The 56,434-nt window shown below is 55.7% G+C and carries 61 protein-coding genes (1 of these 61 cut by a window edge); 39 read left to right on the top strand and 22 right to left on the bottom strand.

The features are described 5' to 3' along the window. Positions 1-733: the 3' portion of a peptidase U32 family protein gene (locus tag EKN38_RS15755; protein WP_014831889.1), read on the top strand. The gene continues 1,232 nt to the left of window position 1, outside the view; only the last 733 of its 1,965 coding nucleotides appear in the window; its start codon lies beyond the left edge, outside the window; it ends in the stop codon at positions 731-733. Here the strand turns inward: EKN38_RS15755 and EKN38_RS15750 are convergent, their stop codons facing one another. Continuing rightward, positions 734-964: a DUF2554 family protein gene (locus tag EKN38_RS15750; protein WP_014831890.1), complete on the bottom strand. Its 231-nt coding sequence runs from the start codon at positions 962-964 to the stop codon at positions 734-736. Positions 965-1,214: 250 nt separating this feature from the next. Here EKN38_RS15750 and EKN38_RS15745 point away from each other — a divergent pair, with 250 nt between their 5' ends. Beyond that, entirely contained in the window at positions 1,215-1,577 is a 363-nt protein-coding gene (locus tag EKN38_RS15745; RefSeq protein ID WP_014831891.1) for a hypothetical protein, read from the top strand. Positions 1,578-1,735: 158 nt separating this feature from the next. Here the strand turns inward: EKN38_RS15745 and ftrA are convergent, their stop codons facing one another. Beyond that, positions 1,736-2,737 (bottom strand): transcriptional regulator FtrA, encoded by a 1,002-nt coding sequence (gene ftrA, locus EKN38_RS15740; protein WP_043951766.1) that lies wholly within the window; start codon positions 2,735-2,737, stop codon positions 1,736-1,738. Between the two features lie 73 nt (positions 2,738-2,810). Here ftrA and EKN38_RS15735 point away from each other — a divergent pair, with 73 nt between their 5' ends. From EKN38_RS15735 to zinT, 8 genes are all read left to right on the top strand, one after another. Then, positions 2,811-3,224: a rhodanese-like domain-containing protein gene (locus EKN38_RS15735; RefSeq protein ID WP_013096638.1), complete on the top strand. Its 414-nt coding sequence runs from the start codon at positions 2,811-2,813 to the stop codon at positions 3,222-3,224. Between the two features lie 157 nt (positions 3,225-3,381). After that, entirely contained in the window at positions 3,382-4,485 is a 1,104-nt protein-coding gene (locus EKN38_RS15730; RefSeq protein WP_014831893.1) for a cobalamin-independent methionine synthase II family protein, read from the top strand. A gap of 200 nt (positions 4,486-4,685) precedes the next feature. Continuing rightward, on the top strand, positions 4,686-5,957 hold the full coding sequence (gene urtA / locus EKN38_RS15725) for an urea ABC transporter substrate-binding protein (protein WP_013096636.1): 1,272 nt from the start codon (positions 4,686-4,688) through the stop codon (positions 5,955-5,957). A gap of 24 nt (positions 5,958-5,981) precedes the next feature. Continuing rightward, positions 5,982-7,556: an urea ABC transporter permease subunit UrtB gene (gene urtB, locus EKN38_RS15720; protein ID WP_014831894.1), complete on the top strand. Its 1,575-nt coding sequence runs from the start codon at positions 5,982-5,984 to the stop codon at positions 7,554-7,556. Next, entirely contained in the window at positions 7,556-8,629 is a 1,074-nt protein-coding gene (gene urtC / locus EKN38_RS15715; RefSeq protein ID WP_014831895.1) for an urea ABC transporter permease subunit UrtC, read from the top strand. Before urtB ends, urtC begins: the two co-directional genes overlap by 1 nt. Then, positions 8,629-9,426 carry an urea ABC transporter ATP-binding protein UrtD gene (gene urtD, locus EKN38_RS15710; protein ID WP_014831896.1) on the top strand — a complete coding sequence of 266 codons (798 nt, stop codon included), beginning with the start codon at positions 8,629-8,631 and terminating at the stop codon, positions 9,424-9,426. Before urtC ends, urtD begins: the two co-directional genes overlap by 1 nt. Before the next feature lie 9 nt (positions 9,427-9,435). Further along, on the top strand, positions 9,436-10,134 hold the full coding sequence (urtE, locus tag EKN38_RS15705; RefSeq protein ID WP_014831897.1) for an urea ABC transporter ATP-binding subunit UrtE: 699 nt from the start codon (positions 9,436-9,438) through the stop codon (positions 10,132-10,134). Positions 10,135-10,187: 53 nt separating this feature from the next. Continuing rightward, a complete protein-coding gene (gene zinT / locus EKN38_RS15700) occupies positions 10,188-10,826 on the top strand; it encodes a metal-binding protein ZinT (RefSeq protein WP_014831898.1) in 639 nt (212 codons plus the stop codon). A gap of 46 nt (positions 10,827-10,872) precedes the next feature. Here zinT and ydeE read toward each other — a convergent pair whose 3' ends face one another. Next, complete coding sequence (gene ydeE / locus EKN38_RS15695) at positions 10,873-12,090, bottom strand: efflux MFS transporter YdeE (RefSeq protein ID WP_014831899.1); 1,218 nt, start codon at positions 12,088-12,090, stop codon at positions 10,873-10,875. 194 nt (positions 12,091-12,284) lie between these two features. Between ydeE and eamA the strand changes: the two genes are divergently transcribed. Then, positions 12,285-13,184, top strand: coding sequence for an O-acetylserine/cysteine exporter (eamA, locus tag EKN38_RS15690; protein ID WP_014831900.1), 900 nt, complete (start codon positions 12,285-12,287; stop codon positions 13,182-13,184). A gap of 38 nt (positions 13,185-13,222) precedes the next feature. Here the strand turns inward: eamA and marB are convergent, their stop codons facing one another. The 3 genes from marB to marR are packed head-to-tail and all read right to left on the bottom strand — an operon-like array spanning position 13,223 to position 14,309. After that, positions 13,223-13,441 carry a multiple antibiotic resistance protein MarB gene (gene marB / locus EKN38_RS15685; RefSeq protein WP_014831901.1) on the bottom strand — a complete coding sequence of 73 codons (219 nt, stop codon included), beginning with the start codon at positions 13,439-13,441 and terminating at the stop codon, positions 13,223-13,225. Positions 13,442-13,473: 32 nt separating this feature from the next. After that, the gene (gene marA, locus EKN38_RS15680; protein WP_008502237.1) at positions 13,474-13,854 is read right to left on the bottom strand and encodes an MDR efflux pump AcrAB transcriptional activator MarA; all 381 of its coding nucleotides are present in this window, start codon (positions 13,852-13,854) and stop codon (positions 13,474-13,476) included. 20 nt (positions 13,855-13,874) lie between these two features. Continuing rightward, positions 13,875-14,309, bottom strand: coding sequence for a multiple antibiotic resistance transcriptional regulator MarR (gene marR, locus EKN38_RS15675; protein WP_014831902.1), 435 nt, complete (start codon positions 14,307-14,309; stop codon positions 13,875-13,877). Between the two features lie 256 nt (positions 14,310-14,565). On the opposite strand from marR, the gene EKN38_RS15670 reads away from it, so the two are divergent. Further along, positions 14,566-15,231, top strand: coding sequence for a MarC family NAAT transporter (locus tag EKN38_RS15670; RefSeq protein WP_014831903.1), 666 nt, complete (start codon positions 14,566-14,568; stop codon positions 15,229-15,231). Between the two features lie 44 nt (positions 15,232-15,275). Here EKN38_RS15670 and EKN38_RS15665 read toward each other — a convergent pair whose 3' ends face one another. Further along, positions 15,276-16,472, bottom strand: a complete 1,197-nt coding sequence (locus tag EKN38_RS15665; protein ID WP_014831904.1) for a sugar transporter — start codon at positions 16,470-16,472, stop codon at positions 15,276-15,278. A 175-nt stretch (positions 16,473-16,647) separates the two neighbouring features. Between EKN38_RS15665 and EKN38_RS15660 the strand changes: the two genes are divergently transcribed. Together EKN38_RS15660 and EKN38_RS15655 are read left to right on the top strand one after the other, a co-directional pair. Further along, on the top strand, positions 16,648-17,436 hold the full coding sequence (locus tag EKN38_RS15660) for a PhzF family phenazine biosynthesis protein (protein ID WP_047361935.1): 789 nt from the start codon (positions 16,648-16,650) through the stop codon (positions 17,434-17,436). 27 nt (positions 17,437-17,463) lie between these two features. Beyond that, positions 17,464-18,255: a PhzF family phenazine biosynthesis protein gene (locus EKN38_RS15655; RefSeq protein WP_014831906.1), complete on the top strand. Its 792-nt coding sequence runs from the start codon at positions 17,464-17,466 to the stop codon at positions 18,253-18,255. Here the strand turns inward: EKN38_RS15655 and EKN38_RS15650 are convergent. From EKN38_RS15650 to EKN38_RS15625, 6 genes are all read right to left on the bottom strand, one after another. After that, positions 18,252-18,929, bottom strand: coding sequence for an SDR family NAD(P)-dependent oxidoreductase (locus EKN38_RS15650; RefSeq protein WP_014831907.1), 678 nt, complete (start codon positions 18,927-18,929; stop codon positions 18,252-18,254). The two genes, EKN38_RS15655 and EKN38_RS15650, sit on opposite strands and share 4 nt — an antisense overlap. Position 18,930: 1 nt before the next feature. Then, positions 18,931-19,401, bottom strand: a complete 471-nt coding sequence (locus EKN38_RS15645; RefSeq protein WP_014831908.1) for a YhcH/YjgK/YiaL family protein — start codon at positions 19,399-19,401, stop codon at positions 18,931-18,933. Beyond that, positions 19,398-20,561, bottom strand: a complete 1,164-nt coding sequence (locus EKN38_RS15640) for a sialidase family protein (RefSeq protein ID WP_014831909.1) — start codon at positions 20,559-20,561, stop codon at positions 19,398-19,400. Before EKN38_RS15640 ends, EKN38_RS15645 begins: the two co-directional genes overlap by 4 nt. Before the next feature lies 1 nt (position 20,562). Beyond that, positions 20,563-21,975 (bottom strand): sodium:solute symporter family protein, encoded by a 1,413-nt coding sequence (locus EKN38_RS15635; RefSeq protein ID WP_013096620.1) that lies wholly within the window; start codon positions 21,973-21,975, stop codon positions 20,563-20,565. Positions 21,976-22,051: 76 nt separating this feature from the next. Further along, a complete protein-coding gene (locus EKN38_RS15630; RefSeq protein ID WP_014831910.1) occupies positions 22,052-22,936 on the bottom strand; it encodes a dihydrodipicolinate synthase family protein in 885 nt (294 codons plus the stop codon). Between the two features lie 14 nt (positions 22,937-22,950). Continuing rightward, complete coding sequence (locus EKN38_RS15625) at positions 22,951-24,099, bottom strand: iron-containing alcohol dehydrogenase (protein WP_014831911.1); 1,149 nt, start codon at positions 24,097-24,099, stop codon at positions 22,951-22,953. A gap of 173 nt (positions 24,100-24,272) precedes the next feature. Here EKN38_RS15625 and dtnK point away from each other — a divergent pair, with 173 nt between their 5' ends. The 4 genes from dtnK (at position 24,273) to EKN38_RS15605 (ending at position 27,797) form a co-directional block, all read left to right on the top strand. Further along, complete coding sequence (gene dtnK, locus EKN38_RS15620) at positions 24,273-25,490, top strand: D-threonate kinase (RefSeq protein WP_014831912.1); 1,218 nt, start codon at positions 24,273-24,275, stop codon at positions 25,488-25,490. Next, positions 25,483-26,469: a D-threonate 4-phosphate dehydrogenase gene (locus EKN38_RS15615; protein WP_014831913.1), complete on the top strand. Its 987-nt coding sequence runs from the start codon at positions 25,483-25,485 to the stop codon at positions 26,467-26,469. The genes dtnK and EKN38_RS15615 overlap by 8 nt, the downstream gene beginning before the upstream one ends. A 1-nt stretch (position 26,470) precedes the next feature. Continuing rightward, positions 26,471-27,232 carry a DeoR/GlpR family DNA-binding transcription regulator gene (locus EKN38_RS15610; protein WP_014831914.1) on the top strand — a complete coding sequence of 254 codons (762 nt, stop codon included), beginning with the start codon at positions 26,471-26,473 and terminating at the stop codon, positions 27,230-27,232. Positions 27,233-27,314: 82 nt separating this feature from the next. After that, the gene (locus EKN38_RS15605; protein ID WP_014831915.1) at positions 27,315-27,797 is read left to right on the top strand and encodes a GNAT family N-acetyltransferase; all 483 of its coding nucleotides are present in this window, start codon (positions 27,315-27,317) and stop codon (positions 27,795-27,797) included. On the opposite strand, the gene ptrR is transcribed toward EKN38_RS15605, so the two are convergent. Then, positions 27,751-28,629, bottom strand: a complete 879-nt coding sequence (ptrR, locus tag EKN38_RS15600; protein ID WP_014831916.1) for a putrescine utilization regulator PtrR — start codon at positions 28,627-28,629, stop codon at positions 27,751-27,753. The two genes, EKN38_RS15605 and ptrR, sit on opposite strands and share 47 nt — an antisense overlap. Positions 28,630-28,728: 99 nt before the next feature. Between ptrR and sad the strand changes: the two genes are divergently transcribed. The 10 genes from sad (at position 28,729) to EKN38_RS15550 (ending at position 40,203) form a co-directional block, all read left to right on the top strand. Continuing rightward, positions 28,729-30,117, top strand: coding sequence for a succinate-semialdehyde dehydrogenase (gene sad / locus EKN38_RS15595; RefSeq protein ID WP_014831917.1), 1,389 nt, complete (start codon positions 28,729-28,731; stop codon positions 30,115-30,117). Positions 30,118-30,232: 115 nt separating this feature from the next. Then, positions 30,233-31,822, top strand: a complete 1,590-nt coding sequence (locus EKN38_RS15590) for a methyl-accepting chemotaxis protein (RefSeq protein WP_014831918.1) — start codon at positions 30,233-30,235, stop codon at positions 31,820-31,822. Positions 31,823-31,886: 64 nt separating this feature from the next. After that, a complete protein-coding gene (gene glsB / locus EKN38_RS15585) occupies positions 31,887-32,813 on the top strand; it encodes a glutaminase B (RefSeq protein ID WP_014831919.1) in 927 nt (308 codons plus the stop codon). Further along, the gene (locus EKN38_RS15580; RefSeq protein ID WP_014831920.1) at positions 32,813-33,175 is read left to right on the top strand and encodes a DUF4186 domain-containing protein; all 363 of its coding nucleotides are present in this window, start codon (positions 32,813-32,815) and stop codon (positions 33,173-33,175) included. The genes glsB and EKN38_RS15580 overlap by 1 nt, the downstream gene beginning before the upstream one ends. A 107-nt stretch (positions 33,176-33,282) precedes the next feature. Then, positions 33,283-34,722 (top strand): GGDEF domain-containing protein, encoded by a 1,440-nt coding sequence (locus EKN38_RS15575; protein WP_126522412.1) that lies wholly within the window; start codon positions 33,283-33,285, stop codon positions 34,720-34,722. Positions 34,723-34,898: 176 nt separating this feature from the next. Continuing rightward, positions 34,899-35,891 (top strand): sensor domain-containing diguanylate cyclase, encoded by a 993-nt coding sequence (locus EKN38_RS15570; RefSeq protein WP_014831922.1) that lies wholly within the window; start codon positions 34,899-34,901, stop codon positions 35,889-35,891. 53 nt (positions 35,892-35,944) lie between these two features. After that, positions 35,945-36,910: a sensor domain-containing diguanylate cyclase gene (locus EKN38_RS15565; RefSeq protein WP_014831923.1), complete on the top strand. Its 966-nt coding sequence runs from the start codon at positions 35,945-35,947 to the stop codon at positions 36,908-36,910. Between the two features lie 82 nt (positions 36,911-36,992). Continuing rightward, entirely contained in the window at positions 36,993-37,520 is a 528-nt protein-coding gene (locus EKN38_RS15560; RefSeq protein ID WP_014831924.1) for a GNAT family N-acetyltransferase, read from the top strand. Positions 37,521-37,637: 117 nt separating this feature from the next. Then, the gene (locus EKN38_RS15555; RefSeq protein WP_014831925.1) at positions 37,638-39,089 is read left to right on the top strand and encodes a tagaturonate reductase; all 1,452 of its coding nucleotides are present in this window, start codon (positions 37,638-37,640) and stop codon (positions 39,087-39,089) included. Positions 39,090-39,288: 199 nt separating this feature from the next. Further along, positions 39,289-40,203 (top strand): bestrophin family protein, encoded by a 915-nt coding sequence (locus EKN38_RS15550; RefSeq protein ID WP_014831926.1) that lies wholly within the window; start codon positions 39,289-39,291, stop codon positions 40,201-40,203. Here EKN38_RS15550 and EKN38_RS15545 read toward each other — a convergent pair. Continuing rightward, positions 40,191-40,739, bottom strand: a complete 549-nt coding sequence (locus EKN38_RS15545; RefSeq protein WP_014831927.1) for a GNAT family N-acetyltransferase — start codon at positions 40,737-40,739, stop codon at positions 40,191-40,193. The genes EKN38_RS15550 and EKN38_RS15545 overlap by 13 nt on opposite strands. A 134-nt stretch (positions 40,740-40,873) precedes the next feature. On the opposite strand from EKN38_RS15545, the gene EKN38_RS15540 reads away from it, so the two are divergent. From EKN38_RS15540 to EKN38_RS15510, 7 genes are all read left to right on the top strand, one after another. After that, entirely contained in the window at positions 40,874-41,461 is a 588-nt protein-coding gene (locus tag EKN38_RS15540) for a hypothetical protein (RefSeq protein ID WP_014831928.1), read from the top strand. A gap of 9 nt (positions 41,462-41,470) precedes the next feature. Continuing rightward, positions 41,471-41,941: a GNAT family N-acetyltransferase gene (locus tag EKN38_RS15535; protein WP_014831929.1), complete on the top strand. Its 471-nt coding sequence runs from the start codon at positions 41,471-41,473 to the stop codon at positions 41,939-41,941. Positions 41,942-41,953: 12 nt separating this feature from the next. After that, a complete protein-coding gene (locus tag EKN38_RS15530) occupies positions 41,954-42,394 on the top strand; it encodes a GNAT family N-acetyltransferase (protein WP_126522409.1) in 441 nt (146 codons plus the stop codon). A gap of 145 nt (positions 42,395-42,539) precedes the next feature. After that, positions 42,540-43,535, top strand: a complete 996-nt coding sequence (locus tag EKN38_RS15525; RefSeq protein ID WP_014831931.1) for an alpha/beta fold hydrolase — start codon at positions 42,540-42,542, stop codon at positions 43,533-43,535. Positions 43,536-43,579: 44 nt separating this feature from the next. Next, complete coding sequence (locus EKN38_RS15520) at positions 43,580-44,320, top strand: response regulator (RefSeq protein ID WP_014831932.1); 741 nt, start codon at positions 43,580-43,582, stop codon at positions 44,318-44,320. After that, the gene (locus tag EKN38_RS15515) at positions 44,317-45,612 is read left to right on the top strand and encodes a sensor histidine kinase (RefSeq protein WP_014831933.1); all 1,296 of its coding nucleotides are present in this window, start codon (positions 44,317-44,319) and stop codon (positions 45,610-45,612) included. Before EKN38_RS15520 ends, EKN38_RS15515 begins: the two co-directional genes overlap by 4 nt. 137 nt (positions 45,613-45,749) lie before the next feature. Continuing rightward, positions 45,750-46,940: a cytochrome c biogenesis protein/redoxin gene (locus EKN38_RS15510; protein WP_014831934.1), complete on the top strand. Its 1,191-nt coding sequence runs from the start codon at positions 45,750-45,752 to the stop codon at positions 46,938-46,940. A gap of 6 nt (positions 46,941-46,946) precedes the next feature. Here EKN38_RS15510 and tam read toward each other — a convergent pair whose 3' ends face one another. After that, positions 46,947-47,705: a trans-aconitate 2-methyltransferase gene (tam, locus tag EKN38_RS15505; protein ID WP_014831935.1), complete on the bottom strand. Its 759-nt coding sequence runs from the start codon at positions 47,703-47,705 to the stop codon at positions 46,947-46,949. An 83-nt stretch (positions 47,706-47,788) separates the two neighbouring features. After that, a complete protein-coding gene (locus tag EKN38_RS15500; RefSeq protein WP_014831936.1) occupies positions 47,789-48,373 on the bottom strand; it encodes an NUDIX domain-containing protein in 585 nt (194 codons plus the stop codon). A gap of 86 nt (positions 48,374-48,459) precedes the next feature. Here EKN38_RS15500 and EKN38_RS15495 point away from each other — a divergent pair, with 86 nt between their 5' ends. After that, positions 48,460-49,227, top strand: coding sequence for a DeoR/GlpR family DNA-binding transcription regulator (locus tag EKN38_RS15495; protein ID WP_014831937.1), 768 nt, complete (start codon positions 48,460-48,462; stop codon positions 49,225-49,227). A gap of 45 nt (positions 49,228-49,272) precedes the next feature. Here the strand turns inward: EKN38_RS15495 and EKN38_RS15490 are convergent, their stop codons facing one another. After that, complete coding sequence (locus EKN38_RS15490) at positions 49,273-49,635, bottom strand: DUF4406 domain-containing protein (protein ID WP_014831938.1); 363 nt, start codon at positions 49,633-49,635, stop codon at positions 49,273-49,275. 226 nt (positions 49,636-49,861) lie between these two features. Between EKN38_RS15490 and EKN38_RS15485 the strand changes: the two genes are divergently transcribed. Further along, positions 49,862-51,478: a mechanosensitive ion channel family protein gene (locus EKN38_RS15485; RefSeq protein WP_014831939.1), complete on the top strand. Its 1,617-nt coding sequence runs from the start codon at positions 49,862-49,864 to the stop codon at positions 51,476-51,478. 1 nt (position 51,479) lies between these two features. Here the strand turns inward: EKN38_RS15485 and EKN38_RS15480 are convergent, their stop codons facing one another. The 3 genes from EKN38_RS15480 to chrA all read right to left on the bottom strand — a co-directional run bounded on the left by EKN38_RS15480 (position 51,480) and on the right by chrA (position 53,867). Beyond that, entirely contained in the window at positions 51,480-51,845 is a 366-nt protein-coding gene (locus EKN38_RS15480; RefSeq protein WP_014831940.1) for a VOC family protein, read from the bottom strand. Positions 51,846-51,948: 103 nt separating this feature from the next. After that, positions 51,949-52,392 (bottom strand): PACE efflux transporter, encoded by a 444-nt coding sequence (locus tag EKN38_RS15475; protein WP_014831941.1) that lies wholly within the window; start codon positions 52,390-52,392, stop codon positions 51,949-51,951. 107 nt (positions 52,393-52,499) lie between these two features. Next, a complete protein-coding gene (gene chrA / locus EKN38_RS15470) occupies positions 52,500-53,867 on the bottom strand; it encodes a chromate efflux transporter (RefSeq protein WP_014831942.1) in 1,368 nt (455 codons plus the stop codon). A gap of 199 nt (positions 53,868-54,066) precedes the next feature. Between chrA and EKN38_RS15465 the strand changes: the two genes are divergently transcribed. Next, positions 54,067-54,867 (top strand): DUF4225 domain-containing protein, encoded by an 801-nt coding sequence (locus EKN38_RS15465; protein WP_014831943.1) that lies wholly within the window; start codon positions 54,067-54,069, stop codon positions 54,865-54,867. On the opposite strand, the gene EKN38_RS15460 is transcribed toward EKN38_RS15465, so the two are convergent. Continuing rightward, positions 54,864-55,175, bottom strand: a complete 312-nt coding sequence (locus tag EKN38_RS15460; RefSeq protein ID WP_014831944.1) for a hypothetical protein — start codon at positions 55,173-55,175, stop codon at positions 54,864-54,866. The two genes, EKN38_RS15465 and EKN38_RS15460, sit on opposite strands and share 4 nt — an antisense overlap. A gap of 387 nt (positions 55,176-55,562) precedes the next feature. Here EKN38_RS15460 and EKN38_RS15455 point away from each other — a divergent pair. Further along, on the top strand, positions 55,563-56,434 hold an 872-nt coding region (locus tag EKN38_RS15455; RefSeq protein ID WP_148103711.1), incomplete at its 3' end, for an aldo/keto reductase.

The raw sequence follows: 56,434 nt of genomic DNA, 5'->3' as shown, positions 1-56,434 counted from the left end.
TGCGGTAGATATCGAGTTAGGGGGCTGGGAAGAGCAGCTGATCCTGACCATGACCTGTGAAGACGGCATCAGCGTCACGCATACTCTCGACGGTCTGTTTGAGGTGGCGAACAATGCAGAAAAAGCGCTCAATAGCCTGAAGGATGGCGTGGCGAAGCTGGGACAGACCATTTACTATGCGCGCAACATTGCGGTAAATCTGCCGGATGCGCTGTTCGTGCCAAATAGCCTGCTGAACCAGTTCCGCCGGGAAACGGCAGAGATGCTGGATGACGCGCGACTGGCGAATTATCCGCGCGGCAGCCGCAAGGCGGAAACCGTGCCAGCACCCGTTTACCCCGAGTCGCATTTATCGTTCCTGGCGAACGTGTATAACCATAAAGCGCGCGAGTTTTATCATCGCCACGGCGTGCAGTTAATTGAAGCTGCCTATGAAGCGCATGAAGAGAAGGGTGATGTGCCGGTGATGATCACCAAACATTGTCTGCGTTTTGCCTTTAATCTTTGCCCGAAACAGGCGAAAGGCAATATTAAGAGCTGGAAAGCCACGCCAATGCAGCTGGTGAATGGTGACGAGGTGCTGACCCTCAAATTTGATTGTCGTCCGTGTGAAATGCACGTTATCGGCAAAATGAAAAACCATATATTCAAAATGCCACCACCGGGCAGTATTGTTGCCTCCGTGAGCCCCGACGAACTGATGAAAACCCTGCCGAAACGTAAGGGTAATTAATTAACGAAAGTGTGTACCCGGTTTGCGCGATTTTTGCCACAGGTGATGTTCGCGCAAACCCTCCGCTGATTCCTCCGCTGCGCTGCGTAATTCATCACTGTCTGCCTCGTGCCGAAGTTGATGATCAACATTCCTGACCCACAAATATTCATGGCCTTTGTGTCCTGCCATCAGCTGGCCGGAAAACAGGGCGCAGACCAGCATAATAAGCGTTAACCCCTTTTTGAACATGGACTTCCCCTTCAATAAAAATGCCACGCTAGCATGAACGTAGTTTCGTAGGGTTATTATTGGCATTTTCAAATTAGCGCAAAGAATATGTCATGTTGCGCGAACAGGATATATTTTGCGCTTAGTGAGATTTTTCCTAAAAAAGAATTATCTTTGTCATACCCTAAAATTTGGTATCAAAATATGGCAGAGGTTTAAGGATTAATCTTATATAATAAGATTTCTCTGACAAAGGAATGGATCTGATTCAATGAAAAAAGTCATGTCAATAGCGCTTCTGGTGGTTGCCGTTGGGGCTGTTGTAGGTATGAACGTTAACTGGAGTGGCGAACCGGATTATATTCAGTCAGCGGAAGCTCGGGTCGGTTCTTATTTAACCAGCGACTACGGACGCGTGGCGTGTAATAGCAAGCAAATTGATGACCAGCGTTGGGAATTAGGCTGTACCAATCCGTCGAAAGGTAAAACATTCCAGTTTGCTGTTTTCTCAGCAGATAAAGCACCGTATGGCGTCTCGCGTCCATTCTATCTGGAAGCGATTAACGATGATGCAAAACAGAGCGCGGAACAGGGCCTGATGCGCTACCTGCAAATTAATACCAAAGCGGGTTAATGGCTCTGTTTAGCTTTTGTTGAGTTCAGGCATGTTAGGTTGTTATTGATCCGCTGCCCGGCATGGAGTGTCGGGACGTAGACATGAAAATACAAATCTATCCATGCAAGCATTTACCGCCAGATAATGGCGGTTTTTTTTTGCCTGCGAACCGGCCATCAGCGTGGCGGGCGGGCAAACTGTTTACGGTACTGGGCAGGGGAAAGCGCGAATTGCTGGCGGAAATGGTGTCGCAGGGTCGCTGCCTGACCAAAACCGGTTTGTTCAGCAATGCTGTCGATGCTGAGACGGCTGCTCTCCAGATAATCTTTCGCCCGCAAGAGTCGTTCATTAAGCAGCCAGCGCGCAGGCGTGGTGCCTGTGGCAGCCTGAAAGCGGCGCAGAAAGGTGCGCTGGCTCATGCCGACGCGACGCGCCAGCGAATCCACGCTGTGAGAAACGCTCAGGTGATTGTGCAGGAAGTCGAACAACTGTCCCAGACGCTGGCTCTCCCGCAGTTGTGCCACCGGGCGACTCAGCTGCTGCGGCTGGGAGCCATCCCGGTGGGGAGGAATCACCAGACGGCGCGCGACGCTGTTGGCGGTTTCCATACCGTAATCCCGTCGCACCACGTGCAGACAGAGATCGATGCCTGCCGCGCTTCCTGCAGAGGTCAGAATATCGCCTTCATCCTGATACAACACATCGTCGACCACGCCGATCGCCGGATAACGGGCTTTCAGCGCCTCAATATAGCGCCAGTGGGTGGTGGCTTTGCGCCCGTTCAGCAGACCCGACGCGGCCAGAACAAACACCCCGGAACAGATAGAAAGCAGCTGGCAACCGCGCGCGTTGGCCCGGCGTAATGCCTCGCACAACGACGCGGGAACAGGCGCATCCATCCCTCGCCAGCCCGGCACAACGATCAGGTCTGCCGACGCCAGCAGATCAAGCCCCCCGTCGGTCAGGATGCGGATCCCACCGGTTGCCCGAAGCTCACCGTCATCAATGCCCGCCACCGCAAAACGATACCAATCGTCGCCCAGCTCGGGACGTGGCAAACCGAAGATTTCCACCGCCACGCCGAATTCAAAGGTACACAAACCGTCATAGGCCAGTACCACCACCTGCGGGCGGGAAACCTGTCTTAAGTTTGTCATCTTTTTGCTGTTTTCTGGCATAAGCGGACGCATTCACGTGATCAATTTCTGGATAGAGTAGTGTTAACACAAACGCCAAAGATGAGGAAGGATCATGAGTTATGTTACTGAATTTCCGGCTGCCGAGCCGCAGGAAGCCGTTACCCATTTTCTGCGTCGCCTGAGCGTCGAAACGGACTGTGCCGATGTGCACCATGCGCTGACGAATAACGAGCAGGACTTTGTGTTGCTGCATGTTGTCGGGAAACCTGAGCAGTTTGCCCGTCGTCATGTGCCCGGCGCGATACATATGCCCTGGAGCCAGATCACCGAGGCGCGCATGGCGCAGTGGCCGGCCGATACGCTGTTCGTGGTGTACTGCGCCGGGCCGCACTGTAACGGCGCGGACAGAGCCGCGCTGAAGCTGGCGCGTCTCGGACTGCCGGTGAAAATCATGATTGGCGGCATCACCGGCTGGGAGGACGAACAGTACGCGTTTGCCAGTAGCGAAACCGCTGCCGCGCTGTGAACATGAATAATTTTCAACTGTCGTGAAATTTTCTCGTTTGCCGGGATACAGCAGGTATGTCATCTTTTTTTGGACATTTAGACATCCAGAAGTCTAAATATTCAAGAGATGAATTATCACTGCTGGCAATTATCGCCGGCAGACAGAGGAGATTTCCATGCAGCGACAGCACGCCCCATACCGCGCCGATGTAGTCGGCAGTTTTTTACGCCCGGATGCCATCAAACAGGCGCGCCAGCAGTTTGCCCGCGGTGAGATTGATGCCGGGCAGCTTCGCGCGGTGGAAGATGACGCGATCCGCCAGGTGGTCGAACAGCAGTGCGCCTGCGGCCTGCACGTGGTCACCGACGGTGAGTTCCGTCGCGCCTGGTGGCACTTCGATTTCTTTGATGGTCTGCAGGGGGTTGAGCGTTACGATTCACAGCAGGGCATTCAGTTCAACGGCGTGCAGACCAAAGCGCACGGCGTGCGCGTCACTGGCAAGCTGGGCTTTGGCGATCATCCGATGCTGGAAGACTTCCGCTACCTGAAAAGCATCAGCGGCAACGCGCAGCCGAAAATGACCATTCCCAGCCCGAGCGTGCTGCACTTCCGTGGTGGTCGCAAAGACATTGATGCCACGGTGTATCCGGATCTGAAAGACTATTTTGACGATCTGGCTACCACCTGGCGCGATGCCATCCGGGCATTTTACGACGCGGGCTGCCGCTATCTGCAGCTGGATGATACCGTCTGGGCCTACCTCTGTTCGGATGACCAGCGTCGTCAGATCCGCGAGCGCGGGGAAGATGCCGATGAGCTGGCGCGTACCTATGCCCGCGTGCTGAACAAAGCGCTGGAAGGTAAACCAGACGATCTGACCATCGGTCTGCATGTCTGTCGCGGTAACTTCCGTTCAACCTGGATTTCCGAAGGCGGCTATGAGCCGGTGGCCCAGGTGCTGTTCGGCACGGTGAACGTCGATGCCTTCTTCCTGGAGTATGACAACGACCGTAGCGGTGATTTCGCGCCGCTGCGCTTTGTCCGCCCGGGTAAGCAGCAGGTGGTGCTTGGCCTGATCACCACCAAAAATGGCGAGCTGGAAAACCCTGAAGGGGTGAAGACACGCCTGGAGGAGGCGGCCAGATACGTGGCGAAAGAGCAGATCTGCCTCAGCCCGCAGTGCGGCTTTGCCTCCACTGAAGAGGGCAACACCCTGAGTGAAGCCCAGCAGTGGGACAAAGTGCGTCTGGTCACGCAGATCGCCAGCGAAGTCTGGTAATCCCGCCGTTACAGCGCTGCATTATAAAAGTGCAGCGCTGTACCATTCTGAGTCGTTCTCTTTACATCCCGCGTTACACATCCTGCAATAGCACGTTATTCATCCTGGCATCCTTTTTGCTCCTGCTTCGCTGAGACATTTTTCCGCGTCCATGCCGTAACGGACGTCTTCGCACAGCGTTCTTTTTCAGGAGTGAAAATATGCACCGTCGTACATTATTAAAAGCCTTCGCGTTGTCTGCGTCAGTCGTTGCTATGGGGATGAGTTTTGGCGCACAGGCGGCCGATACCATCAAAGTGGGGATTATGCATTCGCTCTCCGGCACGATGGCGATCTCAGAAACGCCGCTGAAAGATGTCGCCCTGATGACGATTGACGAGATCAACGCCAAAGGCGGGGTGCTGGGTAAAAAACTGGAGCCGGTGGTGGTTGACCCGGCTTCTAACTGGCCGCTGTTTGCCGAAAAAGCCCGCCAGCTGCTGAGCCAGGATAAAGTGGCCGTGGTGTTTGGCTGCTGGACCTCGGTGTCACGTAAATCCGTACTGCCGGTGTTTGAGGAGCTGAACGGGCTGCTGTTCTATCCGGTGCAATACGAGGGCGAAGAGATGTCGCCGAACGTCTTCTATACCGGTGCGGCGCCAAACCAGCAGGCTATTCCGGCGGTGGAGTACCTGATGAGCGAAGACGGCGGTAGCGCCAAACGCTTCTTCCTGTTGGGCACGGATTACGTCTACCCGCGTACCACCAACAAGATCCTGCGCGCCTTCCTGCACTCCAAAGGCGTGGAAGACAAAGATATCGAAGAGGTCTACACCCCATTCGGGCATAGCGATTACCAGACCATTGTCGCCAACATCAAGAAATTCTCCGCCGGGGGTAAAACCGCGGTGGTCTCCACCATCAACGGCGATTCTAACGTCCCGTTCTATAAAGAGCTGGCTAATCAGGGGCTGAAAGCAACCGATGTTCCGGTGGTGGCGTTCTCCGTTGGCGAAGAGGAGCTGCGCGGGATTGACACCAAACCGCTGGTTGGCAACCTGGCCGCATGGAACTACTTCGAGTCCGTCGATAACCCGACCAACCAGGCCTTCGTGGCGGATTATAAAGCCTATGCCAAAGCCCATAAGCTGCCGAACGCCGATACCGTGGTCACCAACGACCCGATGGAAGCCACCTATGTCGGGATCCATATGTGGGCGCAGGCGGTAGAGAAAGCAGGCACCACCGACGTGGATAAAGTGCGCGCGGCCATGGCCGGACAGTCCTTTAAAGCGCCATCCGGCTTTACGCTCACCATGGATGCCACCAACCATCACCTGCATAAGCCGGTCATGATCGGTGAAATCGAAGGTAACGGTCAGTTCAATGTGGTCTGGCAGACGGAAGAGCCGGTACGCGCTCAGCCGTGGAGCCCGTTCATCGCCGGGAACGATAAAAAGCCCGACCAGCCGATGAAGACCGCCAGCAACTAAGCCATTACCGCAGGGAGAAAAGTCATGAACGCCATGCGCATGATGATCGCTATTGTATGGCTTACCGGACTGCTGCCAGGGATGGCGCAGGCATCGGATGCCGATCAATTTGTTGCCGCCAGCCGCAGCCAGCAGGCGGAGATGCTGACCCGCTGGGCCATCGCGCCGGATGCCGCAAGGCTGCCATTACTGCAGGCGCTGCAAAACGAAAATCTGTTTGCCGACAGCCAGAAACATGCCTTTGCGCGACGCAATGGCGAGATGGTGGCGCTGGGAGATTCCCCTGCCGCAGAAGGGCAAACCAAAGCCGTACGCCTGACCAACCGTCTGCGGGTGCTGGCCGCCACGGCCAACGCTACGCATCAACTTATCAGTGACAACGTCACGCAGCGGCGGGCCGCCGCGCGCCAGTTACAGCGGGATGCGCAGCCGGAAATGATCGGCCTCCTGCAAACGCGGGTAAACAGTGAAACGGACGATGTGGCACGCCAGTCGCTGCTGCTGGCGCTGGCTAATCTCCAGCTCGCCAGCCCGCAGGCTGATGTGCGTCTTCAGGCTATTGAACGACTCGGGCAGTCTGACGACCCGGACGTGCCATCCCGACTCATGCCGTATACCCAGACGCAAACCGAACCGGATGCCCGCGTGCGAGCCGCTGCCGGGGAGAGCCTGAGTCAGATCCAGCACCGACTGATGTGGGGCGATCTGCTTGGGCAGGCGTTTATGGGGCTGTCGCTGGGCTCGGTCCTGCTGCTGGCGGCGCTGGGGCTGGCGATCACCTATGGGCTGCTGGGGGTCATCAACATGGCGCACGGCGAGATGCTGATGCTGGGGGCGTACGCCACGTGGATGGTTCAGCAGGCGATGGCCGGATTGACGCCTCAGTGGCTGGCGTTGTATCCGGTTGTCGCGCTGCCCATCGCCTTCTGCCTGACCGCCGGCATCGGGATGATTCTGGAACGCACCGTGATCCGCCATCTCTACGGTCGTCCGCTGGAGACATTACTCGCCACCTGGGGTATCAGCCTGATGCTGATCCAGCTGGTACGCATGACGTTTGGCGCACAAAACCTGGAGGTGGCAAACCCGGCCTGGCTGTCCGGCGGGGTGCAGGTATTTGCCAACCTGACGCTGCCGTGGAACCGCATTGTGGTACTGGGCTTTGTGCTGCTGGTGCTGTTCTTTACCTGGCTGGTCCTGAATAAAACCCGTCTGGGCCTGAACGTGCGTGCGGTAACGCAAAACCGCAGCATGGCGGCCTGTTGTGGGGTGCCGACCGGGCGCGTCGATATGCTGGCGTTTGGTCTGGGCTCCGGCATTGCCGGTTTAGGCGGCGTGGCGCTCTCCCAGCTGGGCAACGTCGGGCCGGAACTGGGCCAGGGTTACATTATCGACTCTTTCCTGGTGGTGGTGCTCGGCGGCGTCGGACAGCTGGCGGGGAGCGTGGCGGCGGCCTTTGGCCTTGGGATCTTCAACAAAATTCTTGAACCGCAGATGGGGGCCGTGCTGGGCAAAATCGTCATTCTGGTGGCCATCATTCTGTTTATCCAGAAACGTCCGCAGGGATTGTTTGCGCTGAAAGGGAGGGTCACTGACTGATGAGCCAGCCACTTACCTTAAAACTGGCGCGAAAAGCGCCACGCACCACGCAGATTGCAGGCAGCCTGCTGGTGGCGTGTCTGCTGGTATTGCCGTTCTTTGCGATGTTGCCCGCTACCCATCCGCTGGCGCTGTCGACCTGGATGCTGACGCTGATCGGCAAAATCCTGTGCTACGCCATCGTTGCGGTGGCGCTCGATCTGGTATGGGGATACGCCGGCATGCTCTCGCTGGGCCACGGGATCTTCTTCGCGCTGGGCGGATATGCGATGGGCATGTACCTGATGCGCCAGGCCGCGGGTGATGGCCTGCCCGCGTTTATGTCGTTTCTCTCCTGGAGCGAACTGCCGTGGTTCTGGTGGGGGACGCAGCACTTTGCCTGGGCGCTGGTACTGATTGTGATGGTGCCGGGACTGCTGGCACTGGTGTTTGGCTGGTTTGCCTTTCGCTCCAAAATCAAAGGGGTCTATTTTTCGATCATGACGCAGGCCCTGACCTACGCGGGGATGTTGCTGTTCTTTCGCAACGAAACCGGGTTTGGCGGCAATAACGGCTTTACCGGTTTCACCACGCTGCTGGGCTTTTCCGTCACCGCAACCACAACCCGTATCGCGCTGTTTCTGGCGACCGTGATGCTGCTGCTCCTGACGCTCGGTACCGGTTTTGCCCTCGCCAGGAGTAAGTTTGGCCGCATTCTGACCGCCGTACGCGATGCTGAAAACCGCCTGACGTTTTGTGGCTACGATCCGAAGGGGTTTAAGCTGCTGGTGTGGACGCTTTCCGCCGTGCTGTGTGGTCTGGCGGGGGCGCTCTATGTCCCGCAGGTCGGGATTATTAACCCGGGTGAAATGTCGCCGACCAACTCCATTGAAGCCGCTATCTGGGTGGCGCTGGGCGGCCGTGGCACGCTGGTTGGCCCGGTGATTGGCGCGGCGCTGGTGAACGGCGCGAAGAGTTTCTTCACCGTCGCGATGCCGGAGTACTGGCAGCTGTTTCTCGGGCTGATTTTTATCGCGGTTACGCTGTTTTTACCGCGCGGCGTCTACGGCCTGTTTCGTAAAGGAGAGAAATAATGCAGCCAGCCGAAGGATTATTTACTCGCCAGCTGCCCGGAGATCGCTATCGCGAGCAGACGGACCCGGTGCTGCAGCTGGATAAGATCAACGTGAACTTCGATGGATTTCAGGCGCTGACTGATCTCACGCTGAACATTGGCGTGGGGGAGTTGCGCTGCGTGATTGGCCCAAACGGCGCCGGGAAAACCACCCTGATGGACGTGATCACCGGCAAAACGCGGCCAAAAAGCGGTAAAGCCGTGTATGACCAGTCCGTAGACCTGACCCTGCTTGAACCGGCCGCCATTGCCCGCCAGGGGATCGGGCGCAAGTTTCAGAAGCCGACGGTCTTTGAAGCGCTGACGGTATGGGAAAACCTTGAGATCGCCATGAAAACCGACAAGTCCGTCTGGGCAAGCCTGCGGGCCAAACTCAACGGCGAACAGCGCGATCGTATTGATGAGATGCTGGTCCTGCTGCGGCTGGCCAGTGAACGCGACCGCCGCGCCGGGCTTCTGTCGCACGGGCAAAAACAGTTCCTGGAGATCGGTATGCTGCTGGTCCAGGATCCGCATCTGCTGTTGCTGGATGAACCCGCCGCCGGGATGACGGACGCGGAGACCGAGTATACCGCCGAGCTTTTCCGGACCCTGGCAGGCAAGCACTCGTTGATGGTGGTTGAGCATGACATGGGGTTTGTTGAAACCATTGCCGATCGCGTGACCGTACTGCATCAGGGACAGGTGCTGGCAGAAGGCTCGCTGCGCGAGGTACAGGCCAACGAGCAGGTGATTGAAGTGTATCTGGGACGCTAAGGAGCCTTGATGTTACAGGTTAACGAACTGAATCAATACTACGGTGGAAGCCATATTCTGCGCGGCGTGAGCTTTGAGGCCATCACCGGCGAAGTGACCTGCCTGCTGGGGCGCAACGGCGTGGGGAAAACCACGCTGCTGAAGTGTCTGATGGGGCTGATCCCGGCGAAAACGGGTGAGGTTATCTGGCAGGGGAAAAAGATCACCCACAGCAAGCCGCACCAGCGGGTACAGTCTGGGGTCGCGTATGTGCCGCAGGGACGTGAGATTTTCCCGCGCTTAACCGTGGAGGAGAATCTGCTCATGGGGCTGTCGCGCTTCTCAGCCCGCGATGCAAAACATGTCCCGGAGGAGATCTGGCAGCTTTTCCCGGTATTAAAAGAGATGAAGCACCGACGCGGAGGCGATCTCTCTGGCGGACAACAGCAGCAGCTGGCGATTGGACGCGCCCTGGCGAGCCGTCCGCAGCTGTTGATCCTCGATGAACCCACCGAAGGCATTCAGCCCTCGGTAATCAAAGAGATTGGCCACGTGATCCGCCAGCTTGCAGACCGGGGGGACATGGCGATCCTGCTTGTTGAGCAGTTTTATGACTTTGCGGCAGCGCTGGCAGACAGCTATCTGCTGATGTCTCGCGGCACTATTATCCAGCGAGGACGGGGAGAAAACATGGCGCAGGAGGGCGTTCGCGGACGGGTTGCGATCTGAAATGTTATAATATAACATCCTCATTCTTATAAAAACGGAGTGAGGATACTGTTGTGGCTGCACATATTGGAAAATTTGCGATGACTCTGGGGGCGCTGCTGGTCAGCGGCCAGCTGTTTGCCCACTCACACGGTCACCAGATGACCGAAGCGGAGCAAAAGGCGGCAAACGGCGTGTTTGCAGATAAAGACGTTAAGGACCGGAAACTGTCCGACTGGGATGGCACCTGGCAGTCCGTTTATCCCTTCCTGCTGGATGGCTCGCTGGACCCGGTCTTCAGAAAGAAGGCGCAGAAGGATAAAAAAACCTTCGACGAGATCAAAGCCTATTACCGCACGGGGTACGCCACCGACGTGGAGGCTATCGGCATCGAAAATAACGTCATGGAATTCCACAAAGGTAAAGAGGTCAGCCGCTGTCAGTATGATTACAGCGGCTACAAAATTCTGACCTACGCGTCAGGCAAAAAAGGCGTTCGCTATCTGTTTGAGTGTAAGGATGCGAGCAGCAAGGCGCCGAAGTTTGTTCAGTTCAGCGACCACACCATTGCGCCAAAAGCCTCTTCCCACTTCCACATCTTTATGGGCGATACCTCTCACGAGGCGCTGCTGAAAGAGATGGATAACTGGCCGACCTATTATCCAAACGAGATGTACAAAGAGCAGGTGGTGGAGGAGATGTTGCACCACTGATGCTTTATTGCAGGCGGGTGACGGCTACGCCATACCCGGCCTGCCATTAGGGTTTTGTCGGTCGGGTAAGCGCAGCGCCACCCGACACGATATCTTCATTTTTCACGCTCATGCCACGCAAAATCATCAACCATGCAACGACAATGGCGGCCATCATAATCACGAACAATGACCAGTGCGGCAGGTTGGTCAGGATAATGCCGGTGATCATCGGGTTAGCTGCCGCGCCGAGCCAGCCCAGCGCCTGGGCGGAGAAGTAGCTTGCTTTCATTCCCGGCGGGGCGATGTTGTCGATCAGCATGTATTCACCCGGCGCATAAATAATCTCACCCAGCGTAAAGATGGCGGCAGCGATGCCCCAGTAAATCAGGTTTTCCCCGGAGAGCATAAAGCCCCCCAGCCCCACGATAAAAAACAGCGTCGCGGCGGTCATCAGCGGGCGAATATTGCTGGCAGAGATCTTACGACCGAGTGCGTACTGCAGCGTCACCACCACGGCGGCGTTGACGGGCAGGACCACGGCGACCACCTTTTCGGCGAAATCACTGTCTGCATGCGCGGCCAGGACATACTGCGAAATGCAGCTCGCAAACGACCCGCCGACGTATGACGCGAGCAGGCCAGAGAGCGTATACCAGAATAACGCCCGATCTTTCAGCAATACCGACGGCTGCCACGTTGTCTTCTGCTCAGCGGTATCTAACGCAACGCTTTTTTGCACAAAGAAATGGATAAACCCCAGAGGCAGGGCGGCACAGAACGCGGCCAGCCAGAACGGCAGCTGCAGGCTGTACATCACCAGAAACGTGCCGAGAGGCGGCCCGACCGTCCAGCCGATATTCAGAAAGCTGTAGTTCAGCGAAAACACGCGGGCTTTTTCACTGGAGGTCAGCACGTCAGAGAACCAGGCTTTCAGCACCGTCGAAAACACGGAATAGGCGCAGTTGATCAGCGAAAAGAAGAGCACCACCAGCGTGACGTTATTGACCAGCGGTATCGCCACAAAACCGGCGATAAACGCCACGATGGCGATCAGCATGTAGCGCTTTTTATCAAACTTATCGGCCAGAATGCCAAATCCCAGACTGAATACCACGCCGATGGTTAACGCAATGGTCAGGGCATAACCAATATTCCCGACGCTCATGTTAAACACACGCGTGAGATAAATCGTCATGAACGGCAGCGTGGCCCCACGACCGATGGTTAACAACAATGACGATGCCAGCAGCGCTGCGGTTGAGCGCCTGAGAGATGGTTTCATATTCCTGCCCGACAAATGCTTATGCTTTTTTTAGTTGTGTCCTAAAAGGAGTATCACGACATAAGAGGCTTGTATAGCGGCTAATTTATCCGTAAGTGCTTCAGCTGCCTGCCAGAATTAATGATCTTCTCGTAACGCGCTTTTTTCTGTTACCTTCAAGTGTTAACAAATTATTAATAAATCAGGGGCAGGGTATGACGCGTAAAGACGGACTGCTGGCATTGCTGGTGGTCATCGTATGGGGACTCAATTTTGTGGTCATTAAAGTGGGATTGCATAACATGCCCCCACTGATGTTGGCAGGCTTGCGTTTTATGCTGGTGGCGTTCCCGGCACTGTTCTTTGTTGCCCGCCCGAAAATTCCGTTTACCTTGCTGCTGGGTTATGGCCTGACCATCAGCTTTGGCCAGTTTGCGTTTCTGTTCTGTGCCATCAAATTCGGGATGCCGGCCGGGCTGGCCTCGCTGGTACTGCAGGCGCAGGCGTTCTTTACCATCATTCTTGGCGCATTTGTCTTCGGCGAGCGTTTGCAGGGTAAACAGCTGGCGGGGATCACTTTAGCCGTGTTTGGCGTGCTGGTGCTGATTGAGGCCAGCCTGAACGGTCAGCATGTGGCGTTGCTGGGCTTTATGCTGACGCTGGCGGCGGGTCTGAGCTGGGCCTGCGGCAATATCTTCAACAAGCTGATTATGCAGCATGAGGCACGCCCGCAGGTGATGTCGCTGGTGGTCTGGAGCGCACTGATCCCGGTGGTGCCGTTTATGGTCGCGTCGCTGATTTTTGACGGCCACGCGGTGATGCTGAAGAGTCTGGTTGAAATCGACCTTACCACCATTCTGTCGCTGGTTTATCTGGCGTTTGTCGCCACCATTGTGGGCTACGGTATCTGGGGTTCACTGCTGGGGCGGTACGAAACCTGGCGCGTGGCGCCGTTATCGCTGCTGGTGCCGGTCGTCGGGCTGGCCAGCGCTGCAATCCTGCTGGATGAGAAGCTGAGTGCATTACAGCTGCTGGGGGCGGTGTTGATCATGGCCGGACTGTATATCAACGTGTTTGGCTTGCGCGTGCGTCGGGCGACGCGGGTGCGGGGATAGGGCAGAAAAAAGCCCCGCATCCGCGGGGCAAAAACGAATCAGAGGCCGTGCTGATTATAATAAGGCACGCCTAATTCGTCGGATTTGTCGCTACCAGTCCCCATGTGGTTGAAATCATAGGGAGACCGGTCATGTGCTGACGGCAAAATCATCGTATCATGATTATTTTGCTGCGTTGCACGGGGTGTTTGCTCCGCGAAGGTCTGGCTGGAAAACAGCACCAGCAAGGCGAGGGCGGCGGAGGCGGTAAGGTTCATGATTTCCTCGGTTACGTCTTTACAGGCGATGATTAACTACAATGTTTTAGCGGATACAGGTATCGGGATTCACCCGGCACGCTGGTGATTCGATACTTATGAGGCGGCACGTCGAAATAGTTCTTAAACGTACGCGTCAGGGTTTGTTGCGATTCAAATCCGTAACGCTCCGCCAGATAAAGGATCGGTTCATTGCTTTCTTTCAGTTTTTGGGCAATTTCCGTCAGCTTGCGGCTGCGAATATATTGACCTAATGAATGACCGGTCTCTTTTTTGAACATCCGTTGCAGGTGCCATTTGGAGTAACCTGAACGCTCTGACACTTTTTCAAGGGAGAGCGGCGATTCCAGGTTATCTTCGATCCAGTCCAAAATGCTATGAATGGTGATAGCGTCAGTATTGCGTCTGGACATCGTCATACCTCTTTTTCTGTTTACGGCAGTATTTTCTTAAGCAAAAGCTCAAGCGTTGCCACTTCATCTGCCGTTAAGTTTTTTGTTAGTTCCTGATGCAGTGTTTGTCCTACTAATTGATGACATTGCTCACACATATCCGCACCGTCGCTGGTGAGTGTCACCAGGACGCCGCGCTTGTCATTCGGGTTAGGGCTTCGTTCTATCCATCCTTTACAGACGAGACGATCCAGCATGCGGGTCAGCGCGCCCAGATCGACAGAGAGCACCTTTTTTAATTCAACCGGGGTGATGCACACCTGACAGCGAATGGAGCACAGCACTTTAAACTGTGTTGCGGTGATATCCAGCGGCGACAGATAGTCATTCAGCAGGCGGTCTTTTTTCTGGTTAACCAGATGAATAAGACGACCCAGTGGAACAACGTCGTTGAAGATATCACTGGTGCTTTTCACAATGGTTGCCCTGGCAAGTAGTTTAGTCACGGCAGATATTATTGCTCAGGCAAGTATAAGTCAACTGAATGGATCTGCGGATGCCACGAATTGCTAAAACGTTTCATGAACTTTTGTTGGGGTCTTTCAAATCATACAGATAACGCCGGGTTATCGTTCCCGGATGAAAATAATCGTTACGTTGAGTGCATGGCTCAACGTCACACTTTCACCCTATAATTGCGGTGGTAAATATGGATAAGGACAACGACACATTATGGTGGATTTGATTAAAGCAATTGGTCTTGGGCTGGTGGTGTTACTGCCGTTGGCTAACCCGTTAACGACGGTAGCGCTCTTTCTGGGGCTGGCAGGGAATATGAACAGCGCAGAGCGCAATCATCAGTCGATGATGGCCTCCGTGTATGTGTTCGCCATCATGATGGTTGCTTACTACGCCGGTCAGCTGGTGATGAATACCTTCGGGATCTCCATTCCTGGTCTGCGCATCGCCGGGGGGCTGATTGTGGCCTTTATCGGTTTCCGCATGCTGTTCCCGGCGCAAAAAGCGCATGAATCGCCTGAAGCGAAAAGCAAATCCGAAGAGCTGGAAAGCGAACCCAGCGCGAATATCGCCTTTGTGCCGTTAGCCATGCCGAGCACGGCGGGGCCAGGGACTATTGCGATGATCATCAGTTCCGCCTCGACGGTGCGTGATAGCGCTACGTTCCCGGACTGGGTACTGACCGTTGCACCCCCGCTTATTTTTGCCCTGATCGGCGTAATTGTCTGGGCCTCCTTGCGCAGCTCCGGGGCGATTATGCGCTGGGTAGGCAAGGGCGGTATCGAGGCGATTTCCCGGCTGATGGGGTTCTTGCTGGTGTGTATGGGCGTGCAGTTTATTATTAACGGCGTGCTGGAGATTATTAAGACCTATCATTGATGTGTTTGCCGGGTGGCGCTGCGCTTACCCGGCACAAACAGACATCACCCGTGGTGAGCCTGTTCCTCCAGCGCCACCGGCCATTTACGGAAGATCAACACCGACCAGATAAGCGCCACCACGGCCGGAATGGCCCCCAGATAGCCAATCGCCGACATGGAGACATGCAGGATCACCTGATTGCCCACCAGCGCACCCGCGCCAATCCCAAGATTAAAAATGCCCGAGAACAGCGACATCGCCACATCAGTGGCATCCGGCGCGAGGGCCAGCACCTTCACCTGCATCCCGAGACCAATAATCATGATCGCCACGCCCCAGAACAGGCTGAGGATCGCCAGCTGGCTTTCACTGCCCGCCGCGGGCATCAGCAGCAGCAGACACGCCAGCAGCAAACCGATGGCGCTGCTCACCAGTGTTGAAGCGTGTTTATTGCCGAGCTTACCAAACAGAATACTGCCGATAATGCCTGCCCCGCCAAGGAGCAGCAGCAGGAGGGTGGCAAAGTTGGCGCTGAAGCCGGCCACGACCTGAACGAACGGCTCAATGTAGCTGTAGGCCGTATAGTGGGCGGTGACCACGATGACGGTAAGCAGATAAATGCTCAGCAGTGCCGGACGACGCATCAACAGCGGCAGGCTTTTCAGCGAGCCGGAATGTTCGCTCGGCAGCTTCGGCAGCAGTTTCATCAGGCAAACCAGGGTAATCAGCGCCCCCATACCGATGGCGAAGAACGTGGTACGCCAGCCGAAGTATTGCCCCACGATGCGGCCAATCGGCAGGCCCAGCACCATCGCCAGGGCGGTCCCGGTGGCAATCAGGCTCAGCGCCTGAGCGCGTTTCCCCGCGGGCGCCAGCCGGATAGCCAGTGACGCGGTGATCGACCAGAAAACGGCGTGAGCAAAGGCAATTCCGACGCGGCTTAACACCAGCACCGTAAAATTCCACGCCAGGAACGACAGCACGTGGCTGGCGATAAACAACGCAAACAGCCCGATCAGCAGCTTACGGCGCTCCATCTGGCTGGTCAGCAGCATAAACGGCAGCGACATCAATGCCACCACCCAGGCGTAAATGGTCAACATAATGCCCACCTGCGCCGTTTCCATCTGGAAACTTTCTGCGATGTCAGACAACAGCCCGACCGGAACAAATTCTGTGGTGTTGAAAATAAACGCGGCGATAGCCAGCGTGACCACGCGTAGCCACGCAACCCTGCGGGAAACTGTGTTCGTTGTCATAGGGATGTCGGAGATTCGTTGCTAAAGAAGAGGAGACGATCTTAAAGCCTTGAATGGCGAAAACTCAACCATTATGTGATGCAGATCTCAATATTTACCTTATCAAAGCGGTAGCCGGGGGCGTGGTTTTCATTGAATATAAAGGAACACTCCAATAAAAACAGGCGGTAAGACAGTGCAGGAGATTGATTTTTATCTGGTCGATGCGTTCAGCAATGTGTCATTTGGCGGAAATCCGGCTGCCGTTTGCCCGCTGAAAGCGTGGCTGCCGGACGAAACGTTACTGAAAATGGCGCAACAGCATAATCAGTCGGAAACCGCATTTTTCGTCTGTACGAAAGGGGGCATTGAGCTACGCTGGTTTACCACGCTCACCGAAGTCAACCTGTGCGGTCACGCCACCCTTGCTGCGGCGCACGTCCTGTTCAGTGAGCTGGACTATCCAGACCCGCGTATCCATTTTGAAACGGCTTCCGGTCGCCTGACGGTGAGCCGGGAGGGGGACTGGCTGACGCTGGATTTCCCGGCATGCCCGACACAGGAAGAGACGCCCCCGCCGGAGATGCTGGCGGCGCTGGGGATAAGCCACTACATCGAAGCCCGAAAAGGGCGTGCCTGGGTGGTGGTGCTGGAGGATCGCCAGCAGGTTGAAGCGCTCACACCGACTATTTCGGCCATGACGCCAGGCGAACATAAAGTTGCCGTTACGGCGCGGGGCGACGGGGATTATGACTTCGTCAGCCGTTTCTTCTCACCCGGCGTTGCCGTCTGGGAAGATCCGGTGACCGGCTCTGCACACACGATGCTCATTCCCTACTGGAGTGAGACGTTGGGTAAAACCACGCTGTTTGCCCGTCAGGTGTCCGCGCGGGGTGGCGATGTGCGGTGCGAGCTGAAAGGTTCGCGCGTGCTGATGAGCGGGCAGGCGTCACTCTATTTGAAAGGCACAGTTTTTCTGCGCTAAATACCTATAACAACAGAGGAAAAGACAATGCAGGAAATTGATTTTTATCTGGTGGATGCCTTCAGCGACAGGGCGTTTGGCGGCAATGCCGCGGCGGTATGCCCGCTGGAAGAGTGGCTTTCGGATGAGACGCTGCTCAAAATGGCGCAGCAGCATAACCAGTCCGAAACAGCTTTCTTCGTGCGTACCGACACCGGCTTCGAGCTGCGCTGGTTCACTACGCTGCATGAAATTAATCTGTGCGGCCACGCCACGCTGGCAGCCTCCCACGTGATTTTCGAATACCTTGATTATCCGCATACCGAAATCACCTTCACCACGCGCTTCGTGGGTGAGCTGACGGTGAAACGCAGCGGCGACTGGCTGACGCTCAATTTCCCTGCGTGGTCGACCGAGATGGTTGACAATCCACCGCCAGGCCTGTTCAGCGCGCTGGGGATAGCCCAGGCTAAAGAGGTCCGCGTCGGACGGGATTACATGGTGGTGCTGGAGAGCCAGCAACAGGTGGAAGCCTTAACCCCGGATATTGCAGCGATGGCGCCGCTGGGGAAAATGGTCTGCGTGACGGCTCCGGGGGAGGAGTATGACTTCGTCAGCCGCTTCTTCTGCCCGGGCGAAGGGGTACCGGAAGATCCGGTCACCGGATCCACGCACAGCATGCTGATACCGTACTGGAGCGAGAAGCTGGGCAAAACGTCGATGAACGCCCGCCAGGTTTCGTACCGTGGCGGGGATCTGCGCTGCGAACTGAAGGGCGACCGTGTGCTGATTGGCGGCCAGGCGACGCTCTATCTGAAAGGGCGTATCTTCCTGCGCTAGCTGAGCGAGGCGCCGCCGCATATCACCATCTCCTGGCCCGTGATGGCGGCGGCTTCGTTGCTGAGCAAGAAATTGACCAGCCCCGCGACCTCTTCTGGCGTGATGAGACGGCCGATGGGCGGACTCGTGGGCGGTGAGCTTTCTCGCCCCGGTGCGCTAAGCATCGGCGTTTGGGTGGCGCCCGGCGCGACCACGTTCGCGGTGATCCCACGCGGGGCCAGTTCCGCCGCCCAGCTTCTGACCATCCCTGTCATCGCCGCCTTGGTGGCAACATACTGCGAACGGCCTGCCGCCCCGCGGGAGGTTCTGCTGCCAATCGCCACAAATCGTCCACCGGCGGCCATAGCGGGCGCGAAATGGTTAAACAGGGCTTCGCAGGCCTGAACGTGCAGTTGCCACAGTGACGCGCCAACCCTGCTGTCCAGTTGCCCTAGTGGGGCGGCGGCCATCATCCCGGCGGCGTGGATCACCGCCTGCGGTGTCGCGATAGCGTACAGGGCACTGTTCAGCGCCTCAGGGTCGGTGATATCCACGCGTAACCCCGTAAAGCCAGGGGTATCCGGCATCACGGCACGGCGGCTGAGTCCGGTGACCTGCCAGCCTTCCGCCAGTAAACGCTTAACGATGGCCTCACCAATTCCGGAGCTGGCTCCGGTCACGACGGCGTGACGCATGTCAGACCTCCAGCATTGAACGAGGAACTTTAAACACCGCTTTGCGCACGGTCATCGGTGCGCCGCTGGCGCACAGCGCCTGGTGTGGTTCTCCAGGATAAAAGACCGCAAAGTCACCCGCGCCAAGGCGGATCCCGACGCTGTGTGCCGGTGAGCGGGCAATGAACAGGTCCGCTTTACGCTCTTCGTCATTCGGCTTGCCGATAGGGCGCGCGCCGGCATAGATGAGTTCTTCTCCCGCCAGCACAACCTGAATATCCGCCCACTGGTGATGGTACTCCGTATGCCGCTCCGCGCGCGGTTGCGTCTGCGCCGGACCAATCTGGCAAAACCAGGGGGCATTGTCCGGCTGCCAGCGGCCGTCGTCGCGTTCGCTAAGCGCCTGCAGCGTGCAATCCGGGCGAGACAGCAGGGCATACAACACCGGCGGTAACCCTGCCAGCGGCAGGGCGTTGAGATGTCCGATAATCATGCTGACTCCTTGACCCACTCGGGCGTCACCCGTACGTATTTTATGGCCTGACGAAAGTAGGTGTAGGCGATATGCAGGCTGCCATCCGGGCTCTGTTTAATGCTCGGATAGGAAAACTCACGATTCAGTTTCTCCAGGGAGTTGTTAGTCATGCAGTAGCCGTCTCCCTCGTCCAGATGCCGTTGCCACGGCCAGCTTTTGCCTCCGTCCGGCGAAATGGCGACGGTCATCGGCGCACGCGGGGCACCCCAGAAGGCGGCCCGACCGTGGGTCACAACCGGCTCTTTACGGCCATCGCCATCGTCAATTTCGTCGTACAGCGAGGTGCGACGCTCCTGCGCCCCGGCGGCGCTCATGAAGTTAAACACCAGCGCCAGCTCGCCACTGGCAAGCGTTGTCACCTGGATAGAGGAGTTGTTGTTGGGTAATACCGTGGGCTCCGGCACGGACCAGCTTTCGCCGTTGTCCGTTGACTGGCTGTAATAAATGTTATCCGCCCAGCGGCTACGGAACAGGGCAACCAGGGTGCCATTGCACAGCGGGGTGATGTTCATATGGACGCAGCCCAGGCTGTCCGGTACCTCGACATCACGCCAGGTTTTGCCCCCGTCTTCGGAGATTTTCACCGCGCTGATATCATCGTTTCCGACCCATTTCTCACCCGGCCGGGTGCGGCAGTAAAACACCGGCAGCAGCCAGTTACCGTTCTCCAGCACGACAATCGGCTGACGAATAAAGGTGCCGGGTTTATCGAGCAGGGTCGCGATGTCCCCCCAGGTTTTACCCCGATCCCGGGACTGGCGATAGCGCACAATAGCGGTGTCCTGGTTGCCGGACATCTGCGCGGTCCACAGCAGCCACAGCACGTTATCTGGCGCCAGGAACAGAACCGGGTTCTGTTCGGAGCGCGTGGCATCGTCCGACAGTTTTTCTGCCTCACTCCACTGCTGGCTTCCCGGTGACAGGCGCGAACCCCAGACGGAGATATCCGCAATACCCTCCTGGGTACCGCCAAACCAGACGCACATCAGCGAACCATCCGGCAGCGGCAGCAGATTTGCCGCGTGGTTTTGTGGGCAGGCGGAAGGCAGCATCGCCGCCTCCACGCGAGTATCCTGTTGTGGGCGAATAATTCCGTCGCGGGTTACGGTTACAGACATATCAGACTCCATTGTTTTCAACGGGGGTTGGCGCTTTACCCTGTGCCTTTCCCGGAATGAGACGGTCGATGACCATGATGACCGCAGGGGTCAGCAGGGCGATGTACATATTGTTAATGCCAAACGGATCGCCCAGCAGATACCAGACGGAGGTTACAACGCAGGCGCCGATCAACCCTGCATTGGCTCCGCGGGTGCTGCGGAAGAACGGGGCGTAGAATGCGATGACCGCCACGACGGAAATTGACAGACGAATGGCACGGGTAAAGAACGACAGCTTCAGCACTTCAGGCACCAGCAGAACAAAAATCAGCGGCAGGAAACCAATCAGCAGGGAGATCCAGCGGGTGGCCTTAAATTCCTGCTCGGGCGTCGGGTTGCGCATCGGTACGTAAAAATCTTTGACCACCAGGGAGGCAATGGCGAGCGCCACGGTACTGACGCTGACGAAGATGGACGCCACCAGAGAGGTGGTTACCAGACCGGCCAGCCACGGGTTCATATCCTGCAGGAAAATCGGCATCGCATACAGGCTGTCGATCTCCGGATGCAGGTATTTTGCCGCCACGCCAATCACCGCAATGGCCAGCGCAATCGGCAGGCAGAAAAAGAACGCGACCCAGGTGGAGCGTTTAGCCGATTTAACATCTTTGGTGGAGGAGATGGCCTGGATCACAAACTGGGTGCAGAAGATGGAGCCAATGGTGCCGATGAGCCATGCAAAAATGGTCGACGCGCCGATGTTGCCATCCCAGGTCCAGTAGAAGTCAGGCATGTTTTCGATCATCGGCGTGAAACCGCCGGTTTTGGATAACGCAAAACCCATGATGGCCAGAATGCCGAAGTATTTCAGCGCACTGTGCAGCACGGTTACCCACGCCACGCCCTTCATGCCGCCAAAGGCGAAATAGAAGGTGCTGACGATAGCCGTAATAAAGGCGGCAACGGGCAGATTGACTTTCAGTACGGTGGAAATGGCTGCTGCGCCGCTGACGTAATTCCCCACGTTAACCAGCAGCAGGGCGTAGATCATGATCAGGGAGATAATGTTTTTGGTGCTGTTACCGTATTTTTCAGCAATCGCACCCGAGATGGTGATTTTCCCGGTGTTGTATATGCGTTTTACCAGCAACAGACCAAAAAGTGGGAAGCCAATCGCGGCCCCGATGACGGACCATGACGCAGCAAACCCGTCCTCAAACGCCGCCTGCGCGGTGCCGATGGTGGATTTAGCGCCGATATACTCAGACATCAGCAGGATCCCGACAATAAACGCCGGCATCGCACGAGAGCCTTCCATAAAGTCCCCGGAGTTTTTACTGCGGATCCGGAAGGTCAGCCAGGTGGTGAACAGGATGTAGGCAATGACTATGCCCACAATGATCAGGGTATCTTCAGCGGTAAAATTATTCATCTTTGCCTCTCTTCAGGGCGAGTGAATCCTGGGCACCTCAGGTACCCGGTATTCTTATTGACGAAACCAACGCCGTTTAGCTAAGTGACGTTGTCACTATCTGGCGAATCTGTTGGCACTGCTGCTCGCTAAACGCCACGGCATAGCGACTCTCTCCGACATCCTCGCCCATGATTTGCAGGGCCTTTTTTACGGCGGCAGGGGAAAACGCCACGCTGTAGAGCTCGGTGCGCAGTCGGGTGACGCGCTCCTGCGCCTGCCGGGAACCTTCAACATCACCCGCGTTAAAGCGTGACCAGATGGCGTTGATCGCCGCTGGTGCCACGTTCGCCAGCCCGGAAATACAGGCTGAACATCCGTCGACGAAGCCCTGATGGATCAGTGAATCCGGTCCGTTCAGCACGTCGAACCCATCAATGTCGCTTACCGCGTTGAGGAAACCGCGCAGGCTTTCATAGCTCCCGGCACTGTCTTTAATACCTGAAATGTTGGGGTGTTCGGCCAGCGCCCGTACCGTGGCGGGCTCAAGTGTGTTGCCGGTCCGCGCCGGAATGTTGTACAGAAAGACCGGTACGGTTAGCGCGTCAGCGACGGCGGTGTAGTGTGCGATGAGCTCAGCCTGTTTCAGCGGCACGAAGTAAGGGGTGATGACGGAAACCGCATCCACACCCAGCGCAGCGATCTGTTTTCCCAGCCGGATAGTGTCGCGGGTGGAGATTTCGCCAATATGCGCCACGACGGGCGCGCGTCCGGCGACGGTTTCCACACAGGTCCGGGTGACCGCGATTTTTTCCGCTTCGTTCAGGACAAAGAACTCGCCGTTGGTTCCGCCGCAAAAAATGCCGTTTCCGGCGTCCAGTTGGCGGGCGATCTGCCGCGTTAAGCCGGGAAGGTTGAGTTCGCCTTCCGCGTCAAAGGGGGTGACGATGGCCGTCAGCACGCCCTTGATGTTGTTACGCATTTCTTACTCCTTGACTATGCATGTTCAGGAAACAGTGTCCGGTAAATCGCCTGCACCTCGTCGTGATTCACCTGACAGGGGGCATTGTTCATTAACCGTTTAACGTTCAGGGCGGCATCGCTCAGGGAAGCGATGTCTTCGCGCGGCACGCCCAGGGACTCAAGGTTGTCCGGCAGGTTGAGACGACGAACCAGCGCGGCAAAGTACTCCACCAGCGCGTGAGATTTTTCGTCATCGGACAGGCTGCTGTCCGCGCCTGGCACGAGATCCCAGACCTGCGCAAATTTTGTCACGCAGTGGGGACGAACCACACGCATGCAGGGCGCCAGAAGAATGGCGTTGGCCACGCCGTGCGGCAGGTGATATTTCCCGCCAAGCGGATAAGACAGGGCGTGAACCAGATGTGTGCCGGCATGCGCAATCGCGACCCCGCCATAATAAGAGGCCCACAGCATTTCCAGCTTTGCCAGCAGGTTACCCGGCTCAGCGCAGGCCGTTTCAATGTTCTTCAGCAGCTTAGCGAGCCCGGTCAACGCCGCGTTATCGCTGACCGGGTTGGCGACCGTGGCGGTGAAGCACTCAATCAGATGGCACAGGGCATCGATTCCGGTAGAGGAGGCAATATGCGCGGGCATGCTGGTGGTCAGTTCCGGCAGCAGGGCGACGTAATCGGGCAGCAGGACCGGGGAGATAATACCAACCTTCGTGTTTTGCTCCGGTATCGCCAGAATAGCGTTCGGCGTGGCTTCTGACCCCGTTCCGGCGGTGGCGGGGATCAGAAGTGAGGAGATACGTGCCATCGGTTTTACCCCTGCCAGCAGCCTGTCCAGCCCCGGCGACAGCGGGTGACAGAGCACGGAGAGCAGTTTCGCCACATCCAGTACGCTGCCGCCGCCGATCCCGACCACAACATCAAACGATCCGCCGTTTAACCCCGCGAGCAACTGGCTGACATCGTGGTGGGAGGGTTCAGGTGGCACTGTGTCAATCACCGTGACGCGGCGGTTGTCCTCTTCAAGAATTGAACGGATCTGTTTTGCCGCCTCCAGACGCGCAATGTTGCCGTCCGTGACCAGCAAGAGCTGCGCGTTATCGGTGAGTAATGGCCTGATGGCGGCGAGCGCATTTGCGCCGCTAATAATGGTGCTGTTGAGGGTAACCACGCTTTTCTCCTGTCTGTGTGTCCATGATTGATTTCGCTCAATTAAGACGCTTCATGGTCATCGTGTGGCTAAATTTATAATTTATTCGCAAACTGATTAACTTGATCTTGCTCACATATAATCAATCATGATTGAATATAATCATTAACAGGAAAAACGAGCCCGGAGTGGGAATGAAAGAAAACAACCTGTTCAGAGACGTCGTTGTCGTCGCAGATGACTTTACCGGTGCAAACGATGCGGGTGTCAGCCTGGCGCTGAGCGGTAAGACGGTCAGCGTGGCATTCCACACACCCTTTACCCAGACGGTGGATGCACTGGTCATTAATACCGATTCCCGTGCGCTGAGGGCAGCAGAGGCGGCCGAAAAAGTGGCCGTACTGGGGGCGGATATTGCGGATACGCGCTGGCTCATCAAAAAGATTGATTCCACGCTGCGTGGCAATGTAGGGGCAGAAACAGGCGTCCTTAAGGCAGTAAGCGGCAAACGGCAGGTGATTGTGGCGCCAGCGTATCCCGCGGCAGGGCGGATCACGCGCCACGGCAGATGTCTGGTGAACGGCATTCCGGTGGATGAAACCGAATTTGCCAGCGATCCGAAAACGCCCGTCCCGTCTGCCACTATTGCTGACCTGTTTACCGACGTGAGTTGTCAATCCGTGACCGTGAACACGCTGGCAGCCGAACTGGCGCAGGGAACGGAGTGGCTCATCGTCGATGCCCGGTGTGACGAGGATCTGGACGCCATTATTGCCGCCGCGCTGACCTGCCCGCAGACACCGCTGCTGGTCGGGTCTGCCGGCTTATGTGATGCGCTGGCACGCCATCTCGCCCCTGTGAAGCGTCAGCAGCTGCTGGCGGTGGTGGGATCAATGAGTGAGATCGCTCAGCGACAGATTGCGCTGGCCGCTGCAGAGCCTGCGGTTTCGTCGGTGTTCATTGATGTTAATGATGTGCTGAAGGGGGAGACGGCGAACGCGCTCATGCGCATCACGCAGGCCCTGAAGGCGGGCCGTCACTGCCTCGTTCATACCTGCCCGGACCATGAGGCGCGACATCAGGTTGAGCGGCTTTGCGCGCAGTATCAAATGACCCGGACCGAACTGGGTGAAACGATCTGCGCCTTTCTGGGAGAGATTACCCGAGAGGCACTGACGGCATGTCCGCCGGATGCGTTGTATGTCTCAGGCGGCGATGTGGCAATGGCCGTCGCCAGCGCGCTTGATGCGCAAGGATTTGAAATTACAGGCCGCGTCGCAGGATGCGTCCCTTACGGCAAATTTCTGGGTTGTGCCTGGCACCAGCCGGTAATGACCAAAGCAGGGGGCTTCGGAAAAGAAGAGACGCTGCTTGAGGTGTTGCATTTTATCGAGGAGAGACTGAGTGACTAACATTATTGCTGTAACCATGGGTGACCCGGCGGGCATTGGCCCGGAGATCATTATCAAATCCCTCACCGGGAGCGAATTAACGGGAGCCCCGGTTGTCGTGGTGGGCTGTGCCCGCACGCTCAGGCGGGTGCTGGATGATGGGATCGTGGGGCAGGCTGACATCCATATCATCAAGCAGGTCAGCGAGGCTCGTTTCGCACCCAACGTGATTAACGTGCTGGACGAACCGCTGGCCGACCCTGATGCCCTGAAGCCCGGCGTGGTTCAGGCTCAGGCGGGGGATTTAGCCTATCGCTGCGTGAAGCGCGCGACGGAACTGGCGATGGCGGGGGACGTGAAAGCGGTTGCCACGGCGCCACTGAATAAAGAAGCGCTGCATCTGGCCGGACATCACTACCCCGGACATACCGAGCTGCTGGCCCATCTGACGCACAGCAAAGACTACGCTATGGTGCTGTACACCGATCGGCTGAAGGTCATTCATATCACGACCCATATTGCGCTGCGTAAATTCCTTGATACGCTCAATCAGGATCGGGTAAAAACCGTCATCGGCATTGCGGATACCTTCCTGAAGCGGGTGGGCTTTAGCACACCTCGTATTGCGGTCGCGGGTGTGAACCCGCATGCGGGAGAAAATGGCCTGTTTGGCGATGAAGAGATCACAATCGTCGGCCCGGCCGTTGCGGCGATGAAGGCGCAGGGGGTTACCGTCACCGGACCGTGCCCGCCGGATACGGTATTTATGCAATGCCACGAAGGAATGTATGACATGGTCGTTGCGATGTATCACGATCAGGGGCATATTCCGCTAAAATTGCTCGGCTTTTACGACGGGGTGAATATCACCGCCGGATTGCCGTTTATCCGCACCTCTGCAGACCACGGAACCGCGTTCGATATTGCATGGACCGGTAAAGCCAGGTCGGAGAGCATGACGGTGTCTATTCAGTTGGCTATGCAAATTACACGGGAATAATATGAAGGGATATAACCGGTTAGAGCAGATAATGGATTACCTCAAAGGGCACAACCTGGTCACGGTGGATCAGCTGGTGGCGATCACCGATGCCTCACCGGCGACGATACGCCGCGACCTGATTAAGCTTGACCAGGAGGGCGTCATCAGCCGAACCCACGGCGGCGTTACCCTTAACCGGTTTATTCCTTCCCAGCCGACCACGTCCGAAAAAATGCAGCGCAGTCTGGCAGAAAAACATGCCATCGCCTGCGCGGCAGCGAGCTTTGTTAACGCGGGGGATGCCATTGTGCTGGACGCCGGTACCACAATGATTGAACTCGCGCGTCAGCTCACGCATCTGCCGCTTCGCGTCATCACCAGCGATCTGCACATTGCGCTGTTTCTCTCTGAGTTTAAACAGATTGAAGTGACGATCATTGGTGGCCGTATCGATGATTCGAGCCAGTCCTGTATCGGGGAACACGGGCGTCGGCTGTTGCAGAATGTCTGGCCTGATGTGGCGTTCGTCAGCTGTAATGGCTGGGATATTACCCGCGGTATCACGTCGCCCACGGAAGAGAAGGCCGCGCTGAAGCGGGATTTGATTGCCAATGCCAAACGTCGGGTGCTGCTGGCGGACAGCTCTAAATACGGTGCCTGGTCGCTGTTTAATGTGGCGCACCTGAACACCCTGACGGATATCGTCACCGACAGCAGGCTGGATGAAGCGGCCCGGGCCCAGCTGGAACAGCTTGAGACCCGCCTGACGCTGGCGTCATGACATAAGTTAAAACTATGAAGTCCGAACAGATGGCAGACGCTATGTTGAAATCTGGTGTCACAAAAAAAGCAAGGAGCCTGCCATGTATTCCATTACCTCTGAATCTGCCCGTCATCCGGATATCCTCAAGCTGATCGCGGCGCTTGACCGCTATCAGAGCGAACTCTATCCCGCTGAAAGCAATCATCTGCTCGATCTGGCTGCGCTGCCTGAAGCCTCGCTTATCCTGATGATCATTCGCGACCCGCAGCTGCAGGCCGTGGGATGTGGTGCCGTGGTGCTGAATGGCGACGGTACCGGAGAAATGAAGCGGGTCTATATTGATCCGGCCCATCGCGGGCAACATCTGGGCGAGACGCTGCTGGCCGCCCTCGAAGATGAAGCCCTGAGCCGTCACTGCCATACCGTGCGTCTGGAGACAGGGATCAAGCAAAATGCCGCCATTCGCCTGTATGAGCAGTGCGGATATGAACGCCGTCCGGCGTTTGCGCCGTATGTCGACGATCCGCTGAGTCTGTTTATGGAGAAGGCTCTGGTTGTCGACGTTCGTTTAGCAGCGCTATAAACGCTTCGAGCTGGCGGGTCATCGCCCCACGACGCCACACCAGCCAGGTGGTCAGCCAGCGCCAGTTCTCCGCCAGCGGCCACGCCTCTACCTGATGATGCCCCGGCATGCTCTCCAGCATTGAGCGGGGCATCAACGCAATACCCGCCCCTGCAATCACGCAGGCGAGCATACCGTGATACGACTCCATCTCATGGATCCGCCCGGGCGTGGCGCGGTCGGCGTGAAACCAGCTTTCCAGATGACGTCGATACGAACAGTTTGCGCGAAACGCGTAGACGTCGCTGCCGCTTACCTGCGCGGCGCGCGTCACCGCCACATGCCCGGCGGGGGTGACCAGCATCATCTCTTCCCGGTAAACCGGCATGCCTTCCAGCTCCGGGTGAGAAAGTGGCCCGTCGACAAACGCCGCACTTAAGGTGCCTTCCAGAACGCCGTCAATCATCGTTCCGGACGGGCCGGTAGAGAGCGCGAACTGAATGCGCGGATAGCGTTGGTTAAACGCCGCCAGACTTTCCGGGATCCGCACGGCGGCGGTGCTCTCCAGGGCGCCAAGGGCAAATAACCCCTGCGGCTCATCACCAGCGACGACCATCCGCGCCTCTTCAACCAGCGCCAGGATCTGCTTGCTGTAGCGCAGAAAGTTGTGTCCGGCGGGGGATAACCGCAAACGCTGGCTCTCCCGGATAAACAGCTCAACGCCGAGATCGGCCTCAAGCTGGCGGATGCGAGTGGTGAGGTTAGACGGCACGCGATGCACCTTCTGCGCCGCCTGGGTAATGCTGCCGGTCTGTGCAACGGCGTTAAACATTTCAAGCTGAGTTAAATCCATAGCATTCTCGATTCGTGAATAAGGTGGTTAGTATTATTCATTTTTAAGAAATAGCAGAGTGGGCCACAATCAATCAACCGATATTACGTGGAGAACATCATGACTTATTCATCTGCAACGCATGCCCTCTCTGTTAATCCGGCGACAGGCGAGACGCTGGCCGCGTATCCCTGGGCCACATCCGAAGAGGTTGAACAGGCAATCACCCTGGCTGAGGCCGGTTTTCGCCAGTGGCGAGGGGAAAGCGTCTCTCACCGGGCACAAAAGCTGCGCGACCTGGGGGCAGCACTGCGCCAGCGTGGGGAAGAGATGGCGCAGATGATCTCCCGGGAAATGGGCAAGCCGATTGTGCAGGCGCGGGCGGAAGTGGCCAAATCTGCGGGTCTGTGCGACTGGTATGCGGAACATGGTCCGGCAATGCTGCATGCGGAGCCCACGCTGGTGGAAAACCAAAACGCGGTCATTGAATACCGTCCGCTGGGGCCGATTCTTGCGGTGATGCCGTGGAACTTCCCGCTCTGGCAGGTGCTGCGTGGTGCGGTGCCGATCCTGCTGGCAGGTAACAGCTATCTGCTCAAACACGCACCGAACGTCCTGGGTTCTGCTGCGCTGATTGGGCAAATCTTTGCTGATGCCGGTATTGCGCAAGGCGTCTTTGGTTGGGTGAATGCCACCAATGATGGCGTGAGTCAGGCGATCAACGATCGTCGTATCGCAGCGGTAACCGTCACCGGTAGCGTGCGTGCAGGTGCGGCGATAGGGGCTCAGGCGGGAGCGGCGCTGAAAAAATGCGTTCTGGAGTTGGGCGGCTCCGATCCGTTTATCGTGCTGAATGATGCCGATCTGGATCTGGCGGTTCGCGCGGCCGTCACGGGACGTTATCAGAACACCGGACAGGTTTGCGCGGCGGCAAAGCGCTTTATTATCGAAGAGGGGATTGCCGATGACTTTACCCGGCGTTTTGTTGCGGCGGTGGCGGCGCTGAAGATGGGAGCACCGGATCGGGAAGAGAATGATATAGGGCCGATGGCGCGTTTCGATCTGCGTGACGAACTGCATCAGCAGGTGCAGGCCACGCTTGCGCAAGGGGCCACGCTGCTGCTGGGCGGCGAGAAAATCAGCGGGGAGGGCAACTATTACGCGCCAACCGTGCTGAGCCATGTCACCCCGACAATGACCGCCTTCCGTCAGGAGCTGTTTGGCCCGGTGGCGGCGATGACGGTGGCGAAGGATGCGGAACATGCCCTGCAGCTTGCCAACGACAGCGACTTTGGTCTCTCTGCCACGGTGTTTACCGCCGACGAAACGCTGGCCGGGAGATTCTCCCGCGAGCTGGAGTGCGGCGGGGTGTTTATCAATGGCTTTAGCGCCAGCGATGCGCGCGTGGCCTTTGGCGGCGTGAAGAAAAGTGGTTTTGGCCGCGAGCTTTCCCACTTTGGTTTGCACGAGTTTTGTAACGTGCAGACGGTGTGGAAGAACAGAGTGTAACTTCCCCTGGACAGAGGCCTTTACAACGAAGGTCTCTGTCATTTCTCTGCAATGGTTCTGTCATTTTCGTTTCGTAGACTCGCACGCGTATAACGTCTTGTTACTGAAGAAAATTATGAACCTAACGCAAATTTATCGTCGTATTGCGCAGCACATTATCCCCCGCCAGTTTGGCCTGCTGACCGGTATCTTTTGTATTATCGGCCTCTTTTCCGCCCTGCAACTCTCCTCGTCGTTCCTGCTCAATGCCTCCCTGAAAGAAGCGCAACGCAACGAGCAGCAAAACCTGCTGGCGTACCAGCAGCAGAGCAAGCTGGATCTGGCTCGCGTATCCCTGCTGGCTGCAAGCGATCTGCTTAACCGCTCCGGCGTCTGGTTTATGCAGGATAAAGAGACCGGCTCCGAGGGCAGCTGGCACAGCCTGATGGACGACGCGCAACAGGCGCTGGCCGTGTCGCAGCAGGCGTGGAATGCCTGGCTGGCGCTTAATCCGCCAAAAGATGACGCCCTGGTGAACAGCTATCAGCTTTTTTACGGCGCGATAAAAGAGCAGGCGGAAGGGCTGGTGAAAACCAACACCATCGATGCGTTTTTTGCCGTGCCGGCGCAGGCATTTCAGACCGACTTTAATGACAACTATGCCCGCTATCAGCAAGCAAGCGAGAAGCAGGCGCTCAAAGGGCGTCAGTCGTTGATGGCGCAGCTCTCCGGTCTGCAAACGTTGTTCCTGCTTGCGCCTGTTCTGTTGCTCGCTATTGCGGTTGCCGTCTGGTTCGGGATGTCCCGATGGGTGATTACCCCGTTGCGGCGCTTGATTGCGCATATCAACCGGCTGGCCGCAGGCGATCTTTCCGGTACCCCTCCTGGCGTGACGCGTTTTAACCGTGAAATTGCACAGCTCAGCGACAGTATTGCCACCATGCAGCACGGGCTACAGCAGCTGGTGACCCAGGTCAGCGATGCCACCACCTCCATGGTGGAAAACATTGGTGCGCTGGCGCAGGGCAATCAAAAGCTGTATCACCAGTCGGCGCGTCAGGCCAAAGAGCTGGAAGACGTGACGGCGCATATCGCGACCCTGGAAACCCACGTGGAAGGCAACACGGGCTATGCGAAGCTTGCCAGCTCGCGGGCGGACGAGGCGCGCCAGGCCGCTGCGGGAGGAGATCAGATGATGTTGACCGTCAATGCGTCGATGCAGGCGATCGTCGACCGATCCTCAGAGATGCGGGGGATCGTGGCGATGATCGACAGCGTCGCGTTTCAGACCAACATTCTGGCGCTGAATGCGGCAATTGAAGCGGCCCATGCGGGAAACCAGGGGCGCGGGTTTGCCGTTGTCGCCCGGGAAGTGGGGCTGCTGGCGAGAAAGAGCAGCCACTCGACGCAGACCATTCAGGAGCTTATCAACCGTTCTCTTCAGGGGATCGAAGACGGTTCCCGGGCCGTTAACCGTCTGGAAGACAACCTGCAGCAGGTCACGGGGCTGGTGGGAACATTAAGCAGTTTGCTGAATGAGATCTCCGCGGCCACGCTGAGTCAGGGGGAGAGTATTCACCAGATGACGCGCCAGCTTCAGGCGCTGAATCAGGTGTCGCGGCAGACCGACAGCCTCGTTTCTGACGCGTCCGATGCCTCTGAGCGTCTGCACAAGCAGTCGGATCTTTTATTGCAGGCCGTTTCGCGTTTTCGTCTCAGTGCCTGACGCAACTCATAAGCGTCTGTTATACTCGCAGCCCGTTTTAGCCTGAGGGCAAGGAGCAAAGAGAGTGGCTGCGGTCATCCATAATGAGATGCTGGACGAGATTCTGGCGCAGGTTCGTCCGTTACTTGGAAAAGGGAAGGTTGCCGATTACATTCCGGCCCTTGCCTCGGTCAGCGGGAATAAGCTGGGTATTGCAATTTGTACGATCGATGGACAGCGCTACCAGGCGGGTGACGCCACGGAACGTTTTTCCATCCAGTCTATTTCGAAAGTGTTGAGTCTGGTCGCGGCCATGCGGCAGTACGAGGAAGAGGAGATCTGGCAGCGGGTGGGTAAAGATCCCTCCGGGCAGCCGTTTAACTCGCTGCTTCAGCTTGAGATTGAACAGGGTAAACCGCGTAACCCCTTTATCAATGCCGGGGCGCTGGTGGTCTGCGATATGCTGCAAAGCCGTCTCAGCGCGCCACGTCAGCGCATGCTTGAAATCGTTCGTCAGCTTTCAGGCGTTGACGACATTGCCTACGATCCGGTGGTGGCTCGCTCGGAGTTTGATCACTCTGCGCGGAACGCGGCCATCGCCTGGCTGATGAAATCCTTCGGCAATTTCCATAATGATGTGGCGACCGTACTGCAAAACTATTTCCACTACTGCGCGCTGAAAATGAGCTGTGTGGAGCTGGCGCAGACCTTCCTGTTTCTTGCCCACCAGGGACATGCTCCCCATCTTAATCAGGACGTTGTTTCACCGCTGCAGGCGCGTCAGGTCAATGCCCTGATGGCGACAAGCGGGATGTATCAGAACGCGGGGGAATTTGCCTGGCGTGTCGGTCTTCCGGCCAAGTCGGGCGTCGGTGGCGGGGTGGTCGCCATTGTACCGCATGAGATGGCAATCGCCGTCTGGAGCCCGGAGCTGGATGAGACGGGAAATTCACTGGCCGGTGTGGCGGTTCTGGAGCAACTGACCCAACGCCTGGGACGTTCCGTTTACTGATGTCTGATCTGGATCCGCTTTTTTCTCGCCTGGCGCGATCGACCTTTCGGTCGCGCTTTCGCTTAGGCACCAAAGAACGGCAGTACTGCTGGGACAAGGGTGCCGATACCATTGATCGGCATGCCGCCGATTTTATTGCTCAGCGTCTTGCGCCCGCGCACCCCGCCAATGACGGAAAACAGACGCCGATGCGCGGCCATCCGGTGTTTATAGCCCAGCATGCGACCGCCACCTGCTGTCGCGGCTGTCTGGCGAAATGGCACAACATTCCGCAAGGTGTTCAGCTCACCGCGCAGCAACAGCATTATATCGTGGGCGTGATCCATCACTGGCTGGTGTTGCAAATGAACACCAAAAGTTGACGAGTGCTGATCCTGTTGTAATTGTGTTATAGATGCACGTTAAGTGATTTCCCCTCGTGGTGACGGGTCATTTAGTTGCCATAAGTTATTATATGGAATGATATTTAATGCGTTCAGACCCCTCTGCCTTCACGCTCTTTCGACCTGAATCGCCGCTGCGTAATGCGGCGGGTATCTTTATTCTCACCACCTTGTTCTATTTTATTGGTGCGGAGTTACGTCTGGTCGAAGCCTTGTCGCTGTTCTGGCCGCTGAACGGCGTGATGGCAGGCGTCTTTGCCCGTTATACCTATCTTAATCGTCTGCATTACTATGCGGTGTCGTATGTCGCCATGCTGATGTACGACGCGGTCACCACCAACTGGGGAATGGCCTCGGTGGTCATCAACCTGTCGAATATGATCTTTATCGTCGTTGTCGCGTTGCTGGTGGTGCGTGATAAGCGATTGATGAAGAAAACCCCCGATCCTATCAATGCGCTGCGGCTGTTCAATTACTGTCTGATCGCCGCCTTACTGTGCGCGCTGCTCGGCGCGACCGGGTCGGTGGGGATCGACAGCCATACCTTCTGGCCGCTGTTTGCCGACTGGTTTAGCGAGCAGTTCTCAACGGGCGTGCTCATTTTGCCGTGTATGCTCACGGTCAGTATGCCGACGCGGGCATTCAGGCTGCGTCTGGAGCAACTTTTACCGGTCATTGCGCTGATTGTCTCGGTGATGGCATCGGTGGTGATTGGCGGGGCGGGAAGCCTTGCCTTTCCGCTGCCGGCGCTGATCTGGTGTGCGGTCCGCTACTCCTTGCCCGCGACCTGTCTGCTGACGTTTCTGACCGGAGGCGTGGAGATCGTCCTGGTCGCCAACTCCATTATCAATATCGCCGTGGGCACGCCGCTCTCGACTCCGATGATGTTCTCCGCCCGGCTGGGGATTGCCACCATGGCTATCTGTCCGGTTATGGTCTCCGTCAGTATGGCGGCCATTAATTCGCTGATCCACCAGGTGTCGTTGCGTGCGGATTATGATTTTCTGACCCACGTGTATTCGCGCTCCGGGCTCTATGAGGCGTTAAAGCGGGAAGAGGCGCACCGGCATTCACGTTTTCTGACCGTGATGTTGCTGGATATCGATTACTTCAAAAGCATCAATGATAACTATGGGCACGAGTGTGGCGACCGCGTGCTGGCGTCGTTTGCCCGCGAGGTGCAGCAGGTTGTCGGAGACGACGGCATGGTGGCGCGTATGGACGGGGAAGAGTTCGCGGTTGTGGTGAATACCGGTGACGCGCGACACGGCTTTGCGCTGGCGGAACGTATCAGGCTCACCATTGCCGGTCATCCGTTTACCTGGCGCCAGCAAACGCTCTATCTGACCGTCAGTATCGGCCTTGGAAGCGGGAAGGCGGAGTCCTGGCAACTGACTGAGATTTTCAACAAGCTGATGGCCGAAGCAGACGATCATCTTTATCGATCCAAAAAAGCGGGGAGAAATCGCACCAGTGCGCGTGTGTCAGACGAACCCATTATCCCGACACCGGAGAGTGAAACCTGAGCGCAGCCTGCATTCTGCCGGGAATGAATCATAACGAATAGCGGATAAATTGCTTGCTAGGTATTTTTAACGTCAATAAGATACCGGAAGAAAGCTATCGGAAAATTCGCAGAATGAATGCAGCTGACAAACTCAGTAGAAGCCCTCGTGTACCAGGAAGCCGGTTTGTCAAGCGTATGTATCTGATGCGTATTCTCGGCACGTTTCTCTGTTTTATCCCCATCCTCTCCGTGCTGATTGAACAGAATCGTTCAGTCTGGCTGATGTGTTTACTGGCAATAAACGCATTTATCTGGCCTACGCTTGCCTGGTATCGGGCGCGAAATTCGGCGATGCCTCTGGTGACTGAGCATCAGAATCTGGTGCTGGACGCCGGAGCAGGGGGGTTCTGGATCGCCATGATGGCGGTCAATCCGCTGCCGTCGGTAGTCATTGCCACCATTATGCTGACCGACCGGCTCTCGGCAGGGGGGATTACGCTGATGAAAAAGGCGGCCATCACCATGCTGGGCGTTTTCCTGGTGAGCTGGCTGACGCAGGGGATGGCGGTAGAGATGTACGTTTCGCAGCGCACCATGTTTGCCACGCTGCCGCTGATTGCGATTTATCTGCTGGCACTGAGCATATTGACGGACAGCATTGCGCTGCGTCTGCGGATCAAGAGTCGGGAGCTTGAGCGGATCGCGATGATGGATCCGCTGCTGGATATTGCTAACCGGCGTCTGCTTGAAAAGCGGATTGACCACGAACTGAATAAACTGCGTCAGACGTGCCGTGAATCGGCCCTGATGTTTATCGATATCGACAATTTTAAAGACGTTAACGATCGTTTTGGTCATAAGGTCGGGGATGCATTGCTGGCGACCGTCTCGCAAATTTTGCATCTGTCGACGCGCCCGAGCGATACCCCCGCACGCCTTGGCGGCGATGAGTTTGTGGTTCTGCTGCCGGATACCACCCTGGAAGAGGCGCATGTTGTCGCCAGGCGCATTATGGATGCGGCTGCAATGAAAAAGGAGGTGGCTCAGGAGACGGTGCATTGCACGCTCAGCATCGGTATTGCCTGTGCCACAAGAGAGATGAAAAGCGTAACCGACTGGCTACAGGCCGCGGACAACGCCCTGTACCGCGCCAAGCGGGACGGTAAGAACAGAATATTCGCGCACTGACAATGTCTCTGTTTAGGCTACGCTTTGAGTAACGCTTTGCGTCAGGAGACGTTATGAAAACACCTGCAACCCCTGCAAATGAAATGGAACGTCTGAACTCGCTGCGCGAGTCAGGCCTGCTTGAGATCGACGGCTCCCCGGCGTTTGACCGACTGACACGTCTGGCAAAACGCTTCTTCCAGGTCCCGCTGGCGATGGTCAATCTGATTGATGAACACTCGCTGATTGTGAAGTCGGCCGACGGTCAGGCACCTGGCTCCGTTCCGCGTAATATCTCGTTTTGCGGTCATACGATCCTCAGCGAAGCGCCGCTGGTGGTCGCCGATATGCGTCAGGACGATCGTTTTGCCGATAACCCGCTGGTGGCCGGTGAGCCCGGCGTAAGATTCTATGCCGGTTTTCCACTGCGTTTACGTGACGGGGCGAGCGTGGGATCGCTCTGTCTGATTGATTATTCTCCCCGTGAATTTTCGGCGGCCGATCTGGCCGTGCTGGGTGACCTCGGCGCGCTGGCGGAAGACGAATTTGCTGCCGTCAGTGCGGCGACAACTGATGAATTAACCGGACTGTTCAACCGTCGGGGCTTTAACCAGCTTCTCCGGTTCACGCTGTCCGTGGCCAGACGCCGGGCGGAGCCGTTAACTCTTGGCTGGCTGGATCTGGATCGCTTCAAAGAGATTAACGATCGCTACGGGCATGAGGAAGGTGACAACGCGCTGAAAGTCATGGCGGAACTGATGCGCACCTCTTTCCGTGAAGCGGATTTGCTGGTTCGCTTTGGCGGTGATGAATTTGCCGTGCTGTTTGCCGATACAGATGAGCAGGGGGCCTGGATTGCCATGCAGTATCTTGCCGAGCAGGTTGAACACTACAATGCCCGCAAGCTGCATCCCTGGTCTCTCCATTTTTCCTGGGGATTGAGCGAGTTCGATCATAACGGCAACGATCTGCAGCAGTGGATGAAAGACGCGGATGAAAAAATGTATGCCATGAAGCAGCAGCGTAAGCATACAAAATGACATAACAAAAGCCTATGTCTGACAGGATTGCGTTACAAAGATGTTAAATGCAAAGTGAGGATATTCAACGTAAGGAAAAAGAATGAATACCTCACTGCAGATCAAAACCCTCACCCGGGACGATATTCTCACCCACCTCGATGCGCTGGCCGATATCCTTGAAAACTGTGTCAACGGTGGCGCTTCCGTCAGTTTTATGTTGCCTTTCAGTACCGAAAAAGCCCGCGCGTTCTGGCAGGGGATTGCCGGGAGCGTAGAGCGTAACGAACGCGTCGTGCTGGCCTGCATCGATTCGAAGGATGGCGTGATTGGCACCGTGCAACTGATTACCGATCAGCCGGAAAACCAGCCGCATCGTGCCGATGTGGCAAAGCTGCTGGTTCATGAAAAAGCGCGCCGTAAAGGGGCCGCGATGGCGCTGATGGAGGAACTGGAAGTGCAGGCCAGAGCCAGCGGCATCTCGGTGCTGGTGCTGGATACGTCAACCGGTAGCGGAGCGGAGACCTTTTACCAGCGGGCAGGCTGGCAAAAGGTCGGGGAGATCCCGCGCTATGCGCTGATGCCGGATGGCGCAATGACCGCCACATCTGTCTTCTGTAAGTTCTTGTGATTATTTCCCTCAATGACGTGATGAATTGATCAAAAGCGGGGTTCTGGTCGAAAACCTTTGATAAGTTATCATACCAATCTTATAAGGCTGTACGACTAATCATAAAAGGACCCCATTGTGAACACACTTAACCGTCGTGATTTCCCCGGTGCTCTCTACCCTGAACGTATTATTCAGTTTGGTGAGGGCAATTTCCTGCGTGCGTTTGTCGACTGGCAAATCGACCTGTTAAACGAACATACCGATCTCAATGCCGGTGTCGTGGTGGTTCGCCCCATTCAAAGCGACTTCCCGCCTTCATTAAGCACTCAGGATGGTCTGTATACCACGATCATTCGTGGTCTGAATGAGCAGGGCGAGGCGGTCAGCGAAGCGCGCCTTATCCGCTCTGTAAATCGTGAGATCAGCGTTTACAGCCAGTACGATGAGTTTCTGAAACTGGCACATAATCCTGAGATGCGTTTTGTCTTCTCCAACACCACCGAGGCGGGGATTAGCTGGCACGCCGGTGACCGCTTCGAGGATTCGCCTGCGCTGAGCTATCCGGCGAAGCTGACGCGGCTGCTGTTTGAGCGCTTCAGCCATTTTAACGGCGCAGCGGACAAAGGCTGGATCATCATTCCGTGCGAGCTGATTGATTACAACGGCGAAGCGCTGCGTGAACTGGTGCTGCACTATGCCCAGGCGTGGGCGTTGCCAGCGGAATTTATTCAGTGGCTGAATGCGCATAACAGCTTCTGCTCCACGCTGGTTGACCGGATTGTAACGGGTTATCCGCGCGACGAAGCGGCTGCGCTGGAAGCTGAGTTAGGCTATCACGACGGATTCCTTGATACCGCGGAACATTTCTACCTGTTTGTTATTCAGGGGCCTGAATCTCTGGCCAGCGAACTGCGGCTGGACAAATTCCCGCTAAACGTGCGGATTGTGGATGACATTAAGCCGTACAAAGAGCGCAAAGTGGCAATTCTCAACGGCGCGCACACGGCGCTGGTGCCGGTGGCGTTCCAGGCGGGACTGGATACGGTGGGCGAGGCGATGAACGATGCCGACGTATGCGCGTTTATCGAAAAAGCGATCTATGAGGAAATCATTCCGGTCCTGGATTTGCCGCGTGATGAACTGGCGTCTTTCGCCCGCGCCGTCACGGGTCGTTTCCGCAATCCCTATATCAAGCATCAGCTGCTGTCGATTGCGCTTAACGGCATGACTAAGTATCGCACGCGCATTCTGCCGCAGCTGTTGGCGGGGGTGAGGGCATCTGGCACGTTGCCCGCTCGTCTGACGTTCGCCCTGGCCGCACTGATCGCGTTCTACCGCGCAGAGCGTAACGGGGAGAACTATCCGGTGCAGGATGATGCGCACTGGCTTGCTCGTTACCAACATCTGTGGGCGCAGCATCACGACAAACAGATCACTACCCGCCAGCTGGTCTCTTCCGTTTTAAGCGTGACTGAGCACTGGGAGCAGGATTTAACCCAGGTGGCAGGATTGGTAGAACAGGTTACGTGCGATCTCGACGCTATCCTGCAGCAAGGGATGCGTGCCGCAGTGAAACCGCTTTGCTAGAGATTCAATGCCCGGCGTTGGCCGGGTTTTTTAATTGCATTAGTTACAACATACTATAAGCCTCTTTATTTAAAGTCACCTGCGACACCGTGCGGTTTATTGCGTATCAGGTGAAAAATGCAATCTTTCATTAACAAGCTTGCAACTGTGATGGGGATCACGTTTAATAGCGCGGCTCTTTCCATTCCTGAAGCTCACTATGATTGTTCGTCCCAAACAGCACTGGCTACAACTGATTTTTGTCTGGCACGGTTCGGTATTGCCCAAAATCTATACCCGGTTGCTGCTTAACTTCCTGCTTTCCATCGCCGTTATTCTGATGCTGCCGTGGTATACCTCGCTGGGCATTAAATTCACCGTTGCGCCATTCAGTATCCTGGGGGTGGCAATCGCTATTTTCCTCGGGTTCAGAAACAACGCCTGCTATTCGCGCTACGTTGAGGCTCGCCTTTTGTGGGGGCAACTGATGATAGCGGCACGCTCGCTGTTTCGCGAGGTTAAAAACACCTTACCGGACGATAAACATCTGGGTGAGTTCGTCCGTCTGCAAATTGCCTTTGCCCATTGTCTTCGCATGACCCTGCGCCGTGAAAAGGGGGAAGGGCAACTGGCGCGCTATCTGGCGGCGGCGGAGTTACGCAACGTTATGGCCGCCAACTCGCCGGCGAACCGTATTCTGCTGATCATGGGAGAATGGCTGGCCGTGCGGCGCCGTAACGGACAACTCTCAGACATCCTGTTCCACAGCCTGAACAATCGTCTGAACGACATGTCGAGTGTCCTGTCCGGCTGCGAGCGGATCGCCACCACGCCTGTACCGTTTGCTTATACCCTTATCCTGCACCGTACGGTCTATCTGTTCTGCATCATGTTGCCGTTCGCGCTGGTTGTTGACCTGCACTACATGACGCCCTTTGTCTCGGCCCTGATCTCTTACACCTTTATCTCGCTGGACACCCTGGCGGAAGAGCTGGAAGATCCGTTTGGTACCGAAGATAACGACCTGCCGCTGGACGCTATCTGCAACATGATGGAACGCGATCTGTTGCAGATGAACGATGAAGAGAACATTCCGGAAAGGCTGATGCCGGATAAGCATTATCAACTGACCTGACGGGCATTCCATTCGTCGCGGGTGATTTCCCACAGCTCGGAATCGAGCATACCGCTGACGTACGCTTTCTGTTCCGTTCTGATAAGCCGCATGCCGCTACTGTCTGAAATACGACGGGAGCGGCTATTGGCGGCGGCCTTCGGCGCGCGTAATACGGGTTTGTTCAGCGTATTAAACCAGTAATCCGTTGCGGCAATGCTGGCTTCGCGCATATATCCCTTTCCCTGAAATTCCGGCGACAGCCAAAACCCGCGGTTGTTATCTTCCACATCGTACAGACAGATAATACCCATCAGCACGTCCGGCACCTCGCGACGGCGGATGCTCCAGAACCAGGCAATCCCTTTTGCCATATCCGGCAGCGCCACGTTGTTGACATAGTTTTCCGCGCCGTTATCCGGGTAGGGCCAGGGCACGGAAGAGACCATGTAGCGGACGATCTCCCAGTGCGGATAGCGCGTTTGTATCTGAACGGCATCTTCGGCAACCAGCGGTTTTAGCAGCAAGCGTTCTGTCGTGAGCGTCGGTATCGTCATCCGCAGATCTCCCTATTTAAGCGTTATGCTTTTGTTTGCGTTCTGGTATTTTCATCTCTATCACATTCAGTTGAGGCGTGCTGGATTTATTCACTACCAAAAATGGGCATCATTTCTTCAATGGCAAATTTTTAATGGGCTTTTTGTCTCTTTTCACCGGACGTGTTTTCCAGGATCTTCTGCAACATGGCAAAGAAACAGAGGAGGCGATTGCTCGTCGTGATACCCGTCTTTTGAATCATTCCACCCCCGAGCTGGAACGGTATTTTTCTCGCCCCCTCAGCGAGCTGCCGCGTCAAAACCCTTACCCGGTGGCGGCGCTGTTACCTCTGTTTTTAGTGGCGTTTGCGTTAAACCTTCTGCCTTTTCTCAGCGCGTTGCCGGGTTTGTCACCTTTACAGCATGCACTGAGCTTTTTCGTACCATCATTAATAATGACAGGCGCGCTCATTGTTATCAGCGTGCTTCTGGCCCGAGGGATGACGTCAGGATTGTTAGGGGTTATGGCGGTGTTCATCATTCTGCTGGTCGTGACTCTCGCTCAGGGGCTGCATCTGCTGTTTTCTCATGACGGAAGCCTTTGGCCACTGGTCATCGCATCCTCCGCGCTGATACTTTGTCGGAGGGTGATGAACAGCAGCGGCTTTGTGCTGTTTACCCTCTATTGTCGCACTCAGCGTCTTGCCAGCGTGGCTCGTGAAATCCGGTTAAAAAGCCGTTAAAGAGGTAATATGACATTACGAAAAGCGCATCCGCAGGAAGCCGAAATACTCTGGAATATTCGCAATCAGGCGATTCGTCACGGCTGTAAAACCAGTTACGACGCGGACGTCATTGCGCGCTGGACGCCCGATCTGATGCCCGAGCACTACCGGCAAATGGTCATTGAATACCCTTTTTATGTGGTGGAAGATGAAAAGGGCGACATTGCGGCAACCGGCTATCTTGATCTGGAGACCCACTGTCTGGAGGCGATATTCACCTTGCCTGCAGCATCCGGTAAAGGCATGGCGACCCGGATTGTCGAGGCGCTCAAACAGGAGGCCCATAGCCGGGGGATAACCCGCCTGACGCTTGATGCAACGCCTAACGCCCGGTCGTTTTACCAGAAGCTCGGGTTTGTCACGCTGAGCGAAAAATATCATCACTCGCGTATGGCGGGCGCTGATTTACGCTGTTTTGAAATGGCGATCAATGTGTAATGTGAGGAACGCATGACTGTTACGGTAAGACCTTTACGCGCTGACGATTACTCCCACTGGCGACCGCTGTGGGATGGCTATACCCATTTTTATGACTGTTTTCTCGATGAATCGGTTACCGCATCGACGTGGGAAAGGGCGCTTTCCCCACATTCACCGATGTTCTGCCGCGTGGTAGAGAAAGACGAAAAGGTCATCGGTTTCGCGATGTGCATTCTCCACGAAGGCACCTGGTCAATGGCCCCCGTTTGCTACCTGGAAGATCTGTTTGTTGATGCCACCGAACGTAATGCGGGGGCCGGGAAGGCGCTCATTGATGCCCTGATAGCGGAAGGCAAGCGCGAAGGGTGGTCAAAACTGTATTGGGTCACCCGGGAGAACAACCCGGCGCGTAAACTCTATGACAAATACGGTGAAGCTGACGATTACGTACGCTACCGCCTTTCGCTGTAAGCCTCAATCGCCTGTGTTTGTATCACACTGTATCTGCGTACCGGATACATACACAGGATTGCAATAAACTCCCTTTCGCACATATCCGCTATACAAACGCGTGTTGTTATATCCCCGTCAACTGTACTTAACCGGAGATACCAACATGTTCAGCAAACTCGCGTATTCAACCCTGGCGTTAACCGTTTCTCTTGGCACCGTCATGGCCTGTCAGGCCGAAGTCACCGGCAAAGATGTCACCGCGGCCTTCGATCACCCTCAGCAAATTAACGCCGGCGATCTGAATATCGGCTATGTCGATATCGGTCCGAAAAATGGTCAGCCGGTAATTCTGTTACACGGCTGGCCGTACGATATTCACAGCTACGCCGAGGTCGCACCTGCGCTGGCCGCAAAAGGCTACCGGGTAATCGTGCCGTCATTGCGCGGCTACGGCACCACGCGTTTTCTGTCTGCAAGCACGCCGCGTAACGGCCAGCCTTCGGCCATGGCGAAAGACATCGTTAACCTGATGGACGCACTCAACATTAAACAGGCTGTTTTTGCCGGATACGACTGGGGCGCCCGTACGGCAGATATTGTCGCGGCGCTGTGGCCTGAACGCGTCAAATCCCTTGTTTCGGTCAGCGGTTACCTGATCAGCAGCCAGCAGATTGGTAAACAGCCGTTGCCGCCTAAAGCAGAGCAGCAGTGGTGGTATCAATTCTATTTCGCAACAGAACGCGGTGCCGAAGGCTATGCCAAAAATACCCATGACTTCGCCCGTCTGATCTGGTCGCAGGCCTCACCAGACTGGACGTTTTCCGATGCGACCTTTAACGCCAGCGCAAAATCTCTGGATAACCCCGATCACGTCGCGGTTACGCTCAGCAACTATCGCTGGCGTTTAGGGCTTGAAAAAGGCGAGCGTAAATACGACAGCTACGAGCAGAAGCTGGCGACATTGCCAAATATCACCGTCCCGACAATCACCATCGAAGGCGGCAACAACGGGGCGCCACATCCTGCACCGCAGGCCTATGCCGGTAAATTCACGGGTAAATATGAACACCGCACCTTTGGGGCCACCGTGGGGCACAACCCGCCGCAGGAAGACCCGCAGGATTTCGTCAAGGCGGTTATCGACGCGGATAAGCTGTGATATGTGCTATTTTCAATACGTTACCCCTCAGTCAGGAGATCCCGGTGGAGCATATTGATCATATCCTTGTCGTCGATGACGACAGGGATATTCGTGAATTGATTGTCGACTATCTCGTCAAGTCGGGGTATCGCGCGTCTGGCGCGGCGAACGGCAAAGAGATGCGGGCTGTGCTTGATAAACAGCATGTCGATCTGGTGGTGCTGGACGTGATGATGCCAGGCGATGACGGATTAACGCTCTGCCGGGGACTGCGCAGCGGTAAACATAAAGATCTGCCGATCCTGATGCTAACCGCGCGCAACGAAGAGACCGATCGGATCCTGGGGCTGGAAATGGGGGCCGATGACTATGTCGTGAAGCCCTTTGTTGCGCGCGAACTGCTGGCGCGTATCAAAGCCATTTTGCGCCGTTTTCGCACGATGCCCCCCAATCTGCAGGTCACCGAAGCCGGGCGCCTGGTGATGTTTGGCGACTGGCAGCTGGACACCGTTGCCCGCCATCTGATCGACAGCGAAGGGATGATTGTGGCACTCAGCGGGGCGGAATATCGCCTTCTGCGCGTGTTCCTTGACCATCCTCAGCGCGTGCTGACCCGCGATCAACTGCTTAACCTGACCCAGGGGCGAGATGCCGAACTCTTTGAGCGCTCAATTGATCTCCTGGTCAGCCGGGTTCGTCAGCGGCTGAATGAAGATGCCCGCACGCCGGCCTACATCAAGACCGTTCGCAGTGAAGGGTACGTTTTCACCATGCCGGTGATCATCAAAGAGGCCAATGAATGAGGCTCTGGCCACGCTCGTTACTGACGCGACTGCTGATCATCGTGATGCTGGGGCTCCTGCTGGCCAACGCGCTCAGCCTGACGCTGGTCATGCTGGAGCGGATGCGCAGCGCCCGCACGGTGATGCTCGGCAACCTGGAATATGACGTTTCCACCAGTGTGGCCATCCTCGACCGGCTTCCCGCGAAGGAGCGTCCAGCCTGGCTGGAGCGACTGGCGCGGGGGAACTATCGCTACATCCTGGGAACCGGTGAACCGGGGCCCGCACCGCATGACAAACGCTCGCAGGATGCCATCCGCACCCTGACAGAGGCGCTGTCAGCAACCTGGCCACTGACGTTTACTGCCGTGCCGGGGCCGGTTTCTCATATTCAGGCCCACCTTACGCTGAGCGATGGTTCGCCGCTGACCATTGACCTTATCCCCCGAATGCCACCGGTCGCCAGCTGGCTGCCTGTGGTGCTAGTGTTGCAACTGCTGCTTCTGGCGTTCTGCTCATGGATTGCCGTGCGTCAGGTTATTCGACCCTTTTCGCAGTTTACCCGGGCGGTGGATTCCCTCGACCCGGCAGCAAGCTCGCCGATGACCGAGACAGGGCCAGTCGAGGTACAACGGGCCGCACACGCCTTTAATGCCATGCAGGCGCGTATCCAGTCGTACCTGCGTGAGCGCGCGCAGATCCTGGCCTCTGTATCGCACGACCTCCAGACCCCGATAACGCGCATGAAGCTACGCGTCGAAATGGCGGACCAGCCGGAACTGCGGGACAAGTTGCTTAACGACCTGGATAATATGACGCGCCTGGTGCGTGAAGGAATAGCGTATGCCCGGTCATCAGAATCTCTGGAAGAGACCTCGCTCAAGCTGGAGTTGAACGCCTGGGTCAACAGCATTGCCAGTGATTATCAGGACATCGGGAAAAACGTGCAGCTTCAGGCAACCGATGCCCGTCTTCCGATTGTCACGCGCCCGCAGGCGCTACGCCGGGTGATGACTAATCTGCTGGATAATGCGCTGAAATTTGGCGACTACGCCGTCATTACGATTCATTCAGATGCCCATCATGTCACGATCTCGATTCGCGATGGCGGACCGGGGATACCGGACGCCGAACTGGAGGCGGTATTGCAGCCGTTTTATCGGGTGGAAACCTCACGAAACCGCGACACCGGGGGCACCGGATTAGGGCTGGCGATCGCCGCCCAGCTGACTGCGCAGTTAGGCGGGAAATTGCATCTGGCGAACCACGTCGAGGGTGGGTTGGACGTGTCGATTACGCTGCCGCGCGGGTAATTGTACGGTTTTGTATCGGACAGCCCTCATGATACGCGCGCAGACAATTCGCGCTGATTTGCACACATCCTGAACATATCAACACGGTGAAATAACCTCACTGCAGCTTCGCAGGGCATCTGTAATGTGAGGTCACTATGTTTCTGATAATCGCTTTTCTGGGCGGGATGATAAGTCTGCTCAGCCCATGCACACTCCCGGTTATTCCACTGCTGTTTGCCGGGCACCAGGGGCAACGACGGCATATTCTGGCGTTGCTCGCGGGGATGATTGTCATGTTCACCCTCGTGGCACTGGTGGCTACCGCCGCCAGCAGCTGGATCGCCCAGGCGACGATAGCAGGGCGCTGGGTCGCACTGGTTGTACTAGCAATAGCCGCGCTGGCACTCATTTTCCCGACATTCGCCCAGCGTATTGCCGGACCGGCCGTCAGCGCCGGTAATCTCCTCAACACACGCAGCGGGCAGACGCGCGGCATGATCTCTGCCTTTCTGGCAGGGCTGGCCGTCGGGTTGCTCTGGTCACCGTGCGCCGGGCCGATTCTGGGCGCCATCTTCAGCCTGAATATTGCCGGTCACTCCGCCATTGCCACGGGGGCACTGCTGGCCGCTTACGGCAGTGGATGCGCGCTGATGCTGGGTCTGCTGGTTGCCGGTGGCCGCACGCTGATGGCCCCCCTGCGCGCCCGATCGGCATTGATGGAAAGGTTACGCAAGGGGGCGGGCGTGGTGATGTTAGCGACCGTTGCGTTTAACGCCACCGGGATGACGTCCGTTCTGAAAGGTGCAAATGGCGTCGCAGACCGCCTGGAAAATTCCCTCCTGAGTCTGGCGAAACCGACCACGACCCCGGTGAAGCTCCAGCCGGTGGTGATGACCGAGCCCAGCAGCCAGTTGCCCTCCTTAAGCGGCGGAACGGGATGGATAAACGGTGACCCTGTCACGTCTGACTCTCTGCGGGGGAAGGTGGTATTGATTGATTTCTGGACGTGGGACTGCATCAACTGCCAGCATACGCTCCCGCACGTTCGCGACTGGGCCAAAAAGTACCAGTCGCAGGGTCTGGTGGTGATAGGTGTGCATACGCCGGAATACCCGTGGGAAAAACCGCTCGCCTCGGTGCAAAAAGCGGTGACGAAATGGCAGCTCCCGTATCGGGTGGTAACAGACAACAACTATCAGATCTGGAACGCCTTCGGGAATCAGTACTGGCCCGCACACTACTATTTCGATGCCAAAGGGCAACTGCGCTATACCTCCTTTGGCGAAGGCAATTATGACCAGCAGGAAAAAGTTATTCAGCAGCTGCTGAAGGAGGCCCGCTCCTGACCCGACTCAGGGTTGACGTTGAGCAACGATAAACAAGCGTGGAAATGCCAGCAGTATCTGCCCGTTTTCCTGAAGCGGATACTGCTCTTCCAGCAGTTCATGGTAGCGTTTCAGGAACTGCTTCTGCTCGCTTTCATTCAGCTCCTGTAACCACGGACGCAGCCCCGTGGCACTCACCCAGTCAATAATCGCCTGATGCGAACTCATTTTATGGAAATAGGTTGTGCGCCAGATATCCACGTCGCAGCCTGCCTCCGTCAGAATATCGTAATACGCATGGACACCGGGCAGAGGTTCACGGCCACGATCCGGATAACCTTGTTCAACAGCCACTTCACGCATCGAGACGTGTGTCGGTTCCAGCCAGTTATCGGGCATCTGGATCGCCAGCACGCCGTTTAACTTCAGCAGCGAAACCAGATGCGGAAGAAGATCGTAATGGTCAGGGACCCACTGTAGCGAGGCATTCGCATAAATCAGGCCCAGGGTCTGGCCCGGCTTGTACTGACGAATATCGGCTTCAACAAAGTGGCAATCAGGCAACGCCTGGCGCGCCTCTTCGAGCATCGCCGGTGAGTTATCGACACCGGTGATGTAGGCGGAAGGCCAGCGATGCTTCAGCAGCGCGGTGCTGTTTCCCGGTCCACAGCCTAAGTCAACGATGGTGGACACCTCAACCAGCGGAATTCTGGCGAGCAGTTCAGCAGCAGGGCGCGTGCGTTCGGCACCGTATTGCAGGTAAAGCGAAGGGTTCCAGTCGGCCATCTTTGCATCTCCGTGTTGCAGTCATCAGCAAGAATAGCACAGGCAGAGACCTGCACAGCGGCTGGTCTCTGCCGGCGTTTTGGTTACAGAATGCCTTTCAGCGCAATATGGTAAATCAGCATAATGGTTTTGCCGTCCACGATTTGGCCGGTTTCAATGCTGCGCAATGCCTCGTCCAGCGGCATTTCCAGCACGTCGATATCTTCTCCCTCTGCCTTAATTCCGCCGCCTTCGCTGGTTCGATCCTGTGGGTGATACTCAGCGATATAAAAATAGAGCTTTTCCGTGACGGAGCCTGGACTCATGTAGGCTTCAAACACCTTCTCAACACGGGAGACACGATATCCGGTCTCTTCTTCCGCTTCCGCTTTGATGCGGCTTTCGGGATCCATGTTATCCAGCAGCCCGGCGGCGGCTTCGATAAGGTCGTCCTCATGACCATTGATAAAGACCGGAAAGCGGAACTGCCGCGTCAGGATCACCGTTCTTTTATCGCGGTTATAGAGCAGTATCGTTGCCCCGTTCCCCCGGTCATACACTTCGCGGCTTTGTCGCTGCCATTCACCGTCGCGTCGCTGCAGCTCGAAGGTATATTTTTTAAGGATGTACCAGTTATCCGACAGCGTTTCATTTTCAATGATGCGTACATCTGCACGTTTCGATTGCACGTTTGCTGCTCCTTACGTAGAGTGATCGTCATAAACAGCATTATCATGCACATTCAAGACAAAACGTGCAACATCAGGAATCCACTATGCTCACCAGTCAGCGAAAACAATTAATCCTTGAGAAGCTTGCCGCTGAAGGCCAGGTCCAGTCTAAAGCGCTCAGTGCACATTTCGCGGTGTCAGAAGACACCATTCGTCGTGATTTGCGTGAGCTGGCGGCAGAAGGGCGTTTACAGCGTGTCCATGGCGGTGCGCTGCCGGCCTCGTCGGCCACCGTGCCATTTGCCGAGCGTAAATCGGTGAAGATGGATGCGAAAAAAAATGTGGCCCGCAAAGGCGCGAAGCTCATTTCCCCGGGCCAGGTGGTGATCGTCGACGGCGGCACCACCACGTCGGAACTGATCGCGTTTTTGCCGGCGGATTTACGCATTACCGTGGTCACACACAGCCCGAGCATTGCCCTGGGACTCGTTGAACATCCTTCGATTGATGTCATTTTGATCGGGGGGCGTCTGTACAAACACTCCATCGTGACGGTAGGCGCAGCAGCCATTGAGGGCATCGACAATATTCATGCGGATCTGTTCTTTATGGGGGTTACCGGCATCCATCCTGAAGCGGGGCTTACCACCGGGGATTTCGAAGAGGCGTGCATCAAACGTGCATTTTCCGGCAGGGCCGCCGAGACGGTGGTCCTGGCGTCGCCAGAAAAAATTAACACCGCATCATCGTTTGTGATTGGCGAGCTATCGCTGGTCAATACGATTGTCGTGGAAGACGATACCGATCGCGCCTGGATTAACGCGGTCAGGGAGAAAGGGGTTTCCGTGGTGAAGACTTCAGATCCAGAATAACCCCTTGAACCTGCCTGTAAACAGCAGGCAGGTTCACGCGTTTCCTCAGACCTGAGGGATGCTTTCTAATGAGGTGTAGACGTTCAACCCCAGCTTCCGGGCAACCTCAATATCCATATCGGCGCCCTTAGACGCACCGGCAATACGATAAATCGCATCGCATCTGGCAATGAGTCGGTGTGCAACGGGATAGAGCATCGTCTCACTGATTTCATCCCCAATTGACGTTGAACCTGCGGCTTTGGCCAGCGGTAGCGCGAGCCATTCGCCAATCACCGGAACGTGGCCACGCTGGTAAACAGCTAACGCAGCGTTTTCCAGACGGGCAAGGTTTTCATCCATTTTTGCCTGGTCGCCATCAGTCCCGCTGCGCCAGGGCCCGGCAATTAAAATCAACTGTTGTGTCATACTTACCTCTTTGCGTGATGGTGCATGAATTTGCACGTTCAGAAATTCGATGTGAGTTTTACGTTTGCAAAACATCGTAGCGTGCGTCCTCGTGCAAATTCAAGTAATATCGTGCATGATGGTGATGTTGCATAAGGGCATGGCTGGTCTATGCTCAACATGCAGAGACTCGCCATTCTCTGGGGCAATTGAAAAATAACAATAAGTTGCGTTTCAGGGGGTGGAAATGAACAAGGTCCTGCTCGCATTATTATCCTGCGTGCTCTCGATCATCTCATTTACCGGCATCGCCGCCGAGCCACGGCAGGAGCCTACTGAGCAGGAACGTGCCCGAACAGTTTACATTTTTCACCAGCCGATTGTGATGCTACAGGCCAAATTTGGTCTCACCACTCCTGAAGAGCGCGTATTGCGTATCCGTCATACCCTGCGTAATTTCACCCAGCAGGATGTGCGTGAGCCGCTGAAAATTGTCCCCGTTACCCGTTACAACCAGCAGGGAAGGCTGATTGTCATGAACAATAAGCCTGTTCTATTGCTGACACAGGCGGATCTCGATGAGGGCGATGATCTGACCCTTGACCAGGCCGCTCAGCGCGTGCTGGCGCGGATGGAGGCGCAGCGTACGGCGCTTCGCGATCAGTATGACACCGGCTGGCTGGCGCTCTCCGCCGGGAAAACGATCGTCGGGCTGCTGGTTCTGTCTCTTTTCTGGTACGGGGCGTGGCGGTCGTGGCGCTGGGTTCGTAATGTCTGCCGTCGTCGTATTCTTGAAAACCGCAGCGTCATTCCTCAACGCTGGCGTAAGTTTGTCGGCGCAATTGAGGCCCGTTTGTATGCTTTGCTGATGATTTTACTGGGGATCCTCGGGTTATATCTCTGGCTAAGTTGGGCATTCAGTCTGTTTCCCTGGACGCGCGTCTGGGGCGCATCGTTAGGCGACTGGACCATGCGCGTTTTGCGGGACATTGCGCTGTCGATTGTCTCGGCCATGCCGGGCATTATGATTGTCCTGATCATCTTTGTGATTACCGCCTTTATTCTGAAGCTCCTGAAGGTGTTGTTGAATCAGGTGGAAGCAGGGCGCCTGCAGCTGCCGGGCATTCATCCTGAGACCGTCGGCGCGACGCGTAAGCTCATTTCCGTTGTGGTGTGGCTGTTTGCCCTGTCTGCGGCATACCCGTTTTTACCCGGCGCCAATTCACTGGCATTCAAAGGTATCAGTGTCTTCTTCGGCCTGATGCTGACCCTTGGCTCAGCGGGCGTCATGAACCATGCGATGAGCGGACTGGTGCTGATCTACTCGCGAGCGTTGAGGAAAGGAGACGTTATACGGGTTGCGGATAACGAAGGGCTGGTCACGGAGATAGGCATGCTGGCGACCAAGATCATCACCCGCGAGAACTATGTTGTGACCGTACCCAATGCGGTGGTGGTGAGCGGAAAAATCACCAATCTGAGCGTGCAGAATCCTGACGGCGGCGTGAACCTGACGATTGGCGTGACGATTGGCTATGACACACCGTGGCGACAGGTTCATGCCATGCTGGAGATGGCAGCCAGACGGTCGAAATGTGTTGACCCTTCGCAGCAGCCCCTGGTGCGGCAACTGGGGCTGATGGACTGGTACATTGCCTATGAGCTGCAGGTAAAATTACAGCCTGGACAGTCACTTGCCGAGGCCCGCAATGAGCTCCACAGTAACATTCAGGATGTTTTCAACGAGTTCAACGTGCAGATTATGTCGCCAAACTTCGTGATGCAGCCGGAAGGTGCGGTCGTCGTCGCGGAAGAAAACTGGTTCGCAGCACCGGCAGAGAAACCCACACAAAAGCCATCATGAATCAGTCCGGTGCATGACAGACCGCCTCGATATTATGGCCGTCAGGCGCAATGACAAAGGCGGCATAGTAGTTTTTGCTGTAGGGCCGCAAGCCTGGGGCACCGTTATCCCTGGCACCCGCTCGCATTGCGGCATGGTAAAAATCATCAACCTGCTGGCGTGTTTCTGCCACGAACGCCAGGTGCAGCGGGGCCGGTTTGTCGCGCGTCTGGAACAGGCAGAGTGACACGTTGCCGGAACTCATTTCAACACCGTACTCAGGTGTGCCTTCATCGATGAGCCTTACACCAAGCGGCTCAAGCGCGTTGAGGAAGAAGGTTTTACTTTTCTCGTAATCACTGACGCCGAATTTCACATGATCGAACATTGTTCCTTCCTTAAAAAAGAGAGAGAAACACAGAGTATAGAAGGCGTGCGGCGCCAAATGTGCTCGCGAACGTGCCAGTGTGACCAGCGTCAATCATCGGGTGTTATGTAGCAGACTGTTTTCGCCCAACAAATGTCCAACGCAGGTAGTCATAGAGCCAGTTAAACAGCATCGTGTATGGCAGAAAAAACAGTACCAGACCGATCTCGACAAAAAATGCCTCAGTCACTGTTAAATTCAGCATTACCATCGCGACAGGGATTAATGTGATGATAAGTCCTGTTTCAAAGCAGACCGCATGGATCCCACGAACGAGAAATGTTCGTTGAAATGCATATTTTTTCTGAAGGGCATCAAAGAATTTATTAAACACAAAATTCCATGCTGTAGCGGCAAGTGCAGATATCACGGATAACGAACCTGACTGGAGCACCGACACGTTCATCAGCCACGCCAGTGACAGCGCAATAATGACGTTGGCCGTCACTTCGAAAATGACAGCATGGAAAACGCGTTCTTTAAAACTTTTATTTAATTCAATTTCCATTTGCTTAGGGGTGTTTTTAAAAAAACTGGAGTATACCAGACAGGCTTCAACTTTCTTTAAACGTGCAGGTTAGAATTGCTGCCAGGCCCCGAATAACCGGGGCATGGCTATGTTCTGAGGAACAGATGTAAAACCAACCCGATGACCGCACACGCGGCAATAACGTGAGTCACTTTATATTTGAACCGGAAAAGTGCGATAGCGGCAGCAAGGGCAATGACCGCTGCGATCCAGTCCGTTTTGCCGTCAAAGCCCTGAGGCCATAGCACGTGGTAGCCAAAAAAGAGCGCCAGATTAAGAATTACCCCAACCACAGCTGCGGTAATCGCCGTGAGCGGCGCGGTGAAATTAATATTGTTGTGCGTCGTTTCAATAAAAGGACCACCGGCGAGGATAAACAAAAACGATGGCAGAAACGTAAACCAGGTCGCCAGCACGGCCGCTACAGCGCCTGCCAGGAAAAGCTGATCCGGGCCATACACCATATTCACATAGCCACCGACAAATCCCACAAATGCCACAACCATGATAAGCGGCCCCGGCGTGGTTTCGCCCAGTGCCAGACCATCAATCATCTGCGTTGGCGTTAGCCACTGATAATGGCCAACCGCACCCTGGTAGATATAAGGCAGTACCGCATAAGCACCGCCAAAGGTCAGCAACGCCGCTTTGGTGAAGAACCAGCCCATCTGGGTAAACGGGTGCGTCCAGCCCAGGCTCAGAAAGAGCATTGCCATTGGCGTTGCCCATAAAAAAACACCGGCAATGATAATCAGGGTCAAACGTGACCATTTGAAAACCGTATGCGGAGCCGCTGGCGTATGGTCATCAATAATGGCATCACCGTAGGATTTGCGGCTGGCGTCATGGGCGTTACCCTGACCAAAATGGTCGGGGAAAAGGCGGCCCCCCACATAACCCATCATTGCGGCTGACAGGACAATAACGGGAAAAGGGACATTGAGGGCGAAAATGGCGACAAACGCGGCGGCAGCAATTGCCCATTGAGCGCGGTTACGCAGCGCCCGCGAACCGATACGGTGCGCAGCCTGCACAACAATCGCCGTAATCGCCGGTTTGATGCCATAGAAGAGACCGGCCACGACAGACAAATGGCCATACGCAACGTAAATCCACGACAGAGCAATAAGGATAAAAAGGGAAGGGAGCACAAACAGTGCCCCGGCAACCACGCCGCCCCAGGTGCGGTGCATCAGCCAGCCAATATAGGTCGCCAGTTGTTGCGCCTCCGGGCCCGGAAGCACCATACAGTAATTTAGTGCATGCAAAAAGCGCTGTTCGGATATCCAGCGTCGGTTTTCAACCAGCTCCTGATGCATTATCGAAATCTGCCCAGCCGGCCCGCCAAAGCTTATGAATCCTAGCTTCAGCCAGAATAAAAAGGCTTCACGGAAACTGACATGCGGAGGTGGAACGCCCGGTTCGTCGTCGACCGTAGGCAGATTGTTGTTCATGAGTATCTGAACCTGTTTTTGAATTCTGCTGAGAGAAGGATTCGCTAAGCATATGCCATATTTATGAAAGATGAGTGATGATGGCTGAATCAGCAAATTCGATTTATGTTGCATATTGTACGTTTCACAAACTGACCCCTTGTATATCGATATCAGGTTCGATACGGTACAAAAAACTGCTCATCGATAAGGATTATCCATGTATATCGCCGTACCTCCTGGACAAAAAAGTGTAGCGTGGTCAGAAATGGCGCTTGATCGCGAAGCCCGCAGATTAGTGAATATCGCCAATATAATCTCATCAACACACCTCAAGGATGGCCTGACGCGCCTCAGATTTGTGGAAGAAATCCGCGATCTTATCTCTCAGCAGTTGGCAGCAGCTCGTAGACTTAAAACGATTGAATCTTATACGCACTCAACAGAAATATTACGTACAGAGACGGCAAACTTACTGGAACAGGACAGATTAATACGCACCAGGGCCGCACAAATTTACGCAAAGATTGAATTTGTGAAGGAGAATAATGAAATTGTCGGATATGTAATCAGTGCTGTTAGTGTGGTGTTATCAGGTTTTGAAATCGTTGGCGGAGTGGCTCTTTTTGGCACAATGACACCTGTTGGGATGCTCGCCGGAGCTACGTTAGTTATGGACGGTCTGAACGGGATTACCAGGGAAATAAACAACCAGCTTTTAGAAAAGGAAAATTCTCAGGGTGTTTTTGCTGATGGTGCGATCGCGGCGGCTCAGTTTTTAGGATTTCGCGGGAATACAGGGTTAGCTTTATACAATGGTGTCAGTCTGGCCGCGAACATCTATGGTGTGTTTGGGCTAATGAGAAAACCAGATGCATGGCGACTTTTTCACTATGTACCGCAAGATTATTACAGAAAAGTCAGTTCAATGAGTCGCCCAATGTTGACGATGAAAATTGTAGGGTATGGACTCAAAGCAAAAATCATTTTTGATCTGTTAGCAACTGAGAAGAACTCTTAGCGGAGTTTCTTTTTAAATTTCCATGCCTTATAGGAAAGAAGCGGTGGCTGGAAAAACCAAATGATGAACAAAGCGATCAACATAGCAACACCTGTGGATATAACATTTTCACTGGACGCTATGGTAAGAACAATGAGGTAAACAGCAGCAAGCAATATGGTCAACAACAATGCTGCGTTAAAACGTCTGGACAAGTCGGATATCACCATATCCAGAGAAAGAGCATCTTTTATTATGTACCTACGCAGCTTCTGCAGATCCGAGGATGTAAATCCAGAAGCCAGAAGTTTTTCTTCGGTTATCGCCATGTTTTCTCCCTGAGCGGTGATTTCTTCTCGTAAGCAATACTATCAACCATTTAGCCAAGTGGATAGTGATCTGTAGGAAACTCGTAAATGATCTTACAACAGCTATGAATAGGCAGAGGAAATGACGGCCATCCAAAGCTGGATTCTTCCAGATCCTATTTAAGTGCGCATAATGTATATTATGTTAAATCATATTAACTGATAACTTACTTCATGAACCAGGTCGGCTTGTCTGACCTCCCTCTCGTTTCTCGTCTTTCACTGACGATTACGCTCATCTGTGAAAAAAACTCATAACACCATTCGATGGCGCATGCTGGTTCCCTTCATGTCAGTGCAATACCCTGTCACATACAGAATTGCTGGCAATAAAAGAAGGAACACAGAATGAAGTATGTGAATCTGGGTCGTAGCGGTTTGCAAGTCTCCCGTCTCTGTCTCGGTTGTATGAGCTATGGTGAACCTGAACGCTTGCCTCAACCCTGGTCCCTGAATGAAAAGGCATCACGTCCGCTCATTCGTCAGGCGCTTGAAGCGGGCATTAATTTTTTTGATACCGCGAATATCTACTCGGGCGGAAGTTCTGAAGAGATCACTGGAAAAGCGCTGAGAGAAATGGCCAGACGCGATGAGATTGTTGTGGCGACAAAGACCTTCTTTCCGTGGCGCAACTCACCCAATACCGGGTTTCTTTCCCGCAAGGCCATTTTTCAGTCTATTGACGATAGCCTGATGCGCTTAGGTATGGATTATGTGGATCTCTTTCAGATTCACCGCTTTGACCACTCCACGCCTGTTGAAGAGACCATGGAGGCTCTGCATGACCTCGTTAAATCAGGAAAAGTACGTTACATCGGCGCATCATCTATGGAAGCCTGGCGCTTTGCAAAAATGCAGCATACGGCAGAGCGTAACGGCTGGACCCGATTTATTACGATGCAACCGCAATACAACCTGCTTTACCGGGAAGAAGAGCGCGAGATGCTGCCCCTTTGTGAAGACCAGGGCGTGGGTGTGATCCCCTGGAGTCCGATGGCACGCGGCAGGCTCACGCGCGACTGGAGTGTCACGTCCCGACGAACGCAAAACGATGCCTTTGCGTTAAAAATGTATGAGAACGCAGCCCTGCTGGATAAGCCCGTTATTGATGTTGTTGCCAGCATTGCTGAAAAGCACGATGTGCCAAGAGCCCATGTTGCAATTGCCTGGTTGCTATCAAAAACGGTCATCACAGCACCGATCATCGGCGCGACGAAACC

Source organism: Enterobacter sp. WCHEn045836 (assembly GCF_003965585.1).
In the GTDB taxonomy this organism is placed as follows: Bacteria; Pseudomonadota; Gammaproteobacteria; order Enterobacterales; family Enterobacteriaceae; genus Enterobacter; species Enterobacter dissolvens.
Note: the sequence above shows the minus strand (reverse complement) of the source record. Positions and strands in the feature narration are given on the sequence as shown.

Bases quoted from the DNA above. Each gene is read 5' to 3' on its own strand.
- EKN38_RS15750 (WP_014831890.1), bottom strand. From the start codon at position 964: ATGTTCAAAAAGGGGTTAACGCTTATTATGCTGGTCTGCGCCCTGTTT.
- EKN38_RS15745 (WP_014831891.1), top strand. From the start codon at position 1,215: ATGAAAAAAGTCATGTCAATAGCGCTTCTGGTGGTTGCCGTTGGGGCT.
- ftrA (WP_043951766.1), bottom strand. From the start codon at position 2,737: ATGCCAGAAAACAGCAAAAAGATGACAAACTTAAGACAGGTTTCCCGC.
- EKN38_RS15735 (WP_013096638.1), top strand. From the start codon at position 2,811: ATGAGTTATGTTACTGAATTTCCGGCTGCCGAGCCGCAGGAAGCCGTT.
- EKN38_RS15730 (WP_014831893.1), top strand. From the start codon at position 3,382: ATGCAGCGACAGCACGCCCCATACCGCGCCGATGTAGTCGGCAGTTTT.
- urtA (WP_013096636.1), top strand. From the start codon at position 4,686: ATGCACCGTCGTACATTATTAAAAGCCTTCGCGTTGTCTGCGTCAGTC.
- urtB (WP_014831894.1), top strand. From the start codon at position 5,982: ATGAACGCCATGCGCATGATGATCGCTATTGTATGGCTTACCGGACTG.
- urtC (WP_014831895.1), top strand. From the start codon at position 7,556: ATGAGCCAGCCACTTACCTTAAAACTGGCGCGAAAAGCGCCACGCACC.
- urtD (WP_014831896.1), top strand. From the start codon at position 8,629: ATGCAGCCAGCCGAAGGATTATTTACTCGCCAGCTGCCCGGAGATCGC.
- urtE (WP_014831897.1), top strand. From the start codon at position 9,436: ATGTTACAGGTTAACGAACTGAATCAATACTACGGTGGAAGCCATATT.
- ydeE (WP_014831899.1), bottom strand. From the start codon at position 12,090: ATGAAACCATCTCTCAGGCGCTCAACCGCAGCGCTGCTGGCATCGTCA.
- eamA (WP_014831900.1), top strand. From the start codon at position 12,285: ATGACGCGTAAAGACGGACTGCTGGCATTGCTGGTGGTCATCGTATGG.
- marB (WP_014831901.1), bottom strand. From the start codon at position 13,441: ATGAACCTTACCGCCTCCGCCGCCCTCGCCTTGCTGGTGCTGTTTTCC.
- marA (WP_008502237.1), bottom strand. From the start codon at position 13,854: ATGTCCAGACGCAATACTGACGCTATCACCATTCATAGCATTTTGGAC.
- EKN38_RS15670 (WP_014831903.1), top strand. From the start codon at position 14,566: ATGGTGGATTTGATTAAAGCAATTGGTCTTGGGCTGGTGGTGTTACTG.
- EKN38_RS15665 (WP_014831904.1), bottom strand. From the start codon at position 16,472: ATGACAACGAACACAGTTTCCCGCAGGGTTGCGTGGCTACGCGTGGTC.
- EKN38_RS15655 (WP_014831906.1), top strand. From the start codon at position 17,464: ATGCAGGAAATTGATTTTTATCTGGTGGATGCCTTCAGCGACAGGGCG.
- EKN38_RS15650 (WP_014831907.1), bottom strand. From the start codon at position 18,929: ATGCGTCACGCCGTCGTGACCGGAGCCAGCTCCGGAATTGGTGAGGCC.
- EKN38_RS15645 (WP_014831908.1), bottom strand. From the start codon at position 19,401: ATGATTATCGGACATCTCAACGCCCTGCCGCTGGCAGGGTTACCGCCG.
- EKN38_RS15640 (WP_014831909.1), bottom strand. From the start codon at position 20,561: ATGTCTGTAACCGTAACCCGCGACGGAATTATTCGCCCACAACAGGAT.
- EKN38_RS15635 (WP_013096620.1), bottom strand. From the start codon at position 21,975: ATGAATAATTTTACCGCTGAAGATACCCTGATCATTGTGGGCATAGTC.
- EKN38_RS15630 (WP_014831910.1), bottom strand. From the start codon at position 22,936: ATGCGTAACAACATCAAGGGCGTGCTGACGGCCATCGTCACCCCCTTT.
- dtnK (WP_014831912.1), top strand. From the start codon at position 24,273: ATGAAAGAAAACAACCTGTTCAGAGACGTCGTTGTCGTCGCAGATGAC.
- EKN38_RS15610 (WP_014831914.1), top strand. From the start codon at position 26,471: ATGAAGGGATATAACCGGTTAGAGCAGATAATGGATTACCTCAAAGGG.
- EKN38_RS15605 (WP_014831915.1), top strand. From the start codon at position 27,315: ATGTATTCCATTACCTCTGAATCTGCCCGTCATCCGGATATCCTCAAG.
- ptrR (WP_014831916.1), bottom strand. From the start codon at position 28,629: ATGGATTTAACTCAGCTTGAAATGTTTAACGCCGTTGCACAGACCGGC.
- sad (WP_014831917.1), top strand. From the start codon at position 28,729: ATGACTTATTCATCTGCAACGCATGCCCTCTCTGTTAATCCGGCGACA.
- EKN38_RS15590 (WP_014831918.1), top strand. From the start codon at position 30,233: ATGAACCTAACGCAAATTTATCGTCGTATTGCGCAGCACATTATCCCC.
- EKN38_RS15580 (WP_014831920.1), top strand. From the start codon at position 32,813: ATGTCTGATCTGGATCCGCTTTTTTCTCGCCTGGCGCGATCGACCTTT.
- EKN38_RS15575 (WP_126522412.1), top strand. From the start codon at position 33,283: ATGCGTTCAGACCCCTCTGCCTTCACGCTCTTTCGACCTGAATCGCCG.
- EKN38_RS15570 (WP_014831922.1), top strand. From the start codon at position 34,899: ATGTATCTGATGCGTATTCTCGGCACGTTTCTCTGTTTTATCCCCATC.
- EKN38_RS15565 (WP_014831923.1), top strand. From the start codon at position 35,945: ATGAAAACACCTGCAACCCCTGCAAATGAAATGGAACGTCTGAACTCG.
- EKN38_RS15560 (WP_014831924.1), top strand. From the start codon at position 36,993: ATGAATACCTCACTGCAGATCAAAACCCTCACCCGGGACGATATTCTC.
- EKN38_RS15550 (WP_014831926.1), top strand. From the start codon at position 39,289: ATGATTGTTCGTCCCAAACAGCACTGGCTACAACTGATTTTTGTCTGG.
- EKN38_RS15545 (WP_014831927.1), bottom strand. From the start codon at position 40,739: ATGACGATACCGACGCTCACGACAGAACGCTTGCTGCTAAAACCGCTG.
- EKN38_RS15540 (WP_014831928.1), top strand. From the start codon at position 40,874: ATGGGCTTTTTGTCTCTTTTCACCGGACGTGTTTTCCAGGATCTTCTG.
- EKN38_RS15535 (WP_014831929.1), top strand. From the start codon at position 41,471: ATGACATTACGAAAAGCGCATCCGCAGGAAGCCGAAATACTCTGGAAT.
- EKN38_RS15530 (WP_126522409.1), top strand. From the start codon at position 41,954: ATGACTGTTACGGTAAGACCTTTACGCGCTGACGATTACTCCCACTGG.
- EKN38_RS15525 (WP_014831931.1), top strand. From the start codon at position 42,540: ATGTTCAGCAAACTCGCGTATTCAACCCTGGCGTTAACCGTTTCTCTT.
- EKN38_RS15515 (WP_014831933.1), top strand. From the start codon at position 44,317: ATGAGGCTCTGGCCACGCTCGTTACTGACGCGACTGCTGATCATCGTG.
- EKN38_RS15510 (WP_014831934.1), top strand. From the start codon at position 45,750: ATGTTTCTGATAATCGCTTTTCTGGGCGGGATGATAAGTCTGCTCAGC.
- tam (WP_014831935.1), bottom strand. From the start codon at position 47,705: ATGGCCGACTGGAACCCTTCGCTTTACCTGCAATACGGTGCCGAACGC.
- EKN38_RS15495 (WP_014831937.1), top strand. From the start codon at position 48,460: ATGCTCACCAGTCAGCGAAAACAATTAATCCTTGAGAAGCTTGCCGCT.
- EKN38_RS15490 (WP_014831938.1), bottom strand. From the start codon at position 49,635: ATGACACAACAGTTGATTTTAATTGCCGGGCCCTGGCGCAGCGGGACT.
- EKN38_RS15485 (WP_014831939.1), top strand. From the start codon at position 49,862: ATGAACAAGGTCCTGCTCGCATTATTATCCTGCGTGCTCTCGATCATC.
- EKN38_RS15480 (WP_014831940.1), bottom strand. From the start codon at position 51,845: ATGTTCGATCATGTGAAATTCGGCGTCAGTGATTACGAGAAAAGTAAA.
- EKN38_RS15475 (WP_014831941.1), bottom strand. From the start codon at position 52,392: ATGGAAATTGAATTAAATAAAAGTTTTAAAGAACGCGTTTTCCATGCT.
- chrA (WP_014831942.1), bottom strand. From the start codon at position 53,867: ATGAACAACAATCTGCCTACGGTCGACGACGAACCGGGCGTTCCACCT.
- EKN38_RS15465 (WP_014831943.1), top strand. From the start codon at position 54,067: ATGTATATCGCCGTACCTCCTGGACAAAAAAGTGTAGCGTGGTCAGAA.
- EKN38_RS15460 (WP_014831944.1), bottom strand. From the start codon at position 55,175: ATGGCGATAACCGAAGAAAAACTTCTGGCTTCTGGATTTACATCCTCG.